The organism is Eleftheria terrae (assembly GCF_030419005.1).
Lineage (GTDB): Bacteria > Pseudomonadota > Gammaproteobacteria > Burkholderiales > Burkholderiaceae_C > Caldimonas > Caldimonas terrae.
The window spans coordinates 3,181,837-3,236,367 of record NZ_CP106951.1 but is presented as its reverse complement, the minus strand read 5'-3'; the positions used below and the strand labels follow the sequence as shown (position 1 = coordinate 3,236,367).

Genomic DNA, 54,531 nt, shown 5'->3' with positions numbered 1-54,531 from the left:
TCTACGGCGTGCCGCTGCTGGCCGCGCCCTACCTGACCTTTCCGCTGTCGGACAAGCGCAAGTCCGGCTGGCTGCCGCCAACGCCGGGCTATGACAGCAAGAGCGGCTTCGAGCTGGGGGTGCCCTACTACTGGAACATCGCGCCCAACTTCGACATGACGCTGACGCCCTCGGTCATGAGCAAGCGCGGCGTGGCGCTGGGCACCCAGTTCCGCTACCTGCAGCCGGGCTACCACGGCGAGCTGAACCTGCATGTGCTGCCCGATGACCGCGTCTGGGGCGGTTCGCGCACGATGCTGCATGCCTTGCATGACGGCCGCCTGCCCTACGAGGGCGAGTACGGCCTGAACGTCAACCGGGTCTCCGATGACGACTACTGGAAGGACCTGGAGCGCAACATCCCCGGCCTGACGCGCCGCCTGCTGCCGGGTGACGCCCATGCCAGCTGGTGGCTGGACGACTGGCAGCTCTACAGCCGCGTGCAGCGCTGGCAGGTGCTGCAGGACCCGAGCGCGCCGATCGAGGCGCCCTACAGCCGCGAGCCGCAGCTGGGCCTGCGGCGCACCCAGGAGCTGGGCCACGGCTGGCGGGCCACGCTCGAGACCGAGGCCAACCGCTTCGCGTTGTACGACCGCGCCTCGCGGGCCGACGACCGGCCCGACGCCACCCGGGTGCATGCCCTCGGCAGCCTGAGCTGGTCGGTGGTCGACACGCCGGGCTGGTATCTGCGGCCCAAGCTGTCGATCAACGCCGCCACCTACCGCATCGACGCGACCCGCGGCGGGGCCCGTTCGCGATCGGAGTCGCGCGTCATCCCGACCTTCAGCATCGACACCGGCTGGACCTTCGAGCGCGAGAGCCAACTGTTCGGCCGCCGCTTCCTGCAGACCTTCGAGCCGCGGCTGCTGTACGTCAACACGCCCTACCGGGACCAGAGCGACATCCCGGTGTTCGACACCGCGGTGAAGGACTTCACGCTGACCTCGCTGTTCACCGAGAACCCCTTCTCGGGCGTCGACCGCGTGGCCGACGCGCACCATGTGACGGCCGGCGCCTTCACCCGCTTCTATGACGAAGCCAACGGCGTCGAGGCCCTGCGCTTGGGGCTGGCGCAGCGCTACCTGTTCCGCGAGCAGCGCATCACGCCCGAGGGCGAGCCTTTCCGCGAGCGCTTCAGCGACGTGCTGCTGCTCGGCTCGACCGGCCTGATCCCCAACTGGTGGGTGGGCGGCTCGACCCAGTACAACCCGGACCTGCGGCGCTCGGTGCGCTCGACGCTCGGCGTGCGTTTCTCGCCGGGCGCCTTCCGCACCATCGGGGCCAACTACACCTTCACCCGCAAGGCCAGCGAGCAGCTGGACATCGGCTGGCAATGGCCGCTGTACCGGGCCAAGCCGTCCGAAGGCTCGGGTGGCTCGGCCTGCCTGGGCTCGCTCTACACCGTGGGGCGGGCCAACTACAGCATGCGCGACCGCCGGCTGACCGATTCACTGGTCGGCTTCGAATACGACGCCGGCTGCTGGATCGGCCGCCTGGCGGTCGAGCGGCGTTCCATCAGCCGCAGCGACGGCACCACGCGGCTGATGCTGCAGCTGGAGTTCGTCGGCTTGTCGCGCCTGGGCTTCGGTGCCAACCCACTGCGCGTCTGGCAGGACAATATCCCCGGCTACCAACCGCTGCGCGAAGACCACTAGCGCGCGGCCCCGACCCAACACAGCACAGCGTTATGACCCCATCCTTCTCCTTGCTGCGCGGCCTGCAACGCCGCCTGGCGGCCGCGGCCGCCGTCGCCTTGCTGGTGCCCGGCCTGGTCTGGGCGCAGCCGGCCGGTGCGCCGCGTGGCGGCGACTTCATCGTCGCCGTCGTCAACCAGGAACTGGTGACCAACAACGACGTGCAGCAGCGCATCGCCCGCATCGAGCAGGACGCCGCCCGCAGTGGCAGCCGCCTGCCGCCGCGCGAGCAGCTGCGCCAGCAGGTGCTGGATGCCCTGATCGACGACCGCGCGCAGCTCTCGCACGCTCGCATGATCGGCATGCGGGTGGATGACGCCGAAGTGGACCGCGCCGTGGGCAACGTCGCGGCACAGAACCAGTTGTCGCTGGCGCAGCTGCGCGAGCGGCTGCGCACCCAGGGCATCGATTTCGCCCGCTTTCGCAACAACGTGCGCGACGAGCTGATGCTCAGCCGCCTGCGCGAGCGCGAGGTGCAGGCCCGCATCCGCGTCAGCGATGCCGACATCCAGAAATTCCTGAACGAGATCCGCGGCGAAGCGGCCGGCGCGGCCGAGTACAACATCGCCCAGGTGCTGGTGTCGGTGCCCGAGGGCGCCCCCGCCGAGCAGGAGACCGAGCGCCGCCGGCGGGCCGAGGACGTGCTGGCCCGAGCCAAGGCCGGCACCCCCTTTGCCGACCTGGTGCGCGATTTCTCCGACGGCCCCAACAAGGACCAGGCTGGCCAGCTCGGACTGCGCGCGGCCGACCGCTTGCCCGACCTCTTCGTGCAGGCGGTGGCCGAGCTGAAGGCCGGCGAAGTGGCGCCGCAACTGGTGCGATCGGGCGCCGGCTTCCATGTCCTCAAGCTCATCGAGCGCAAGGACAGCAAGGCGCTGACCATCACGCAGACCCGCTCGCGCCACATCCTGCTGCGCGTCTCGCCGCAGCTGACGCAAGAGACGGCGCTGCGCCGGCTGCGCGACTACAAGCAGCGCATCGAGGGCGGCCAAGCCGGTTTCGCCCAGCTGGCGCGCGAGTACTCGGAAGACGGCAGCGCGCCGCAGGGCGGCGATCTGGGCTGGGCCAACCCGGGCCAGTTCGTGCCCGAGTTCGAGCAGGTGCTCAACAGCACCGAGGTTGGCAAGCTGTCCGAGCCCTTCATGTCGCGCTTCGGTGCCCATCTGGTGCAGGTGACCGAGCGGCGCGAGGCCCAGCTCGATGCCCGCCAGCAGCGCGAGCTGGCCACCAATGCGCTGCGCGAGCAGAAGTTCGAGACCGCCTATACCGAGTGGGCCCGCGAGATCCGCGGCCAGGCCTACATCGAGATGCGCGAGCCGCCGCAATGAGCCCGGCGCCCGCACGACGGCCGCCCCTGACCCGATGAAACACATTGCCCGCAAGCGCTTCGGCCAGCATTTCCTGACCGACACCACCGTCCTCGACGACATCGTCCGGGCCATCGATCCGCGGCCGGGCGAAGCGCTGGTCGAGATCGGTCCCGGCCTGGGCGCGCTGACCGATCCGCTGCTGGAGCGCTGCCAGCGCCTCACCGTGATCGAGCTGGACCGCGACCTGGCCGCGCGCCTGCGCAAGCGCCCGGAGCTGACGGTGGTGGAGGCCGACGTGCTGCAGGTCGACTTCCGGCCGCTGGCGGAGCAGGCCGGCCGCAAGCTGAGGGTGGTCGGCAACCTGCCGTACAACATCTCCTCGCCGATCGCCTTCCACCTGCTGGACCAGGTGGACGTCATCGAGGACCAGCACTTCATGCTGCAGAAGGAAGTGGTCGACCGCATGGCGGCCGCGCCGGGCCAGAAAGACTATGGCCGGCTCAGCGTGATGCTGCAGTGGCGCTATGAGATCGAGTCGCTGCTGGAGGTGCCCCCGGAGGCCTTCGCCCCGCCGCCGCGGGTCGACTCCGCGGTGGTGCGGCTGACGCCGCTGCGCACGCCACCGGCGGTGGACCGGGTGCGCCTGGGCGAGCTGGTGGCGGTGGCCTTCTCGCAGCGCCGCAAGCTGCTGCGCCACAGCCTGGGGCGGTGGCTGGAGCAGCAGGGCTTTGCCGGCGACTTCGACCTGCAGCGCCGGGCCGAGGAGGTGCCAGTGCACGAATACCTCGCGCTGGCCGAGGCAGTGCCCGCTGCGCCAGCCGACGGCCACTGAGCCGGCACCCCTTGCCCGGGCGCCCGCCTGCAGCGGGCAGCAAAAAGCGGCCCGCGGGCCGCTTTTGTCATTGCCACGTGGCGGCCGGGGCCGCCAGCGTCAGGCTGCCGCGAGCCAGCAGGCCGTGTCGAAGGCGCTGCTCATCAAGGGCATGTTGGTGCCGAAGGCGGGGTTGCTGCCGGACTTCGACGGTTTGCTCGAGGCTGCCTTCGCGGCGGCGATCTCGCTGTTCTGGGCCACTTCGTTGGCCCGCTCCCATGACCCGATTTCCTGGGAGCGGGCTACAGAAAAGAATAAAAACACCTGAATGGTATTTTTCGGTCCCCCCAGTAGTCGGCGGCGTCGCGGAAGACGTCGAGCAGTTGCTCGCGGGCTTCGCGGTCGAAGCGGGGGTTGTCGGGGATCTGCTCCAGCACCACGATGAAGCCGGGTTGCGGGCCGGCCTTGTGGACCAGGTCGGTCATGCAGTCGTACAGCGCGTCGAAGTTCTTGCCGAAGTGCGGCGGGAACAGGAAGGCTTCGGCGATGCCCTCCAGCACTTCCTGTTTGGTCTGGGCATTGCCCAGGTTCGCATAGAGGAAGTGCTGACCGGTGTCTTGCGCGGTCTGCAACAGGTCTTCCACGCGGAAGGCGCGGATGGACTGGACGATGTTCGGACGGACGGTCTGCAGCAGCATGGTCACGATCCCCTCTTTAGTACGATTCATTCGACGATCCGGCGAAAGCTCGCATAGTGGTCGTCGGTGTAATAGCAGGCCTCAGGGAGGGTGGGTTGCAGGCCACCGCAAACGATGCGCCGCGCGCCACGATGGCGCACACGAGGCGTCTTCACCGTGTACTCTCGGTAGAAGCCACGCGTTTTCGCGGGCAGCAAGCGCTCGCGGTTGGAGAACACCGTTCCGTCCTTATCGTGGGGGAAGGGGCCTCCCTCACGAATCAGCCGGTGGGTCTCTTGGGCCTGCCGGGGCAACTCGGCCAGTTCGACAGCGCTGAGGCCCGACTGGTTCCCCGGTGTTGCTTCTCGCGATGAAGCGAGTCCGGGAGCCAGGGCCAGCATCACTGCGGCGCATGTGACTCCTAGGGTTCGGAGCGACTGCCACCGAAGTGACCGAGTAGCGGATGCCACGGGGTTTTCCCTGAAAACTGAAGCCGCGATGGTAGCGGTTTGGCGGAAAAACCACAAGCCGGTGCCTCATATTTCAGCAGGACTTGAGGGCTTTCGCGGCCTCTGACGTGAGTGCGTGCTCCGCGATGACGGCCCGGGGGCCCAGCTGTCATCGCGGCGAAATCAGCCACCCAAATGGGGGTGGCCGCAGGGAGCCGGCGCGAGGGCGCGCCGTTTCCCTGGCGGGCCGGCTTCAGCGGGCCGCGTTGGCGTCGGCCACGGTGAGCGCCGTCATGTTGACGAGCCGGCGCACGGTGGCCGACGGGGTCACGATGTGCACCGGCTTGGCCGCGCCGAGCAGCACCGGGCCGATCGCGATGCCGCCGCCGGCAGCCTGCTTCAGCAGGTTGTAGCTGATGTTGGCGGCATCGATGTTGGGCAGCACCAGCAGGTTGGCTTCGCCGCTCAGGGTGCTGTTGGGCATCAGCTCGCGCCGGTCCTCGGCGTCGAGCGCGATGTCGCCATGCATCTCGCCGTCGACCTCCAGCCAGGGCGCCTGCACCCGCAGCAGCTCCAGCGCCTGGCGCATCTTGACGGCCGAGGGCTGGTTGCTGGAGCCGAAGTTGGAGTGCGACAGCAGGGCCGCCTTCGGATGCAGGCCGAAGCGCATCATCTCCTCGGCCGCCAGGATGGTGATCTCGGCGAGCTGCTCGGCAGTCGGGTCGTAGTTGACGTGCGTGTCGACCAGCATCACCTGGCGGTTCGGCAGGATGAGGCTGTTCATGCAGGCGTAGGTCTTGACGCCCTCACGCTTGCCGATGACCTGGTCGATGTACGGCAGGTGCATCGAGGTGGTGCCCCAGGTGCCGCAGATCATGCCGTCGACCTCGCCCTTGTGCAGCAGCATCGCGCCGATCAGCGTCAGGCGCCGGCGCATCTCGATCTTGGCCAGCTGGATGTTGACGCCCTTGCGCTCGGTCATCCGGTGGTAGGTCTGCCAATAGTCGCGGTAGCGATGGTCCCACTCGGTGTTGACCACGTCGTAGTCGCGCCCTTCCTGCAGCCGCAGGCCGAAGCGCTCGATGCGCTGCTTCATCACCTCGGGGCGGCCGATCAACGTGGGGCGGGCCAAATTCTCGTCCACCACCACCTGCACCGCACGCAGCACGCGCTCCTCCTCGCCTTCGCAATAGGCGACGCGCTTGTGCTGGGCCCGCTTGGCGACGCTGAAGATGGGCTTCATCGTCGTGCCCGAGGCATAGACGAAGCTCTGCAGCTTCTCGCGGTAGGCATCCATGTCCTCGATCGGGCGCAGCGCGACGCCGGACTCGGCGGCGGCGCGGGCCACCGCCGGCGCGATGCGGATCATCAGGCGCGGATCGAAGGGCTTGGGAATCAGGTATTCAGGCCCGAAGCTCAGCGTGGCGCCGGCATAGGCCGCCGCCACCACCTCGCTCTGCTCGGCCTGGGCCAGCTCGGCGATGGCATGCACCGCCGCGATCTCCATCTCGTCGCTGATGGTGGTGGCCCGCGAGTCGAGCGCACCGCGGAAGATGTAGGGGAAGCACAGGACGTTGTTGACCTGGTTCGGGTAGTCGGTGCGGCCGGTCGCCATGATGGCGTCGTCGCGCACCGCCTTCACTTCCTCGGGCAGGATCTCGGGGGTCGGGTTGGCCAGCGCGAAGATCAGCGGCTTGACCGCCATGCGCTGCACCATCTGCGGCTTGAGCACGCCGCCGGCCGACAGGCCGAGGAAGATGTCCGCGCCCTCGATCACCTCGCTCAGCGTGCGCTGCTCGGTCTTCTGGGCGAACTGGGCCTTGTCCGGATCCATCAGCTCGGTGCGGCCTTCGTAGACCACGCCGGCCAGGTCGGTCACCCAGATGTTCTCGCGCGGCATGCCCAGCTTCACCAGCAGGTTGAGGCAGGCCAGCGCCGCGGCGCCGGCGCCGGAGGCGACCAGCTTGACGTTGCGGATGTCCTTGCCGACCACCTTCAGGCCGTTGAGGGTGGCCGCGCCGACCACGATGGCGGTGCCGTGCTGGTCGTCGTGGAAGACCGGGATCTTCATGCGCTCGCGCAGCTTGCGCTCGACATAGAAGCAGTCGGGCGCCTTGATGTCCTCGAGGTTCACGCCGCCGAAGGTGGGCTCGAGCGCCGCGATCACGTCGACCAGCTTGTCCAGGTCCTTCTCGTTGACCTCGATGTCGAACACGTCGATGCCGGCGAACTTCTTGAACAGCACCCCCTTGCCTTCCATCACCGGCTTGGCGGCCAGCGGGCCGATGTCCCCCAGGCCCAGCACCGCGGTGCCGTTGGTGACCACGGCCACCAGGTTGCCGCGCGAGGTGTAGCGGAAGGCGTTGTTCGGGTCGTCGACGATCTCCTCGCAGGCGGCCGCCACGCCGGGGGAGTAGGCCAGCGCCAGGTCGCGCTGGTTGACCAGCGACTTGGTGGCCGCGATGGCCACTTTGCCGGGGGTCGGGAACTCATGGTATTCAAGGGCCGCGCGACGCAGCTCAGCCCGTTTTTCTTCAGCGGTGGGGGGCATCACAGTCCTCTTTGAATGATGCGATGTGCGTCCGTCTTGCCCGAGGCCGACAGCAGATTGACAGCCGCCGCCACCGGCTACTTCGCGGGCGGGGGGACGATTGTAGGAGCCGCCTCGGCCCGCGTCGCCGCATGATCGCATGGCGGCATGGCTCCATGTGCGACCTGCATGGAAGGCCGCCGGGCTTGCCCAGTGTCGCAAAGCCGGCGGGCGCTGGCATGCGCAATAGTGCGTATCGTGAAGTCCTGGTCGCTTGGCAATAGTCGAGGCTGCGCCCCGCTGCCGTCCCGGGGGCGTCGAGGGACAATGCATGATGCCTGCCGACTTGCCCACTCCGCCGAAGGCGCAGAGCCTGCGCCGCGCGCTGCCGTGGGTGGTGCTGGTCGGCCTGCTGGCGGTGGCGCAGACGGCGCTGGTGCGGCTGACGCTGGACTATGAATCCTCGCGCGCCCAGGAGCGGGTGGAGCAGACCGCCACGGTGGCGGCCTCCGAGATCAAGCAGACGCTGGGCCGCGACCTGCAGAGCCTGCAGGCCTTGCTGTGGAACGACCCGCCGCTGCCGCGCTGGAAGGCCGATGCGGCGGACCTGCTGCATGCCCGTCGCGAGCTGGCCCGCATCGAGCTGCGCGACCTGGCCGGCGAGATCCGGCTCGGCATCGACTCGCCCTACCGCGGCCCCTTGTTCAGCCTGCTGCCGCGGCAGGACATCGATGTGGATGCCGAGGTCGCTTGCGCTACCGCGCGCCGGCTGTCGAGCCCGGCCTATTCGCGCAGCTACTTCGTGCCGCTGCCGGGCGGGCTGGGGGTGGAGCTGCTCGACGTGTGCCTGCCGGTGCTGCGGCAGGGGCGGCCCGAAGGCTACCTGGTGGCGTCCTATGTGCTTCAGGGCCTGCTGTTCGAGGGCGTCAACCCGGCCTACAGCCAGAGCCATGAGCTGGCCTTCGTGGAAGGGGACGGCACCCGGCTGGCGCGCTCCGGCAACGTGGCGCGCGGCCGCGGCGTGTTCGTGGCGCAGCGCTTGATCGACCTGCCCGGCGTGGCGCTGCAGCTGCGGCTGGACAGCGCCACCGGCGAACCCGACCTGATCCCCAACCTCGCCACCGCGCTGGTGCTGGGCCTGTCGCTGGCCCTCGGCGCGGTGGTGGTGCTGCTGGTGCGCGACGTGCGCAAGCGGGCCACGGCCGAGCATGGCCTGGCCGAGGCGCTGGCCTTTCGCAAGGCGATGGAAGATTCGCTGGTCACCGGCCTGCGCGCCCGCGACACCGACGGGCGCATCACCTATGTGAACCCGGCCTTCTGCGAGATGGTGGGCTTCCCGGCGGCCGAGCTGATCGGCAAGATGACCGCCGAAAACCCGCCGCCCTACTGGCCGCCGGAGCTGGTGGACGAGTACAAGCGCCGCCAGCAGGTGCGGCTGGCCGGCGACATCCCGCCGCGCGAGGGCTACGAGACGGTCTTCATGCGCCGCGGCGGCGAGCGCTTCCCGGTGATGGTGTTCGAGGCACCACTGGTGGACGGGCAGGGCCGCCACAGCGGCTGGATGAGCGCGGTGGTCGACATCAGCGCGCAGCGCCGTGCCGAAGAGCTGTCGCGCCAGCAGCACGAGAAGCTGCAGGCCACTGCCCGGCTGGCCACGGTGGGCGAGATGGCCTCGCTGCTCAGCCATGAGCTGAACCAGCCATTGGCCGCCATCTCCAGCTATGCGACCGGGTCCATCAACATGATGCAGGAAGGCAGCCTGGACGCTGCCACGCAACGCCTCATCCAGCATGCCATCGAGCGCATCGCCGAGCAGGCGGAGCGGGCCGGCCGTGTCATCAAGAGCGTGCATGACTTCGTGCGCCGGCGCGAACATGTGCGCGAGGCCATGCGGGCCGACCAGCTGATCGAGGCGGTGATGCCGCTGGTGCGGCTGCAGGCCCGCAAGAGTGCCACCCGGGTGCAGGTCGAACTGCCGGCACCGCCCGAGCCGATGCCCCGGGTGGTGTGCGACCGCACCATGGTCGAGCAGGTGCTGCTCAACCTCACCCGCAATGCCATCCAGGCCATGGAAGAGCTGCCTCCCGAGCAGCGGCTGCTGCGCATCCAGGCGCGCCAGGTGCATCCGCGCTGGGTGGAGTTCTGGGTGATCGACCAGGGGCCGGGCATCTCCGAGGAAGTGGCCGCCCGCCTCTTCACGCCCTTCTTCACCACCAAGACGGAGGGCATGGGCCTGGGGCTGAGCCTGTGCCGCACGGTGATCGAGCAGCACGGCGGCCTGCTGCTGTTCGACAACCTGACGCCGCCGCAGGGCAGCGGCGCCCGGTTTCGGTTTACCCTGGCAGCCGAAGCCAGCAGCGCCGCCAGCCGACAGGCGGCCGCGCTGCAGTCCGATGCGACCCCGTCCTGAGGCAACTGCGACGATGAGCCCCAACGCCATACCCACTGTCTACCTGGTCGACGACGAGGACGTGCTGCGCGACGCGCTGGCCTGGCTGCTGCGCTCGCGGCGGCTGCTGTCCGAAGGCTATGCCTCGGCGGAAGCCTTCGAGGCCATGCTGGAGCAGCGCAGCACCCACGGCGCCTTCCAGCCGCGCGACCCCTGCTGCCTGCTGCTGGACGTGCGCATGCCGGGCATGAGCGGGCTGGCCTTGTTCGACCGCCTGATCGAGCGTGGCCTGACCGAGACCATGCCGGTGATCTTCCTCACCGGCCATGCCGACGTGCCCACCGCGGTGGCCGCGGTCAAGCGGGGCGCCTTCGATTTCGTCGAGAAGCCGTTTTCCGACAATGCGCTGGTCGACCGCATCGAGCAGGCCTTGCAGCTGAGCGCGCAGGTGCTGGGCCGGCGGCGCGAGGCCCAGGCCATCCACAAGAAACTGGCCGACCTGACCGAGCGCGAGCGCGACGTGATGCGCCTGGTGATCGACGGCCGGCCCAACAAGCTGATCGCCGACGAGCTGGACATCAGCGTGCGGACCGTCGAGGTGCACCGCGCCCGGGTGTTCGAGAAGATGGAAGTGAAGTCGGCCGTCGAGCTGGCCAACCTGCTGCGCGGCGCCGGCTGGAGTTGAGCGCGGGGCCGTACCCGGTCGTTTGCCGTGACGGATTGCGCAAGATCAAGGATTCGTGACTTAAGTCTGGGCGCAACCTGTCGATCCGACAGTCGTACCCGGGCGGGTGGGGCTTGACGCCGCTGCCGGGGTGTCCCCGAACCGTCTGCGGAGTCCCATGCTCAGTTCCTTGCGTACGCGCATCCTCGTCATTGCCGTTTCCATCGTGGTGCTTGCGCTGCTGGCCACCGGGGCGACGACCTACCTCCTGAACCGCTCGCACAACGACACGGTCAATCAGCACCTGCTGGCGTCTGCTTCGAAGGGACATGCGCTGGCCATCAGTGAATGGGTGGCGCTGAAGTCGGCCGCCGTCGCGGCGGCCAGCGATGCGGCCACCGCCGCCGATCCGCTGCCCTCGCTGGTGCAGCTGCAGAAGTCCAGCGGCTTCGACGTGGCCTATGTGGGCCTGCCCGAGGGCCGCGCGGTCTTCTCGCGTGACATCGGCGTGCCGCCCGAATACGTGCCCACCGGCCGGCCCTGGTATCAGCAGGCGGTGAAGGCCGGCAAGACCATCGTCACCGACCCGTATGTGGATGCCGGCACCAAGAAGCTGGTGGTGACCTTTGCCGCGCCCATCGTGGTGGACGGCCAGCTCAAGGGGGTGGTGGCCGGTGACGTGACGCTGGACAGCGTCATCGCCAACGTGACCTCGGTGCACCCAACGCCGGCCAGCCTGGCCCTGCTGCTCGGCGGCGACGGCAAGATCATCGCCCACCCGGATGCCAAGCGCACCTTGCAGCCGGTGACGGAGATCGCCCCTGGCCTGACGCCGGCGGCCCTGCAGGCCCTGGCCGGTGCCCGGCAGCCGGTGCCGCAGGTCATCGACGGCGCTGCCAAGCTGCTGCAGTCGGCCGGCATCGCCGGTACCGACTGGAGCCTGGTGGTGGCGCTGGACGAGTACGAAGCGAATGCCGGCATGCGCAGCGTGGTGGCGACCACCGTGCTGGCGCTGCTGATCGTCGGCGCGCTGTCTGCCATCGTGATGAGCACGCTGACGGCGGGCGCCTTCGCCCGGCTGCGCCAGGTGCGCGACGCGATGGCCGACATTGGCTCGGGCACCGGTGACCTCAGCAAGCGGCTGCCGGTGGCGGGCCATGACGAGGTGGCGCAGATCGCCGGCTCGTTCAATGTGTTCGTGGACAAGATGAACGGCGTGATGCTGCGCATCCGCGACAGCAGCGAATCGGTGAGCACCGCCACGAGCGAGATCGCGGCAGGCAACCATGACCTGTCGGGCCGCACCGAGCAGGCGGCGTCGAGCATCCAGCAGACGGCGTCCTCGATGGAGGAGCTGACCTCGGCGGTGCAGGGTTCGGCCCAGGCGGCACGCCAGGCCAACGAGCTGGCGGTGTCGGCGGCGGGGGTGGCCACGCAGGGCGGCGAGGTGGTGTCGCAGGTGGTGGCGACGATGGAGGAGATCAAGCAGTCGTCGGCCCGCATTGCCGACATCATCGGCGTGATCGACGGCATTGCCTTCCAGACGAACATCCTGGCGCTGAACGCGGCGGTGGAAGCGGCGCGTGCCGGCGAGCAGGGCCGCGGCTTCGCGGTGGTGGCCGGCGAGGTGCGCACGCTGGCACAGCGCAGCGCGCAGGCGGCCAAGGAGATCAAGAGCCTGATCGGGGCCTCGGTGGAGCGGGTGGAATCGGGCTCGGCGCTGGTGGGCACGGCCGGCAGCACGATGAAGGAGATCGTCGACAGCGTGCACCGGGTGGCGCAGATCATTGCCGAGATCTCCAATGCCAGCCACGAGCAGAGCGCCGGCATCGGCCAGGTCAGCACGGCGGTCAGCCAGCTGGACATGATGACGCAGCAGAACGCGGCCCTGGTGGAAGAGTCGAGCGCTGCCGCCAGCAGCCTGCGCGAGCAGGCTGCCACGCTGGCCGAGGTGGTGCGCGGCTTCCGCCTCGCCAACGCCTGAGCGGCGCTCGCGCTGCGCCGGGCGCGCGCAGCGCGACTTTGTGCACTCACCCCGGGTAATCCACTAACAGGCTGCTGAAATACTGCGCTGAAGCACCTACCTCGACCCGCGAGCTGATGGAGTTTCGGTAGCTGCCGTCGCGAGGAGTGTCAGAAGGGCCATTTCCGGGCCGGTTCGCCCCTGTGGAGGGCCGAGTTGCGCACCTGCGCTGCTCATCTGGCGCCTTGCAGACGGACCTGTCCCAGCGAGCGCATGCGCACCAAGTTGTAGGCCGCCATGTTCAGCACGAACAACTGGTCCACCTTCTTGAGTCCGCGCACCATCACCTGCCGGATCGAGCCGATGGTCTTGGCCCACCCGAAGGCCTGCTCGATGCGCTTGCGGCATTGCATCGACAACGCGTACCCGTCGGTCTGGGCGATCTCATCGGGCACCGCCGAGCGACGCCCCGACTTGTTCTGCGCCACATGAGGCTCGACCTTGAGCTGCTGCAACTCGGCGATGAACTGCGCCGCGTCGTAGCCCTTGTCTGCACCCAGCGTGATCTCTGCCTCAGGGTTGACCTGCCGGGCATCGTTGATCATGGCCCGGGCCGCCGCGCGCTCGGCATAGCCGTCTGCCTGAGTGACCACGGCATTGACGATCAGGCCGTGCCGGTTGTCCATCAGTGTGTGGCCCATGAAGCGCATCTCGCTGGCAGTCTTGCCCTTGCAATACAGGCGGCTGTCTGGATCGGTCTTCGATTCGTGCGTGTCGTTGCTGCGCGGCTGGCCCCGGAAGTCGCTGCCATCGTTGCTGCTGCCACCGCCCGCGTCGTCGTCGTCACCGGCCTTCTTGGGCACAAAGCTCTTGTGGCTGGCCCACGCCTGGATCAGCGTGCCGTCCACACTGAAGTGTTCCTTGGACAGCCAGTTCTTGCGCTCGGCTTGCGCCAGCACTTCGTTGAAGAACGCGACCACCGCATCGTGCTCGATCAAGCGCTGTCGGTTCTTGCTGAATACCGTGGGCACCCACACGTTGTCGTCCATCGATAGGCCGATGAACCAGCGAAACAGCAAGTTGTATTGCACTTGCTCCATCAGCAGTCGCTCCGAGCGCACCGAGTACAGCACCTGCAGCAACATCGCCCGTAGCAGCTTCTGCGGGGCGATGCTCGGACGCCCGCCCTTGGCGGCGTCCTCATACATGTCGGCGAACATGTCTTCAAGCTCGATCAACGCGTCGTTGACCATCGCGCGTATCGCTCGCAGCGGATGCGTGGCCGGCACGAAGTCGTCCAGCTTCTTGACGCTGAACAGGCTCTCGGTGAAGGTGTCGGGACCGCGCATAGGTGACAACAAGATTCAGGTTCGGGTGCTGGGTGACACTGTGCCGCATCTCCGCCAGGATGCGCTGCCGACGGCGAGGTATTTCAGCAGCCTGCTAAACGGCGTTAAAGAATGTCGGCCGGATGCCGAATTCACGGTGGGGCAGCCTGCCGGCGTCATGCAAGGCAAGGGCCGGCTGGTCCGTTCCCTTCCTTTGCGTTTGATGGATTGCCTGCCATGTTGACCTCCCTGCGTACCCGCATCCTTGCCGTGGCCGTTGCCATCGTGGTGCTCGCTCTGGCCCTGACCGGCGCCACCACCTGGCTGCTGACCCGCTCGCACAACGAGGCCAGCACGCGCGAGCTGCTCAGCTCCACCTCGGAGGGGCGGGCCCAGGCGATCTCGGAGTGGCTGTCGGCCAAGGCACGGGCCGTGTCGTCGGGCAAGGAGGTGGCGGCCGCTGCCGATCCCATGCCCTTCCTGCGGCAGCTGCAGCAGGCCGCCGGCTTCGACGTCGCCTATGTCGGCTTTCCTGGCAAGCGGGCCATGTTCACCGATGCCGACGGCATCGATCCCACCTACGATCCCACCAGCCGCCCCTGGTACCAGCAGGCGGTGCAGGCCGGCAAGGCCATCGTCACCGAGCCGTACATGGATGCCGGCAGCGGCAAGCTGGTGGTGACGTTCGCGGCCCCCATCCTGTCCGGAGGACAACTGCAGGCCGTGGTGGCGGGCGACGTGGGGTTGGACAGCGTCATCGCCAACGTCACCTCGGTGCATCCGACGCCGTCCAGCTTCGCCTTCCTGGTGGGGCAGGGCCGCGTCATCGCGCATCCCGACGCCAAGCTGACCCTGCAGCCGGTGGCGCAGGTGGCGGCGGAGCTCACGCCCGAGGTGCTGGCATCGCTGCGCGGGGCCCAACGCCCGGTGCGGGTGGCGGTCGGCGGCGTCGCCAAGCGGCTGCTGTCGGCCCAGGTGCAGGGGGCCGACTGGTCGCTGGTGGTGGCGCTGGACGAGTACGAAGCGAATGCCGGCATGCGCAGCGTGCTGACCACCACCGTGCTGGCGCTGCTGATCGTCGGCGGCCTGGCGGCCGCGGTGATGTGGACCTTCACCGGCAGTGCCTTCGCCCGGCTGCGCCAGGTGCGTGACGCGATGGCCGACATTGGCTCGGGCACCGGTGACCTCAGCAAGCGGCTGCCGGTGGCGGGCCATGACGAGGTGGCGCAGATCGCCGGCTCGTTCAATGTGTTCGTGGACAAGATGAACGGCGTGATGCTGCGCATCCGCGACAGCAGCGAATCGGTGAGCACCGCCACGAGCGAGATCGCGGCAGGCAACCATGACCTGTCGGGCCGCACCGAGCAGGCGGCGTCCAGCATCCAGCAGACGGCGTCCTCGATGGAGGAGCTGACCTCGGCGGTGCAGGGTTCGGCGCAGGCGGCACGCCAGGCCAACGAGCTGGCGGTGTCGGCGGCGGGGGTGGCCACGCAGGGCGGCGAGGTGGTGTCGCAGGTGGTGGCGACGATGGAGGAGATCAAGCAGTCGTCGGCCCGCATTGCCGACATCATCGGCGTGATCGACGGCATTGCCTTCCAGACGAACATCCTGGCGCTGAACGCGGCGGTGGAAGCGGCGCGTGCCGGCGAGCAGGGCCGCGGCTTCGCGGTGGTGGCCGGCGAGGTGCGCACGCTGGCACAGCGCAGCGCGCAGGCGGCCAAGGAGATCAAGAGCCTGATCGGGGCCTCGGTGGAGCGGGTGGAATCGGGCTCGGCGCTGGTGGGCACGGCCGGCAGCACGATGAAGGAGATCGTCGACAGCGTGCACCGGGTGGCGCAGATCATTGCCGAGATCTCCAATGCCAGCCACGAGCAGAGCGCCGGCATCGGCCAGGTCAGCACGGCGGTGAACCAGCTCGACCTGGTGACGCAGCAGAACGCGGCCCTGGTGGAAGAGTCGAGCGCTGCCGCCAGCAGCCTGCGCGAGCAGGCTGCGACGCTGGCCGAGGTGGTGCGCGGCTTCCGGCTGGCCGCGGGCTGAGCCGCCGGCGCCCGGCCTCAGGCCGGTGTGCGGGCCTGCAGTGCCATCCAGGTGAGCTGCAGCACCCGGGCGTCGGCACTCGCCCGGTGGCGCTGCATGCCGGTGCGCGCCAGCACTTCCGCCTTGGCCGCGCGCCAGCGGCGGGCAGCCTCCTCGTCGAGCAGGCTGCGCAGGCACTGCAGCCGGAAGCTGAGGCGGGCCCCCGCCGCGTCGTACAGCTGGTGCAGCCAGCTGTAGTCGTGGCCCCAGCCGTCGCTGAAGACCGACAGCCCACGCAGGTGGCTGTCGAGCAGGCGGGTCACTTCAGCCACCGGCCGCCCATGCGCGAGCAGGGTGCTGCGGCTGATGCCGTGGATCGCTTCGGCGCTGTCGTCCCAGCGTGTCCAGTGCGGCTGCGGGCGGATCAGCGAGCAGTAGCCGCGGCCGTCGGGCAGCACGAAGCCGACCTCGATCGGATAGCTGCCGGCGCCGAAGCCGGACGCTTCGATATCGAGCACGGCGGGGCTGGCAGGGGCTGGCGGCGACGCGCGGTCCATGCTCCATCGCAGCAATTTCCCTACCAGGCGGCCGGCCCGGCCGGCGTGCACTGCCTCGGCGACAATCCGGCCTATGAGCCTGGGTGAATTCGAACTGATCGAGCGCTTTTTCGAGCGGCCGGTGCAACGGGCCGCGCTGGGAGTGGGTGACGACTGCGCCCTGCTGCGCCTGCAGCCCGGCATGCAGCTGGCCACCTCGAGCGACCTGCTGGTCGAAGGCCGGCACTTCCTGTCCACCGTCGCGCCCGAGCGGCTCGGCCACAAGGCCCTGGCGGTGAATCTCTCGGACCTGGCGGCCTGCGGCGCGCAGCCGCTGGGCTTCACGCTCAGCTTGTCGCTGCCGCAGTCCGATGCCGCCTGGCTGGCCGGCTTTGCCCGTGGCCTGCTGGCCCTGGCGGACGCGCATGCCTGCGAGCTGGTGGGCGGGGACACCACCCGCGGGCCGCTGGTCATCAACATCACCGTGTTCGGCGAGGTGCCGCCCGGGCAGGCCCTGCTGCGCAGCGGTGCCCGGCCGGGTGACGACTGCTGGGTCAGCGGCCGGCTGGGCGATGCGCGGCTCGCGCTGGAGGCCTTCCGGGGCAGCCTGACGCTGCCTGGCGCGCAGTTCGAGCAGGCCCGCCAGGCCATGGAGCTGCCCACGCCACGGGTGGCCCTGGGCCTGGCCCTGCGTGGTGTGGCCAGCAGCGCCATCGACTTGTCCGACGGCCTGGTGGGCGACCTGGGCCACATCCTGCGTCGCTCCGGCGTTGGCGCCACGCTGCGGGTGGACACGCTGCCACGCAGCGAGCTGCTGCAGGCCCAGCCGCTGCCGGTGCAGCGTGAATGCACGCTGGCCGGCGGCGACGACTACGAGCTGCTGTTCACCGCCCCCGCCGCGCGGCGTGCCGAGGTCGAGGCGGCAGGCGCCCGGGCCGGCGTGCCGGTGACGCGCGTCGGCAGCATCGAGGCCGAGCCGGGGCTGCGCCTGCTGGACGGCGCCGGCCAGCGGCTGGACCTGCAGGTGGCCGCCTTCGATCACTTTCGCAACGGCTGAGCATGAGCGCCTTTCCTTCCGCTTCCCCGCCGCGCAGCGGCCGCCGGCCGGCCCCGCCCAGCCTGGCTTTCCTGTGTTCGCATCCGGCCCACTGGATCGCGCTCGGCTTTGGCAGCGGCCTGAGCCCGTTCGCACCGGGCACGGCCGGCACGCTGTGGGCGTGGCTGAGCTTCGTGGCGCTGGACCTGTGGCTGGGTGACCGGCAATGGGCTCTGCTGCTGGCCGGCGGCACGCTGGTCGGCTGGTGGGCCTGCACGGTGACGGCGCGTCACCTGCAGGTGGAGGACCCCGGCCACATCGTCTGGGACGAGGTGATCGCCTTCTGGCTGGTGCTGTGGCTGCTGTCGCCGGGGGCGGGCGGCGAAGGTGGCCTGTGGACGCAGCTGGCGGCCTTCCTCTGGTTCCGCTTCTTCGACGCTGCCAAGCCAGGCCCGGTTGCCTGGGCCGACCGCCGCTTCAAGGGCGGCGGCTGGCGTGGCGGCTTCGGTATCCTCTTCGACGACCTGGTGGCGGCCTTCTGCACCCTGCTCGTGTTTGCGCTGTGGCGTGTCTGGTGAGGCAGCGCCGCCATTCCAAGCCCTAGAAAGGATCCGCTCCGATGGACAACCCGCAGCCGCAGGGCCAGATGCTGGAGATGAAGGTCGGCGACCCCCTGCTGACCCAGCTGGGGCTGGTGCTGGCCGCGCGCAACCTGAAGCTGGTGACGGCCGAATCCTGCACCGGCGGCCTGATCGCCGGCGCTTGCACCTCGGTGGCCGGCTCCAGCGACTGGTTCGAGCGCGGCATGGTGACGTATTCGAACGAGGCCAAGACCGAGCTGCTGGGCGTGCCGGCCGAGCTGATCACCCGCCACGGCGCGGTCAGCCGCGAGGTGGCGATGGCCATGGCGCTGGGCGCCCTGCAGCACTCGCGCGGGCACATCAGCGTGGCGGTGACCGGCATCGCCGGGCCGGGCGGCGGCAGCGAAGCCAAGCCGGTCGGCACCGTGTGGTTCGGCTTTGCGCGCGGGCAGGACTTCGTGCACACCGAATGCGTGCGCTTCAAGGGCGACCGGGCCCAGGTGCGGTCCGCCGCGGTGGGTCATGCGCTGACCCGGTTGGTGGCGATCGTCAGCGGCGACTGAGGCCGCTGCCGCGCTGGCGCTAGGCCGGCGCTGCATGCCCTACAGTGTGGCGATCCTTACCTCCGTTGCCGACCGCCATGAGCCTCCTGCTGGCTGCTTCCTTCGACAATGCTGAACGGGCCCGCTGGCTGGCCGAGCTGCAGGGCCACCTGCCCGGCGAGCAGTGGTGCGTCTGGCATCCCGGCCTGGCGGCCGGGGAGCGCGAGGAGGTGGAGGTCGCCATCGTCGCCAACCCGCCGCCTGGCAGCCTGGCTGGCCTGCCACGCCTGCGCCTGGTGCAGTCCTTGTGGGCCGGCGTGGACCGGTTGCTGCGCGATCCCGGCCTGCCGGCCGGCGTGCCACTGGCCCGCATGGTGGACCCGGCCATGAACGAGGCGATGGCCGAGACTGCGCTGTGGGCGGTGCTCTCGCTGCAGCGGGGCTTCTACGACTACGCGCGCCAGCAGCGGCAGGCGCAATGGCTGCAGCACGGCCAGCGCCGCGCCGACCAGGTGGCGGTGCTGGTGCTGGGCCTGGGCGAGATGGGCCGCACGGTGGCGCTGCGGCTGCTGGCCAATGGCTATCGCGTGACGGCCTGGAGCCGGCGGCCGGCCCGGCTGGACGGCGTGCTCACCTGCAGCGGCCCGGAAGGCCTGCAGGCGGCCCTGCCGGAGGCCGACATCGTCATCAACCTGTTGCCGCTGACGCCGCACACCGAGGGGCTCTTCGATGCCCGCACCTTCACCCGCATGCGCGAGGGCAGCAGCCTGGTGAACCTGGCGCGCGGCGGCCATGTGGTGGAGGCCGACCTGCTGGTGGCGCTGGAAGAAGGCCGGCTGCGGCATGCCGTGCTGGATGTGTTCCGCGAGGAGCCGCTGCCGGCTGGCAACTTGCTGTGGTCGCACCCGCGCGTCACGGTGCTGCCGCATGTGGCGGCCCAGACCGACCCGACCACCGCGGCTGCGGTGGTGGCGGCCAATGTGCGCGCCCTGCGCGCGGGGCAGCCGCTGCACCACCTGGTGGACCGGCTGGCCGGCTACTGAGGGGCGCTGCCGACATGCCGGCCCGGCCTGGCCGGCAGGGCCGCCGCCGTCAGGCGCGCAGCGCCAGCCAGCGGCCGCTCGCCTCGCGCGGGCTGACCGGCACCGAGACCGCTTCCACCACCATCAGCGCCAGGCGGCGCAGCGCGGCCCACGGCTCGGCGGGCCAGTCGGGATGGCGCAGGCCCTTGACCAGGCCGTCGCAGACCTGGGCCGCATCGAGCAGCGCGTCCACGCTGCGGTCGCTCAGGCGCGGCAGCACCCGCTCGAACAGCTTCTCCTTCAGGCCCCAGACCCGCTGCTCGCGCAGCGCCATGGGCAGCGGCCGGCCGGCCAGCAGCGCGTCCTTCACCCGCTTGAGCGTGCGGATGTCCTCGGCCAGCGTCCAGTGCACCAGCACCGCCGCCTCGCCCTCTGCCTCCAGCCCGTCGAGCATGCGCAGCACCCGCGCCACCTGGCCGGCAAGCACCGCCTCGGACAGCTTGAACACGTCGTAGCGGGCCACGTTGAGCACCGCCACCTCGACCTGCTCGAAGCTCAGTTCGCCGGGAGGGTAGAGCAGGCCCAGCTTCTGGATCTCCTGGTGGGCGGCGAGCAGGTTGCCCTCCACCCGGTCGGCGAAGAAGGCCAGCGTGCGCTGCCCCTCCTCGCCGCCTTGCACCCGCTGGCCCTGGGCCGACAGGCGCTGTGCGATCCAGCCGGGCAGCAGCTTGCGCTCGATGGGGTCGATGCGCACCGTGACGCCCGCGCCGTCGAGCGCGGTGAACCAGCCGCTCGACTGGGCCGTCTTGTCCAGCCGTGGCAGCACGACGATGGTCACCAGGTCGTCGCCCAGGTGTTCGCAATAGCGCTGCAGGGCCTCGGAGCCGTCCTTGCCCGGCTTGCCGCCGGGAATGCGGATCTCGATCAGGCGCTTGTCGGCGAACAGGCTGAGGGCCTGTGCCGCGCCCAGCAGTTCGCCCCAGTCGAAATGGGCGCCGGCCACCGTGTGCACGGTGCGCTCGGCATGGCCGGCGGCCCGGGCGGCGGCACGGATGGCGTCGCAGGCTTCCTGCACCAGCAGCGCCTCGTCGCCATGCAGGGTGTAGAGCGGCCGCAGTTCCCGCTGCAGGTGGGCCTGCAGCTGATCCAGTCGCAACTGCATCAGGGCTTCACCGCGGCCAGGCGGCGCAGCATCTGGGTGGTGATGTCGCGGCGCATCTCGCGCACCAGCTCGGCTTCCTCGCTTTCCTTGCCGAGGGCCGCGCTTTCGTTGTAGCTGAGCGGCTGGCCCAGCTCCAGCGTGGTGTCGGGAATCAGCTCCCGGCCGGAGGGCGTGCGCACGCGAAAGCGCACCCTCGAACGCAGCGTGATTTCACGCACCTGGCCGGCGGCCGTGTTGGCGCTGACCGAGCGCACGATGCTGTCGTCCAGCACGTCGAGCACCACCTCGGCGTCCTTGGCGGCTTCGACCACCCGCAGGTCGGGCGCGGCCGCCAGCTGCCGGCGCAGCTCCAGCGACAGCTCCGAGCGGGGGGCCACGCCGAGCTGGATGCTGCGGAAGGCGAAGGTCGGCGCGCCGCGCAGCTTGAAGCCGCAGCCGCCGAGCAGCAACGCCGCCATGGCGGCGCTGCCGAGCAGGCCGCGGCGGGACAGCGGGCGGCGGAGGAGGCGGGCGGCGGCGGAGCGGGTCGTCATCCGGCTCATACCACCACGTTGACGAGCCGGCCCGGCACGATCACCACCTTCTTCGGCGGCTTGCCCTCGGCGAACTTGGCAAAGTCGGGCGAGGCGAGCGCCGCCGCCTCGATGGCCGCCTTGTCGGCCGACGCCGAGACCTTCACCGAGCCGCGCAGCTTGCCGTTGACCTGCAGCATCAGCTCGATCTCGTCCTGCACCAGCGCGCCTTCGTCGACATGCGGCCAAGGCGCATCCAGCAGCTCGCCGTACTGCGCCACATAGCCCAGGTCCTGCCACAGCGCCTGCGTGATGTGCGGGCAGGCCGGGTAGAGCACCCGCAACAGGATGCCCACCGCCTCGTGCACCGCCCAGCTGGCGTAGTGCCGGTCCGGGTGGTTCTGGGCGTCGAAGCCTTCCAGCGTCTTGAGCAGCTTCATGCAGGCCGACACCACGGTGTTGTACTGCATGCGCTCGTAGTCATAGCTGGCCTGCTGCAGCAGCTTGTAGACCTCGCGGCGCAGCTCCTTCACGTCGCTGGGTGCGGCGGCGTAGATCAGCTCGGCCGCCAGGCCTTCGGGCAGCACCTCGGCGATCTGCTCGCGGTGGGTCTGCGCGTAGTTCCAGACGCGCTTGAGGAAGCGGTGCGCGCCTTCCACGCCGGCATCGTTCCACTCCAGCGTCTGCTCCGGCGGCGAGGCGAACATCACGAACAGGCGCGCGGTATCGGCACCGTAGGTGTCGATCAGGTCCTGAGGGTCGACGCCGTTGTTCTTGGACTTCGACATCGTGGTGAGTTCGTGCTCGAGCTTCGAGCCGTCCTTCTTCAGCGTCGCGCCCGTGATCTGGCCATGCTCATTGCGCAGCACATCGACTTCCGATTCCCAGTAGAAGTTCTTACCCCCGCCTTCGGGCTTCTGGAAATAGGCGTCGTTCAGCACCATGCCCTGCGTCAGCAGCCGGGTGAACGGCTCGTCCACCTTCACCAGGCCGAGGTCGCGCATCACCTTGGTCCAGAAGCGCGCATACAGCAGGTGCAGGATGGCGTGCTCGATGCCGCCGATGTACTGGTCCATCGGCATCCAGTACTGCGCGCCGCCGGCGACCATCTGCTGCTCGTTCGCCGGGTCGCAGTACCGCATGAAGTACCAGGACGAATCGACGAAGGTGTCCATCGTGTCCGTCTCGCGCTGAGCCGGCTTGCCGCACTTCGGGCAGGCCACGTTCAGGAAGTCGGCCCGCTTGTTCAGCGGGTTGCCGCTGCCGTCGGGCACGCAGTCCTGGGGCAGCACCACCGGCAGGTCCTGCTCGGGCACCGGCACCGGGCCGCAGTCGCCACAGTGGATGATGGGGATGGGGGTGCCCCAGTAGCGCTGGCGGCTCACGCCCCAGTCGCGCAGGCGCCAGGTGGTCTTCTTCTCACCCAGGCCGAGTGCCGCCAGCGCATCGGCCACCGCGTCGACCGCGGCCTTGTAGCCCAGGCCGTCGAAGCGGCCGGAGGCGATCGTGGTGCCGCGCTGCTTGTCGCCGTACCACTCGGCCCAGGCGTCGGTGGAATAGGTCTCGCCTTCGACCGCCACCACCTGCTTGATCGGCAGGCCGTACTTCTTCGCAAAGGCGAAGTCGCGTTCGTCATGTGCCGGCACGCCCATGACGGCGCCGTCGCCATAGCTCATCAGCACGTAGTTGCCGACCCAGACCTCGACCTGCTCGCCGCTCAGCGGATGGGTCACGAACAGCCCGGTGGGCAGGCCTTCCTTCTCCTTGAGCGCCAGCTCGGCCTCGGTGGTGCCGCCCTTCTTGCAGTCCTCGATGAAGGCCGCCAGCGCCGGGTTGCCGGCCGCCGCGTGGGTGGCCAGGGGGTGCTCCGGCGCCACCGCGCAGAAGGTCACGCCCATGATGGTGTCGGCCCGCGTCGTGAAGACGTAGAGCTTGCCGCCCTGGATCAGCTGGCCGCTGTCGTCGGCAATCTCGTGCGGGAAGGCGAAGCGCACGCCTTCGCTCTTGCCGATCCAGTTCTCCTGCATCAGCCGCACGCGCTCGGGCCACCCGGGCAGCTGGTGCTGCACATGCTCCAGCAGTTCCTCGGCGTAGTCGGTGATCTTCAGGTAGTAGCCCGGGATCTCGCGCTTTTCCACCAGCGCCCCGGTGCGCCAGCCGCGGCCGTCGATCACCTGCTCGTTGGCCAGCACCGTCTGGTCCACCGGGTCCCAGTTGACGACCTGCGTCTTGCGGTAGGCGATGCCCTTTTCCAGCATCTTGAGGAACAGCCACTGGTTCCACTTGTAGTAGGCCGGATCGCAGGTGGTGATCTCGCGCGACCAGTCGATCGCCAGCCCCATCGCCTGCATCTGCTTCTTCATGTAGGCGATGTTGTCGTAGGTCCACTGCGCCGGCGGCACGCCGTTCTTCAGCGCCGCGTTCTCCGCCGGCAGGCCGAAGGCGTCCCAGCCCATCGGCATCAGGACGTTGTAGCCCTGCATGCGCAGCTGGCGCGTCAGCATGTCGTTGATCGTGTAGTTGCGCACGTGGCCCATGTGCAGCTTGCCCGAGGGGTAGGGCAGCATCGAGCAGGCGTAGAACTTCTTCTTGCTCGTGTCCTCGGTGACGCGATAGGCGTCGCGGGCCTGCCAGTGGGCTTGCGCGGCGGTCTCGACCTCGCGCGGGTTGTAGGCTTTGGGCTGTTCGGTGTTCATGGGTGGTGGGCCTGCGGTGCGGGGCCGGTCCTGCTCGGATCCAAAGGTGGTCGATTATAGGAAGCAGGGGTGCCGAGGCGAGGCCTGCTTTGGCGGTGGTGCGGGGGCTCCCCGCATGGCCGGGGAACGCTGCCGCTCAGCGGCTGGCGGCCGCTGCCGGCTCGGCGACGAAGGCAATGCGGTGCAGCCCGGCCAGCTGCAGCTGGCCGATCAGCTCGGCCACCTCGCCATAGGGCACGCTGCGGTCGGCCTGCAGCTGCACCTCCAGCTCCGGGTTCTGGCGGGCGGCGCTGGCCACGCGCTCGGCGAAGGCCTCGGGCGCCAGCCGCTCGCGGTCGAGGTACAGCTCGCCGGCCGGTGTCAGCGCCACGCTGATGAAGGCCGGCGCCTCGCTGGGTGCCGCCGCGTCGCTGCGCGGCAGCTCCAGTTTCAGGCTGGCCGTCATCAGCGGCGCGGCGATCATGAAGATGACCAGCAACACCAGCATCACGTCGATCAGCGGCGTCATGTTGATGTCGCTGATCGGCGTGGGGCCGCTGGTGCGTTCGAGCCGGCCGAAGGCCATCTCAGCGCTCCTCGGTGGGCGCGCCGGACGGCGCCAGCATCTCGCGCAGGTCGTGGGCGAATCCTTCGAGCTCGGCCTCGCAGGCGCCCAGCAGCTTGCCGAACACGTTGTACGCCAGCACCGCAGGAATGGCCACCGCCAGGCCGGCGGCGGTCATGATGAGCGCCTCACCGACCGGGCCGGAGACCTTGTCGACGCTGATCTGGCCTTCCGACGCAATGCCGGCCAGCGCGTGGTAGATGCCCCAGACCGTGCCGAACAGGCCGATGAAGGGCGCGGTGCTGCCGATCGAGGCGAGCAGCACCTGGCCGAACTGCAGCTGCTGCAACACCCGGTGGAGGGCGTCGCGCAGCCGCCGTGTCAGCTGGGAGCTGCGGTGGCCCCCTGCTTCCAGCGTGCCGGCCGGCGGCTCGTGCAGCGCGGCCTCCACCAGCGGGGCGAGCACGGCTTCCGGATCATGGGCGGCCAGGCGGCTGCGCCCCTCGGCCAGGTTGGGGGCGGCCCAGAACGCCGGCACGGCCGCCGCGATGCCGCGGCGCGCGCGTCGCAGCAGCCAGGCCTTCCAGGCGATCAGCACCCAGGCGGTGATCGACATCGCCAGCAGCAGCAGGGCCACCGCGCGCGTCACCGCGTCGCCCTGGCTCCAGAGGTGTTCCAGCCCGTTCATCGGCATGCCGCGGCCGGCCTCAGGCCATGCCCAGCACGTCGTTCATGTCGAACAGGCCATGCGCCTGCCCGGCCAGGAAGCGCACCGCCCGCAGGCTGCCCTGGGCGTAGGTGGCGCGGCTGGAGGACTTGTGCGTGATCTCGATGCGCTCGCCGGTGCCGGCGAACAGCACCGTGTGGTCGCCGACGATGTCGCCGCCGCGCACCGTCGCGAAGCCGATGGTGGACGGATCGCGTTCGCCGGTCACGCCTTCACGCCCGTAGACGGCGCATTCCTTGAGGTCGCGGCCCAGCGCTGCGGCCACCACTTCGCCCATCTTCAGCGCGGTGCCGCTGGGCGCGTCCACCTTATGGCGGTGATGGGCCTCGATGACCTCGATGTCGTAGCCCTGGCTGAGGGCGCGCGCGGCCATGTCGAGCAGCTTGAGCACCACGTTGACGCCCACGCTCATGTTGGGCGCCATGACGATGGCGATCTCGCGCGAGATGTCGGCAATGCGCGCCTTCTGCTCGTCGCTGAAGCCGGTGGTGCCGATCACCGCCTTCACGCCCAGCTCGCGACACACCTCCAGGTGGGCCAGCGTGCCTTCGGGCCGGGTGAAGTCGATCAGGTAGCCGGCGTCCTGCAGGCCGGCGCGCAGGTCGCCGGTGATCGCCACGCCACAGCGCTGGCCCAGGAAGCCGGCCGCCTCCTGGCCGATGGAAGGGCTGTCGGGGCGGTCGAGCGCGCCGGCCAGCTGACAGTCGTCGGCAGCCAGCACCGCTTCTATCAGCGTGCGGCCCATGCGGCCGGAGCTTCCGGCAATGGCAATGCGGTGGTTCATCGGCAGACAGGGAGCGTGGGTGGTCGGACAGGCGAGGCTGCGGGGCCGCAGCGGCTTCAGGGCTCCAGGGGCGGATAGGTGCGTGCCGGCGGCGGCGTCTCGGCCTGCGCGCCCGGCTGCGGCTTCGGCGCCGGCAGGGCCTGCAGCTGCGCGTCGGTCAGCTCCAGCGCGGGCGGCTTGTCGCCCTTCTTCTTGAAGGTGTCGATCGAGGCGACGAAGGCGGCTTCGGTCGGCAATTCCTGCTCGGCTTCCAGCCGGCTCAGCTGCTCGCCCTGGAAGTGGGCGGTGACCCGGCGCAGCTGCGGCTCGGCACCCTGGCGCCGGATCGTGAAGATGTAGTCCCAGCGGTCGGCGTGGAAGACATCGGTCAGCAGCGGCGAGCCCAGGATGTCGCGCACCTGGTTGCGGCTCATGCCGGGCTTGACCGCCGCCGCCATCTCTCGCGTGACGACATTGCCCTGCACGACTTCGATGCGGTAGGGCGTCACCAGGCCCAGCACGCTGTCGCTGGTCTGCATGGAGCTGCAGGCGCCCAGCGCAGCCAGCACGGCGGCGGTGGCGAGCAGGCCGACGATACGGCCACGGGGGATGATGAGGGACATAGGGATATGGGGACGGCGTGCCGGGAGGCAGGCCCAACCTCGATATGATTCGATGATTCTACCGGCAGGGCTGGCTGGCCACGGCCGTCCCTGCACTGGCGCACGGAGCCGCCCCCATGACCAATGTTGATGAATTGAAAAGCAGCGGCCTGAAGGCCACCTTGCCCCGCCTCAAGATCCTTGAGGTGTTCCAGGCCGGCAAACAGCGGCACATGACTGCTGAAGATGTGTACAAAGCGCTGCTCTCGGAGGGGTCGGACATTGGCCTGGCGACGGTGTACCGCGTGCTGATGCAGTTCGAGCAGGCCGGCCTGCTGTCGCGCAACCATTTCGAGGCCGGCAAGGCGGTGTTCGAGCTGAACGAGGGCAAGCACCACGACCACCTGGTGTGCGTCGTCTGCGGCCGGGTCGAGGAGTTCTACGACGCCGAGATCGAGAGGCGCCAGCAGGAGATCGCCAAGGAGCGCGGCTACGAGTTGCAGGACCACTCGCTGGCGCTCTACGTTGTCTGCGGCCGCGAAGGCTGCCGCACGCATGCCGGCGGCGAGCGCTGAGCCGCGCCTGGCCGGGCCGCTGCAGGCCCGGTCGCCCTGGGGGCTCCCTATTCGCCGCGCAGCATCGCCTGCTGGTGGCGCTCGATGAATTCCTTGTAGGTGTCGATGCCACGCAGCTGCAGGATGCTGTTGCGCACCGCGGCCTCGACCAGCACGGCCAGGTTGCGGCCGGCATCCACCGCGATCACCACCTTGCGCACCGGCACGCCGAGGATGTCCTCGTAGAGCGGTTCGTAGGGCAGGCGTTCGAAGTCCCGCTCCATGGTTTCCTTGCGCACCAGGTGGACGATGAGCTTGAGCCGCATCTTGCGGCGCACCGCCGTCTCGCCGAAGATCGCCTTGATGTCCAGCAGGCCGATGCCGCGCACTTCGAGCAGGTTGAGCAGCAGCTCGGGGCAGCGCCCTTCGATCGCGCTCTGCGAGACGCGGTAGAGGTCCACCGCATCGTCGGCCACCAGGCCGTTGCCGCGTGAGATCAGCTCAAGGCCGAGTTCGCTCTTGCCGAGGCCGGATTCTCCGGTCAGCAGCACGCCCAGGCCCAGGATGTCCATGAACACGCCATGACGGGTGGTGCGTTCGGCGAAATGCAGCGACAGGTAGCTGCGCAGCACGTCGATCACGAAGCCGGCGGATTCTTCGGTCACGAACAGCGGGATCTCGGCGCGCTCGCACATCGCCACCAGCTGGTCCGGCGGCGTCTGCCCGTCGGCCACCACCAGCACCGGCGGCTCCAGCGTCACGATGCGGGAGATGCGCCGCGCCTGGTCTTCCGGATTGGGAATCGACAGGTACTCGACCTCGCGCCGCCCGACGATCTGAACGCGGTACGGGTGGATGTAGTTCAGGTAGCCCACCAGGTCGGCGGCCGACTGCGCATCGCGCACGGCCACCTCGTCGAAGCGGCGCTCCGGATGGGCGTGCCCAGCGATCCAGTGCCACTTCAGGGTGGCACGCTGGGCTTCGAACAGCGCCTCGGCGCTGATGACGGTCGGTTTCAAGCGGCGCGCGCGGGTGAGGGGAAGAGGAAAGGGCTCAGGCCACCGACTTCAGCGGTTCCCAGCTCGAAATCAGTTCGTGCACCTTGGCCGCGTCGGGCTCGGACTTCAGCCGCTCGCGCAATTCGCGGTCGGACAGCAGTTCGGCGATCTCGGACAGGATCTCCAGGTGGCGCTGCGTTGCCGCTTCCGGCACGAGCAGGAAGATCAGCAGCATCACCGGCTGGTCGTCCGGTGCATCGAAGGGAATCGCATGCTGCACGCGCAGCACCGCCGCCTGCGGATTCTTCAGGCCCTTGATACGACCGTGCGGAATCGCCACGCCATGGCCCAGCCCGGTGGAGCCCAGGCGTTCCCGCGCGAACAGGTTGTCCGTCACCACCGCGCGTGCGATGGCCTGCTGGTTCTCAAACAGCAAGCCAGCTTGCTCGAAAGCCCGCTTCTTGCTGGTGGCGTCCACGTTCACCAGCACGTTGGTGGCGGGAAGGATGGCGGCGAGACGGTTCATCTGGATCGCGACGCAAAGGCTTCAGCCGGTGTTGGCCTGGGCTTGCGCGAGTGCGGTGACAAAGCGTTGCATTAAAGGGGGTGCAAAGCGGCCCACTCAGGGTAGAGGAGCTGCCTCGCGGCATGGATCGGATTGTGCTCCGCTTGTTGCGACGCAGCAAGCAGAAGTCCCATTTCGTGTTGCAAAGTGAAAGCGGCCCTGAGGGGCCGCTCATTCCTTTCAGGTTATGCGACAAGCTTACGTGGGGCTTTCAGTGGCCGCGCCATCCATTCTTTTGGGCGACTCGTGATGGTGGTCTTGGACCCGGCCCTTGTGCTTGACCACTTGGCGGTCGAGCTTGTCCATCAATTGATCGATCGCGGCGTAGAGGTCTTCGTGAGCAGTTTCACAAAAGATGTCCTTGCCTTTGACGTGAAGGTTGACTTCGGCCTTCTGGCGACGTTCCTTCTCCTTCAGCTTTTCAACGCTCAGTAACACGTTGATATCCACCACCTGATCGAAATGCCGGGTAACCCGGTCTAGCTTTGTGAGTACGTACTCTCGCAGCGCAGGCGTGACTTCCAGGTGATGGCCGCTGATCGTCAGATTCATAAGTCCTCCTTTCCGAAGGGTTTGGGGATGCTCTTATGAGGCAGGTGAAAGCGACGCGTCGTTCAAACCAGTGTGCCGCCCTCCTGCCTGTGTGACAAGACAGTGGCGGGAATACCCGAAAAGGGCTTGTGCCTCCTCAACAAACGATGCGATCTACGCCATGATGCGCAATGATCGGCGAAGCGCATCGCTTGACTTTTCTTTGGCGCTGGCCTCAGATCGTTTCAAAGTTTTTCGGCCATGTCGCTTGCTACCGGCTTGGCGACAGGCCGGGACGGCAGCGGCCGGCCCGGGTGTTGCGGCCGTGGCAGCAGCCGGGTTGAGATGCGGCCCGCCTCAACGCGGCGGAGGCAGCTTCTGCAGTCCTTCTGCGCTGGCCCGTGCCACCGTTTCGAGCACATCGGTGAGGGCTTGTGCCTGAGCTTGCGGCGTGTCGGCGGTGGCTGGCTGCTGCAGGCGCTGGTCGAGCAACTGCACGCCGCGCGACGCGGTCAGCGCCCACGCCGCTGACACGCGGGCATGCGTCTGCAAGCTGCGCTGGGCCCGCGAGAAGTCCAGCGGTGTGAGCTCCACCTGCAGGATCAGGTCGGCCACCCGGTCGCTGCAACTGCCTTCGCAAACGATCCAGCCGGGCAGGGCCTGGCGCAGTGCCGATGCGAACTCGCGGGTGACACCGACCTCGATGCGTTCGGCCCAGTAGGCTTGCGGCCACTCGTCCAGCGTGCTGGCGTCGGCGCGGTAGCGCACCTTGCGGGTCAGCAGGTATTCCGGAATCGCCACCCGGCGCACCGCCAGCACGCGTGGTGTTGCCGTGCCACCGCTGGCGGTCGGTGGTGCGACCTCGGCCGCCGGCAGGGTCAGCAGGGTGGGATCCGGCTTGCTGGCCGCGCAGCCGGTGAGCAGCGCCGCCCACAGCGGCAGGAGGCCAAGCGGCCGGGCGAGCGGGCGGCGAGCCGGCGCGCGCAGGTGGGAAAGCAGGGGCAGTCTCATGGGCGGTCGGCGCCGAAGATCACGGCGTTGGGTTTCTCTTCGAGCAGTTCGCTCCACTCCCGCAGGCCGCGGGCGGCCTGCGACAGGTCGCGGACGGCGGAGTCCAGATCGGCTCGCAGCGGGGCGCCGGGGGCGGTCAGTTCGGCCACCCGGTCCATCGCGAGGCGCGCCGATTCGGCAGCCGAGCGGGCGCCGCGCAGGGTTTCCTGCACGTCGGGCCGCAGTGCCAGCAGGCTGTCGCGGGTGGTGTCCGACAGCCGGGTCACCGACGCCAAGGTGGCTGCTGCCTGGCCTTGCAGGTCTCCGAGCGCCGAGGAAGCCACCGACAGGGTCCGGCGCGCCTCGCCTGCGGTATCGGCCAGCTCGCGTGCCGACAGCTCCAGCGTGGCGCGGGTGCTGTCCAGCGTCGCCTGCACCGCGTGCAGCGTGTTGCGCAAGTCCTGCACGGTCTCGCGCAGCGGCAGCTCGGCCACCTGGTCCACCAGCGCACCGAAACGGTCGGCCACGGCCGGAATCTCGGGGTCGCGGGTGCCGCCCTGCAGCGTCGCGGGGGTGTTCGGCAGGAAATCGAGGTCGATCAGCTTCTGGCCGGTGACGAAACTCTGGGCGATCAGCCGCGCCTTGAGGCCGCGCTTGACCAGCACCGGCAGGTCGAGGCCGGCGTTGGCCTGGACGTTGTCGAGCCGGACCGAGCTCTCGCGCAGGCTGATGCGCACCGGGATGCGCGCATCGAGCGATTTCTCGTCCACCTCGATGCCGATGGACTCGACCTGCCCGACGGGCACGCCGCGGAAGGTGACGGGCGCCCCGACATACAGGCCCTTCACGCTGCCCTGGAAGTGCACCACCGCATAGACCTGTTGCTGGAACAGGCTGGCGCCGCTGAGCCAGACGATGGTGACGACGATCAGCGCGAGGGCACCGATGACAAAGCTGCCGACGAGCAGGGCGTGACGTTTCATGGGGTGGCGGGTGCGGGATGGGGCCGGGGCGCTGCGCTTTCCGGCTCTTCTCGGCGCAGGAAGGCCCGCACCGTCGGATGCTGCGCATGATCGCGCAATTCGCGCGGGCTGCCGTGACCGATCGGCTGCTTGCTGTCCGCGTCCAGGAAGATGCCGTCGTCGGCGATCGCCAGCAGGCTTGGCAGCTCGTGGCTGACGATGAGCACCGCGGCGCCGGTGCGATCGCGCACATCGAGGATCAGGTCGTCCAGCCGCTTGGAGCTGATGGGGTCGAGGCCGGCCGAGGGTTCGTCGAGGAACAGCAGCGGTGCCTCGGCCACGATGGCCCGCGCCAGGCCGGCGCGCTTCTTCATGCCGCCGCTGATGTCCGCCGGGTAGTAGCCGGTGAAGGCCTCCAGGCCGACCCACGCCAGCACCTCGCGGGCGCGCTGCTCGCGCGCGGCAGCGTCGAGCGAGCTGTGCTGCTCCAGCGGCAGGCAGACGTTCTCGAGCAGGGTCATCGACGACCACAACGCCGCGCTCTGGAACAGCATGCCGAAGCCCGAGCGCAGGCGGGTGCGGGTCTTCTCGTCGCTGGCCCAGTAGTCGACGCCGTTGTACTCGATGTGCCCGCCGGCCGGCGGCAGCAGCCCGATCAGGTGGCGCAGCAGGGTGCTCTTGCCGCAGCCGCTGCCGCCCATCACCGCGAAGATGGTGCCCTTGTCCACCGAGAAGCTGATACCGCGCTGGATCAGCCGCTCGCCGAAGCGCATCTCGAGGTCGCGCACCTGCAGCAAGGCCATCTCAGACACCCAGCGCATTCGCGCAGACCGCGAACACCGCATCGAGCGTGATGATGCCGACGATGCTGACCACCACCGCCTGCGTCGTGGCCGCGCCCACGCCGGCGGCGTTGCGCTGGGAGAACAGGCCGTAGTAGCAGCCGGTGATGGCGATCAGCGCCCCGAACACCAGCGACTTGGAGAAACCGAGGCCGAGATGGGCCCAGCTCAGTGCCTCGAAGCTGCGATCCATGTAGGCCGTGGGGGCCAGCTCCAGCATGCCGACGCCGACCAGCATGCCGCCGATCAGGCCGGTGACGCAGCCATACACATAGAGCAGCGGCATCATCAGCAGCAAGGCCAGCACGCGCGGCAGCACGAGATAGTCGACCGCGTGCAGGCCGAGCACCTCGAGGGCATCCACCTCTTCGTTGGTTTGCATGGTTGCCAGCTCGGCAGCAAATGCCGCGCCCGTGCGGCCGGCCATCACGACGGCGGTGATCACCGCCGCCATCTCGCGCGCCACGGCAATGCCGACCAGGTCGGCCACGAAGATGCCGGCGCCGAACTTCACCAGCTGCACCGCGCCGACGAAGGCGAGGATGGCGCCGACCAGCACGTTGACCACCGTGACGATGGGCAGCGCGCGAGCGCTGCTGTCGGCCGTGACCCGCACCAGGTCACGCATTCGGAAGTGCCAGACGCCGCGCAAGGCGGCGCCGGCGGACAGCAGCACCGCCCCCAGGAAGGTGACCGGGCGGACAGGAAGCAGGATGGCCAGGCGCATGGTGCGGACATTGTGGCGGCTTTCGGTGCTACAGGATGTGAAGTGCGCCGCCGTCCGCGGGCAAGGCACGAGCCCGGCAGGGCTTACCGGGCGTGGCTGGCAGCGCCGGCGGCGCGGCTGGCACACTGGCAGGTCTGTGCGCCGGCCGGTGGCCGGCCTTTATTGACGCAAGATGGAGCTGCATCGATGACCACCCGCCTGTCGGTCCAGAAGGAAAAACTCAAGTTCGTGCTGCTCGAGGGCATCCATGCTTCCGCGGTCGAGGCGCTGCGGTCCGACGGCTACTCCCAGGTCCACACCCATGCCAAGGCCCTCGCCGGCGCGGCCCTGCTGGAGGCGATCGCCGATGCCCACTTCGTCGGCATCCGCTCCCGCACCCAGCTGACGGAGGAGGTGCTGGCCCAGGCCCCCAAGCTGGCTGCCATCGGCGCCTTCTGCATCGGCACCAACCAGATCGACCTCGCCGCTGCGGCGCGGCGCGGCATTCCGGTCTTCAATGCGCCATTTTCCAACACCCGCAGCGTGGCCGAGCTGGTGCTGGCCGAGATCGTGATGCTGATGCGCGGCATTCCGGAGAAGAACGCCATCCTGCACCGCGGCGGCTGGGTCAAGAGCGCGGCCAACTCGTACGAGGTGCGCGGCAAGACGCTCGGCATCATCGGTTACGGCCACATCGGCACCCAGATCGGCGTGCTGGCGGAGCACCTGGGCATGCGGGTGGTTTTCCACGACATCGAGGCCAAGCTGCCGCTGGGCAATGCCCGCCAGCTCGGCACGCTGGACGAGCTGCTGCAGGTGTCCGACGCGGTCAGCCTGCATGTGCCGGAGACCCCGTCGACCCAGAACATGATCGGTGCGGCGCAGCTGGCCCGCATGAAGGCGGGCAGCTGCCTGATCAATGCCTCGCGCGGAACGGTGGTGGACATCGACGCGCTGGTCGAGGCGCTCGATCGTGGCCACCTGCTGGGCGCGGCGATCGACGTCTTCCCGGTGGAGCCGCAGGGCAACGACGCCGCCTTCGTCTCGCCGCTGACCCGCTTCGAAAACGTGCTGCTCACCCCTCACATCGGCGGCTCCACGCTGGAGGCGCAGGAGAGCATCGGCCGGGAAGTGGCGGCCAAGCTGATCCGCTACAGCAACAATGGCTCGACCGTCTCGGCCGTCAACTTCCCCGAGGTGTCGCTGCCCGAGCACACCGGCAAGTGCCGGCTGCTGCATATCCACCACAACATCCCTGGCGTGCTGGCGCGCATCAACGAGCGTTTCTCGCAGTCCGGCATCAACATTGCCGCGCAATACCTGCAGACCAACGAGCATGTGGGCTACGTGGTGGTGGACGTCGACGCGTCGGCCAGCGAGATCGCGCTGGGCCAGCTCTCCTCCATCGAAGGCACCATCCGCTGCCGCATCCTCTACTGACAGGGTGGTATGGCCGTGCATCCGTCGTCGTCGCCTGCCGCGCCAAGGTCGTCCTGGCGCAGCGCCCTGCGCGGGCTGTGGCGCAACCGCTGGCCGCAGTGGCAGCGGCGCCGTGCACTGGCCCGGCCGCTGGCGCTGGCCCTGCTGGTTTGCGTGGGAGCCTGGGTCTTCCTGGAGCTGGCCGATGCGGTGCGCGAAGGTGAGGAGATGGCGCTCGACCGCGTCCTGCTGCTCGCCTTGCGCAACCCTGACGACCTGAGCGACCCGCTCGGGCCACGCTGGTTCGAACGGGTGATGACCGACCTCACGGCGCTTGGCGGCGGCACCGTGCTGACCGTGCTGACCCTGGCCACCCTGGGCTACCTGCTCCTGCTGCGCAAGTGGGGCACCGCGCTGATGGTGGCCTGCTCGGTGGGCGGCGGCGCGCTGGCCAGCGAGCTGCTGAAGCTGCTGATCGAGCGGCCGCGGCCCGACCTGGTGCCGCATGGGGTGCAGGTGCTCACCCTCAGTTTCCCCAGCGGCCACGCGACGATGTCGGCCTCGGTCTACCTGACCCTGGGGGTGCTGCTGGCCAGCCTGCAGGGCAGTCGGCGTGCGGCCGTCTACCTGCTGCTGGTGGCCGGGCTGCTGACGCTGGCCATCGGCATCAGCCGGGTCTACCTTGGGGTGCACTGGCCCAGCGACGTGCTGGCCGGCTGGTCGCTCGGCGCCGCCTGGGCACTGCTGTGCCTGATGGTCTCGCTGTGGTTGCGCGACCGCAGCGGACAGGCGCTACCGGCCTTGCGCGAGGAGGCCTGAGGCCCGGCCGGCATGGTCGGTGCTTGTCGTGACGGCGGGCGCCGAAAACGGCCGGAATGAGCGGTTCGGGCGGCTTTCGATGGCCCGATTTGGCGTAAATGCGCGTCACACTGGAAAATTGCGGTTTGATCCCCATTTATCCAGGTCACCTTGGAGGCATCCCATCCATGACCAAGACCGTCACCACCCGCATCAACGACGACGGCCTGCGCTACCGTTCGAAAACCGTCGGCTCCCCGTTCGCAAGCAAGGCCAACACCCGCTCGTGCTTCAAGTGCGGCAAGCACCGCACGCCGGACCAACTGCAGTCGAAGAAGCTGCTGGGCAAGACCGAGATGGTCTGCAAGCCGTCCTGCAAGGAGCTTGCAGAGGCGCTCGGCGAATGAGGCGTTGGCGCCGCCCATGAAGCCAGCGCTGCGCCTGCTCCGGTATGCCTGGGCCGCGCCGGCCAGCGCGGTCGGGCTGCTGCTGGCGCTGCCGCTGCTGGCCCGGGGCGCACGGGCGGCCCCCGTGCAAGGCGTGCTCGAGATTGCCGGCGGCCCCCTGGCGGCCTGGCAACGGCGACTGCCGGCCGCCTGCCGCTTTGCCGCCATCACCTTCGGCCATGTCGTGATTGGCCTGGATCACCGGACACTGGCCGCCTGCCGCGAGCACGAGCAGGTGCACGTGCGGCAATACGAGCGGCTGGGGCCGCTGTTCTTCCCGCTCTACCTCGGCTCCAGCCTGTGGCAGGCCGCGCGGGGCCGCGACCCCTACCTCGACAACTGTTTCGAGTGCGAAGCGTACGCGCACTCCGATCCGAGGACGGTGCGCCACTGAGTCCTGCCGCGGCTGGCCGCCCTGCAGCGCAGCCCGCACCCCCGGAGGCTGTTTCCCCCTGCATGCGACGCAAGGCGCCGCGGGCCGCGCCTGGGCGCTTGCTGCCAACGCAGCCTGCGGCGTGAAGATGTCACGCGATCGGCCGCCGAGGTGGGATGGGTGTGCAGGAGCACACGCATAGACGCCCGCGGCGGTCGCCCTGCATCTCAAGTAGTGGCGACCCGGGCCGAAAACCCCGAGGCCGGGGCGTCGTTTGCGTCCCTCATGCCTTCCTTGGCCGAGCCATGCCGTCCTGCTCCTTCCGCCCGTCCTTCACCCCCAGCTTGCTGGCCGCTGCCGCCTGGCTGCTCCTCGTTCCTGCACGGGCGGAGGAACTGCATGCCGCGCTGCAGCCGTCGCTGGACAATGTCGAGGCCTTGAGCACCCTCGAGAAACTGGTCACCCTGGAGGTCGAGTCGGCCTCGAAGTACGCGCAGAACACGCTCGATGCGCCTGCCCAGGTGATGGTGATCCGCAACGAGGAGATCCGCGCCAAGGGCTACCACACGCTGGCCGACATCCTGCAGGCGGTGCCGGGGCTGTACGTGACCAGTGACCGCGGCTTCCTGGCCCTGGGCGTGCGCGGCCTCAACCTGCCCGGCGACTACAACGTGCGCACCCTGACGCTGATCGACGGCTACCGGGTGAACGACGTGCTGTACGACCAGGCGCTGCCGGAATACGAGCAGCCGGTGGTCGCGCAATGGGTCAAGCAGCTCGAATTCATCGCGGGGCCCTCGTCGTCGCTCTACGGCGGCAATGCCCTCTTTGGGACCGCCAGCGTGGTCACCCTGGACGGTGCCGATGCGCCTGGCCTGAAGGTGGAGACCACCGTCGGCTCCTTCGGCTCGCGCCGGGTGATCGGCTCGTATGGCGCGGTCCTGCCCGGCGGGCAGGATGTGTTCATCGGCCTGGCGGCCTATGGGAGCGACGGCGAAAGCCTGTCCTTCCCCGGCCAGGCCAGCGAAGAGAACCCGCGCGGCCGGGTGGTCGGCCTGGAAGACGTGCGCTACCGCACCCTGCTGTTGAAGTACCGTGACGGGGCCTGGCGGCTCAAGGCGGCCGGCAGCCAGCGCGTCAAGGGCCAGGCAACGGCGCCCTACGGCACCCGGTTCGGCGCCGACGGCACCGAGTACACCGACACCAACGCCTTCCTCGACCTGGCGTGGGACCCCGGCGCCTCCGGCGACTGGCATCCCGAGGGCCGGCTCTCGCTGAGCTACTACGGCTTCGGCGGCCGCTATGTGTACGACGAGGAAATCAACCGCGACGATGCCCGGGCCCGCTGGCTCACCGGTGAGTACCGCGCCACCTGGCGCGGCCTGGTGAACCACACCGCGGTGCTGGGTGTGGAAGCGCGGCAGGTGCTGGGCGCCCGCATCCGCAACTACGACCTGTCGACCGGCGAGACCTATGTCGACCATCGCAGCAAGCCGCGCCGCGCTGGCGTGTTCGTGCAGGACCAATACCGTTTCGCCGAGCGTTGGTCGCTCACCGGCGGGTTGCGGCTGGACGCCGCGAATGGCGACCGCGCGGAGCTGTCGCCCCGCCTCGCGCTGGTCTGGCGGCCCGACGAGCGCCGCGCCTTCAAGCTGCTGGCGGGTCGCGCGTTTCGTGCACCCAACCTGAACGAGCGCTACTACGACGACGGCGGCGTGTCCCAGCTCGCCAATCCGAAGCTCGATCACGAGCGCATTTCCACGGTCGAGTTGTCCATGGAGCAGGCGCTCGACGAACAGACGCGGCTGTCGGCCAGCATCTACAGCTACCGCCTGAGCGGGCTCATCGAGCTGGCGCCGGTGGCGGAGCAGGAGGGGGTGTACCGAAACCAGAACATGTCGTCTGCGCATGCGGTGGGGACCGAGGTCGAAGTCGAACATGCGCGTGCCGGCGGCCTGCAGCTGCGTGGCAGCCTGGCGCTGCAGGATGCCCGTGGCGAAGGGCGGCGGCTGAGCAATTCGCCGCGCTGGCTGGCCAAGGGCTCGCTGGTGGCGCCACTCGCGCCGTCGCTGCAGGCAGCGCTGGAGGTGCACGCGATGGGCTTGCGCCTGTCGCGCGGCGAACGAGTGCCGGGCCATGTGATCGGCAACCTGAACCTGCGCTGGCGGGCGGCAACGGCCCACACGGTCCAGCTGCGGGTGCTCAATGTGGGTGACGCTCGCTACGACGACCCGGCCACGCCGGCGCTGTCGGACGACCGCATCCGCCAGTCGCGCCGGCAGGTCGAACTGAGCTGGCAGGCCAGCTTCTGAAGGAACGGCTCGCGGGCATGTGGCGCACCCCCTGGTTCTGCTGTCTCGGCTGGCTGCTGGCATTGGCCTGCGGCCAGCCAGTGGCCGCCCAGGCGCTGGGTGAGCCCGACCTGAAGGCGCAGATCGTCTTCAGGGTGCTGCTGTTCGTGCAATGGCCGCCCGACCGCCTGCCAGCGGCCCAGCCCATGGACCTCTGCCTGCAGGAAGACGACGGCTTTGCCCAGGCCCTTGGCCGCCTGTCCGGCCAGCAGGTGCAGGGTCATCGACTGCGCGTGCGCAAGACCGCCGGCGAGCCGCTGACCGGCTGCCATGTCGTCTATGTCGGCGCCCGCGTGCCACCGCTGCCCCATCCCGGCGTGCTGCTGGTGGGCGACCGGCTGGGCCTGGTGGAGCAGGGCGCGATGTTGAACCTGCAGGTCGACAGCGGGCGGGTGGCTTTCGATGTCGGCCTGGCCTCCGCCCGCCGGGCGGGGCTGGAGGTGAGCGCCAAGCTGCTGCGCCTGGCGCGTTTCGTGAAGGACGATTGAGTCGATGATGCCTGCCGCCCCATCCCTGCTGGCACATCGCCGCGGCGCCTTGATCGCCGGGGCGACGATGTTGCTGTCGGTGTTCCTGCTGACGGCCATGCAATACCTGGCGCTGAACGATCGCTTCCATGCGGAACTGGACACCCAGGCCCAGATCGTCGGCCAGAACACCAGTGCCGCACTGGTCTTCAATGCGGTGTCCGATGCGCAGGAGGTGTTGCAGGCCCTGCGCGCCGCGCCCGAGGTCACGAGCGCCCAACTGCTGCGCAGCGAGGGCGAGCTGTTCGCGGCCTACCGTCGCAGCGGCAGCGGCGCCGGCTGGCTGGGCCGGCTGGCGGGCGAGGCGACGGTGGAGCACCGCATCCAGCTGAACGGCGCACCGGTGGGGCGGCTGGTGGTCACCGGGGACCGCAGCTCCGTCCTGCGTGACCTGGCCAAGTTCTGGGCCGGCGGCGTCTGCATCATGGCGATTGCGCTCGGTCTTTCCTGGTTTGTTTCACGCGGCCTGCGGGCCAGCGTGCGCGACGCCCAGGAGCGCAACCGCTACCTCGCGCTGCATGATGCGCTGACCGGCCTGCCCAACCGCGTTTCTTTCCAGGACGCCTTGCTGCGGGCCACTGACCGCCCGGGCACCGAGCACGCGGTGATGTTCATCGACGTCGATAACTTCAAGCAGGTCAACGACCTCAGCGGGCACGGTGGCGGCGACCAGGTGCTGCGTGTCGTGGCCGAGCGGCTGCGGTCGCTGCTGCGGCCGCTGGACATGGTGGCGCGCATCGGCGGCGACGAGTTCGCGGTGCTGATCGAGGCGCCGCGGCAGGCCAATGAGGCCGCGGCCCGGGTGGCGGCGGACATCGTCGAGCGCGTGCCCCGGCCGATCGACTTCGACGGCGAGACGCTGCGCGTGAGCGTGTCGGTCGGCATTGCCCTGCTGCCCCACGATGCGCACAACGCCGACGACGCGATGCAATGCGCCGACGCCGCGATGTACCAGGCCAAGCGGGAAGGCAAGGACGCCTTCCGCTTCTTCTCGGCCGCCCTGGGCGAGGAAATCCGCCGCCGGTCTTCGCTGGAGGCCGACCTGCGGACCGCGCTGAGCGAGGGCCAGCTGTTGCTGCACTACCAGCCGGTGTTCGACGGCCAGGGGCGCGCGGTGGCGATGGAAGGCCTGATGCGCTGGCGGCATCCGCTGCGCGGCTGGGTGATGCCGGGCGACTTCATTCCGCTGGCCGAGAGCAGCGGCCTCATCGTCGAGCTTGGGCTGGCAGCGCTCAAGCGCGTGCGTGCCGACCTGGACGCCTGGCAGCAGCAGGGCTGGACGCCACCGCCCATCGCCTTGAACCTGGCCTCGCAGCAATTCAAGCGCGAGAAGCACCGGCAGCGCTTCCTGGCCGCCCTGCCCGAGTTGGGCCTGACCCCCGGCATGCTGGAATTCGAGCTGACCGAGAGCGCGGTGTTCGAGGACATCACCAGTCCGGATTCCGTGCTGGAGGCGCTGCGCAAGCTGGGCTTCAAGTTCGCACTGGACGATTTCGGCACCGGGTACAGCTCGCTGAGCTACCTGCGGCGACTGAAGTGCGCCAAGCTGAAGATCGACAAGTCCTTCGTGCGCGACATGCGCCAGTCCGAGGAGGCGGCGCTGCTGATCCGCTCCATCATCGACGTGGCCCATGCGCTGGGCATGCTGGTGGTGGCCGAGGGGGTGGAGACCGAGGAAGAACGCAGCCAGTTGCTGGCACTGAACTGCGACCTGCTGCAGGGCTATCTGATGGCCCGGCCGCTGGCGCCAGAAGCGGTGGCGCAGCTGCTGATGCCGCAGCCGGCCTGAAGAGGGAAGCTCGGGAGGGCCGAAGCCGCGGGGAGGGGGACAGAAGCGGCGGTGCAGATGCCCGCCCGGGCGGGCGGCGCGCAACGCCAGCGACTCACCAGTCGCGCAGTTTCACCCGCAGCCGCTGGAAGGCCTGGTTGTGCAGGTGGCACACGCGCGAGTCGCTGACGCCCAGCACGGTGCCGATCTCCTTCAGGCTCATGTCGTGTTCGTAGTAGAGGCTGAGGGCCTGGCGCTCGCGTTCCGGCAGCGTTTCGATCGCATGCACCAGCGCGACACGGCGGCGGTAGTCCGCCACATGGCGCAGCGGGTCGGCTTCCGGGTCGGCGAACTGGCGTTCCGCGGAGCCGCTGTCGCCTTCCTCGTCGGGAGAGGTGATCTCGTCGAGGGACACGAACTGCGAGGTGCGCGCCTGGGCCAGCACTTCGTGGTACTCGGCCATGTCGATGCCCATCTCGCGCGCCACTTCCGACGACAGCGGCGTGCGGCCCAGCTGCTGCTCGAGCTTGTGCTGCGTGGCGCCGGCCGCGCGGTGCTGGCGGCGGGCGTCGCGGCTGATCCAGTCGCCGGCACGCAGCTCGTCGAGCATCGCGCCGCGAATGCGCTGCGTGGCGAAGGCCTCAAACTGCGGGCCTTCCGGGTTCTCGCTGCGCGACAGCGCTTCGGTGAGGCCGATCATGCCGGCCTGCACCAGGTCATCGAGCTCCACGTTGGCCGGCAGGCGGGCAATCAACCGGTGGGCGATACGACGCACCAGCGGGGCGTACTGCCGGACACTCGCATCGCGAGCCGCATGGTCTTGAGCAGGGGTCTGGGTCGTAGCGATCATGGGTAGGTTGCTCCATGGCAAAGCCTGGGCTCTGCGCAAGCGTGGCGCAGTCCTCGACGTTTCGGTGTTGGGAAGGCGGCCTGCGCTGCCAGGCCGCTCAAGGGGCCAGGCTTATTCGATCAGCTCGCCGGTCAGGATGTCGTTGCGCTTCCCGTCAGCAGGGGCATTGCTGCGCCCGTTGTCCTGGGAATGGTCCAGCGGCCGGTAGACCCGGCTTTGCAGACCCGCCAGACGATCCGAGAGCTGCACCGCTTGGAGTACAGCCTGGGGGTCGGTCATGAGTGCGAACGGGTTGGTCGCATGATCGAGAGGCTGCATCGTCGGTACTCCTTGATCCGTCTGGGGCATGGGGGGAACTGTAGTCATTGATGAGGGAAAGCCACAGAGGGCGGAAACTAATCAGGTTGTCGGTAATTGTCTGACAAGCTGACGGGCAGATGCTCGGATGCGTCACGCTTGAGGCACCCTCCACCGGTCGGTCCGGCACCGATGGAGGCCGCGCTGTCCCTCAGTTGAGACGCATTTGCGGCGAAAGCCGACATCTGTAGGACAAGAGGATGCCCGTCTGCCAGTCTTAAACAGGCAAACTGAATCGTGAACAAGTTCACGATCCGTCGCTCGGAGCCGGTGAGCGGCGGCGACTGCCGCCGCGCCTGCGGGCTACAGCGGCCGGGTGCGGGTCTCCAGCCAGTCGCGGGCGGCACCGGGAGGCAGGTGCTGGCCGACCCGCTCGCGCACCTCGGCGTGGTAGCGGTTCAGCCATGCCACCTCCTGCGCATCGAGCAGCGCGGGCTCGATGCAACGGGTGTCGATGGGGCACAGCGTCAGTGTCTCGAACTCCAGGTACTCGCCGAAGTCGGTGGTCATCGCCGGCTGGTTCATGGCGAGGTTCTCGATGCGGATGCCCCATTGGCCCGGCCGGTAGAGGCCCGGCTCGATGGACGTCACCATGCCGGCCTCCATGGCGGTATGGGGCTCCGGCGCCGCGCTGTAGGACAGCACCTGAGGCCCCTCGTGCACATTGAGGAAGTAGCCGACGCCGTGGCCGGTGCCGTGGCCGTAGTCCAGGCCCTCGGCCCACAGCGGCGCACGCGCAATGGCGTCCAGCAGCGGCGAGCGGATGCCGCGCGGGAAGCGCGCACGCGACATGGCCATCATCGCCTTGAGCACCAGCGTGAAGTCGCGCTTCTGTGCAGCCGTGGCATCGCCCACCGCGATGACGCGGGTGATGTCGGTGGTGCCGCCCAGGTACTGGCCGCCCGAGTCGATGAGCAGCAGGCCCTGGCCTTCGATGACCGCATGCGACTCCGGGGTGGCCCGGTAGTGCGGCATCGCGCCATTGCCGCGGAAGCCGGCGATGGTGGCGAAGCTGGGTGAGACAAAGCCCGGCCGCGCCGCGCGCTCGGCGGTGATGCGCGTGTCGATGTCCAGCTCCGTCACGCGCTCGCGACCGAGCGCCTGCTCCAGCCAGGCGAAGAAGGCGGCCAGCGCGGCGCCGTCATGCTCCATGGCCAGGCGCAGGTGCCGGGCTTCCTCGGCCGTCTTGCGCGACTTGGCGAAAGTGGTGGGGTTGACCGCCTCCACCACCGGCACGCTGGCGGCCACCCGCTCGCGCAGGCCGAGCGTGACACGCCGCGGGTCGAGCAGCAGCACGCCCTGCAGCTGCGACAGCTGCTCGCCCGCGGCGGCATAGGGCGCCAGCGAGACGCCGTCGCTCGCCAGCGTCTCGCGCAAGGCGGCAGGCACCTTGCCTTCCTCGATGAACAGCGTCGCCTGCTCCTGCCCCACCAGGGCATGGGCCACGAACACCGGGTTGTAGGGCACGTCCGAGCCGCGCAGGTTGACCAGGTAGGCGATGTCGTCCAGCGTCGAGATGAAATGCCACTGTGCGCTCTCGCGCCGCATCGCCTCGCGCAGGGCGGCCAGCTTGTCGGCCCGTGATAGCGGAGCCTGGGGCGGCAGGTGTTCATAGAGGGGTGGCGTCGGCAGGCCGGGGCGGTCCGGCCAGACCTCCTGCGCCAGGTCGAGGTCGGTGCGCAAGGTCACCGAGCGCGGTGACAACGCGGCCTGCAGCGCGCGCGCCGCCATCAGGCTGAGCACCTGGCCGTCCACCGCCACCACTTCGCCGGCCGGCACATGGGTGGCCAGCCAGTCGACGTGTTGCAGGCTGGTCGCGGCACCGACCTTCACCAGCTCGATGCCGGTGCCGGCCAGCTGGGCTTCGGCCTGCACCCAGTAGCGGCTGTCGGCCCACAGGCCGGCGTAGTCGGCCGTGACGATCAGGGTGGCCACCGAGCCGGTGAAGCCGGAGAACCACTCGCGCGCCTTCCAGCGCTCGGGCAGGTACTCCGACAGGTGCGGGTCGGCCGTGGGCAGCAGGCAGGCGGCCACACGGTGGCGGCGCATCGCCTGGCGCAACAGTTCGATGCGTTCTCGTATCAAGGCAGGGTCTCGGGCGGCAGCAGTGTCCACGACAGGTCCTCCAACTTGGAGCGTCGATTCTAGGGACGCAGGTGCGCGGTTTGCTCGACGCGGGGAGCGGAGTGCATAATCTTGAGTCGCTTTTTGCTACGGAGACTTCCTTGGACAGTTGTCACCCTCGGTGACCGTCCACTCCTTCGGGCCTGCCCCCGCCAGACGACGGGGGGCCACACGGGCCAGGGCGCGGGCAAGGGCGAGGCAGGCTCCCTGAAGGCCGAGGTCCTCGTCGCATTGCCTTGCCATCGGGGGGTGAGACGGTCTGCCGCCATCCCCTGAACTCCCTGAACGCCGCACTGTGCACGCCGCCCGCCGAGGCTGCTCGTGCCGATGCTGCAGCTGCCCTGCTTGGAGACGGCATGCTCAATGTATTCACGCTGGCCAATGGCCGGCTGTACCAGGAAGAAATCGACCGCCCCGATGCGCTCGCCCGCCTGCAACCGGTGTGGGTCGACCTGGAAGCGCCCACGCCCGAGGAGAAGGGCTGGATCGCCGGCTGCTTCGGCGTCACGATCCCGGACAACATCACCGGCGATGACCTGGAAGAGTCGGCGCGCTTCTACGAGGAAGACAACGGCGAGCTGCACCTGCGCACCGACTTCCTGATCCAGGACGACGAGAGTTCGCGCAACGTGCGGGCGGCCTTCATCCTGCACAACAACGTGCTGTTCTCGATCCATGACGAGGACCTGCCGGTGTTTCGCCTGCTGCGCCTGCGCGGGCGCCGCATGCCGGGGCTGATCGAGGGCGCCAAGGACGTGCTGCTCAAGCTCTACGACATGGATGCCGAGTATTCGGCCGATTCGCTCGAAGGCATCTACGACGAGCTGGAGAAGGTCAGCGCCCAGGTGCTCAAGGCGGAGGTGACCGACAACGAGGCCGGCGAGGCGCTGGCCGCCATCGCGCGAAGCGAGGACTTGAACGGCCGCATCCGTCGCAACGTCATGGACACCCGCCGCGCGGTGAGCTTCCTCATGCGCAGCCGGCTGCTCAATGCCGAGCAGTTCGAGGAGGCCCGCCAGATCATGCGCGACATCGACTCGCTCGACTCGCACACCGCCTTCCTGTTCGACAAGATCAACTTCCTGATGGACGCCACGGTCGGCTTCATCAACATCAACCAGAACAAGATCATCCGCATCTTCTCGGTGGCCAGCGTCGCGCTGCTGCCGCCGACGCTGATCGCGAGCATCTACGGCATGAACTTCCGCTTCATGCCGGAGACCGAGTGGCAGTTCGGCTATCCCTTCTCGCTGTCGCTGATGGTCGCGTCGGTGGTGGCGCCGTTCTGGTACTTCCGCCACAAGGGCTGGCTCAAGTAGCCGGCAGCTTCTGCGCCAGTGCCCGGCCGCTGAGCCAGGCGCGCTCGGCGCCCTGTGAGCCCTTCAGGCTGTACCAGGCGTCGCCGCAGGCACCCAGGCGCAAGGCGGCATTCCAGCCGCAACGCTCGCGGCGGGCCGAGGCCGGCTGGGCCTGCGGCCACAGGTGCGCCGCCGCGTAGGCCGGCCGCGCCAGGCGCTGGCCCAGCACGCCGGCGAAAGCTTCCAGCAGCGCGCGCGTGACGTCGGCCGGGCGAGCCGCGAGCCGCTCCGCGCTCCAGGCACTGCTGGCTTGCAGGACCCAGCGCGAGTCGATCCCGTCGCCCGGGTGGCCGGCCGCATGCCAGGCGGCCGCCAGCACGTCCTGGCGGCCGGCCAGCCGGCCAGGCTGCAGCCCTTCGGCGGGCAGGGGCAGGGGCGCCGGCCAGGCGGCCGCCACGGTCCAGGCGGGCTCGCCGGGCTGCTCGGCCAGCATGGCCTGAAGCGCCGGGTCCGCATCCAGGAGCGGGCCGGCCTGGCCGGCCGGCAGCGCGAGCAACAGCGCGTCAAAGCCCAGCTCGAGCGTGCGCGGCACCTCCCCGTGCACCTGCAGCGTCCAGCGGCCGGCGTCATGCGTGGCGCCGGCCACCTCCACGCCGCTCAGCAAGGGCAAGCCGTCTGCAAGCTGCCGCATGAAGGCCTGCATCGTCGACCTGGGCCGCCAGTGTCCCGGCGCCCAGGGGTCTTCCGCCAGCCAGCCGTCCGCCGCCCAGGCCTGCAGCTGGGTGCCAAACAGCTTGCCGGCCGCGCGCAGCCGCGCGGTGCCGATGTCAACGGGCCCGGCCGGGGTCGCCAGGCTGGTGCAGCGCCCGCCCGGCGCCGTGGCCTTGTCGAACAACTGCACGGCATGGCCCGCCTCCTGCAGCGCGCGGGCGCAGGCCAGGCCGGCCATGCCGGCGCCGACCACCGCGATGCGCCAGGCCGTCATGCGCCCGCCACCCGGCGGCGCAGCCAGTGCATCAGCCGCCCCAGCAGCGGCAGCTTGGCGTAGAACTCGCCGGCGGCGTCCCAGTAGTCGCGGTGCTCGGCGACGCGGCCTTCGGCATCGAACACCAGGTGCGAGGCGCCGCGCACGGTGTGCGGCGTGCCGGCCGCGCGGCGGAAGCGGAACAGGAAGTCCCAGGTGACGAAGCAATGCGCGCCCTGGCTCACCACCTGGGTCAGGCGAAAGTGCGGCTCCTGCAGGGTGTCGAACATCCGTCGATAGATGGCGGTGATGGCCGGCAGCCCCTCCACCGCGTGGAAGGGATCGGTGAAGCGGCTGTCGCTGCGGTAGATCTGGTCCAGGCCCGCCAGCGCGGCGGGCTGCATCGATTCGAAGAACCGCACCAGCCGGCCGACATGCGCCGGCAGGGTGGGGTCGTGGGGATGGGGCATGGCGGAAAGCTTATTACAGGCCGGTGGCATGGCGGTTCAGGCTCGCTGCAGCGTGAACTGCACGACGCTCGTGTCGCGCTGCGCAAAGGCAGCCTCGCAATAGGCGAGGTAGAAGGACCACAGGCGGATGAAGCGGGTGTCGAAGCCGAGTTGCCGCACCTCGGCGTGGGCGGCCGCAAAACGCGCATGCCAGCGCCGCAGCGTCTCGGCATAGTCGAGCCCGAAGTCGAGCTCGGCGACCACCTGCAGGCCGGCGCGCCGCGCGGCTGCCAGGAAGGCGCTGCGGCTCGGCAGCAAGCCGCCCGGAAAGATGTACTGCTGGATGAAGTCGGTCGAGCGCAAGTAGTCGGCGTACAGGTCCTCGCGCAGGGTGATGGTCTGCAGGCAGGCTCGTCCGCCGGGCTTGAGCTGGCGGTGCAGCAGCGCAAGGAAGCGGTCCCAGTATTCACGCCCGACCGCCTCGAACATCTCGATCGAGCAGATCGCGTCGTAGGGGCCGTCGTCGATGTCGCGCCAGTCCTGCAGTCGCAGCTGCGCCTGCAGGCCCTGCCGGCTGAGGCGCAGCTGCGCATGGCGCAACTGCTCGTCCGACAGCGTGACGCCGGTGACCCGGGCGCCGAACTCGCTGGCCGCTTGCTCAGCCAGCCCGCCCCAGCCGCAACCGATCTCCAGCAGCCGCTGGCCGGGCGCGATGCCGCATTGCTGTAGCGCACGCCGCACCTTGGCCTGCTGGGCTGCCTCGGTGCTGAGCCCGAAGTCGCCGTCGAACCAGGCGCTGGAATAGGCCAGCGTCTCGTCCAGCCACAGCCGGTAGAAGGCATTGCCGAGGTCGTAGTGGGCCACCACGTTGCGCCGGGCCTGCAGGCGCGAGTTGCGCCGCAGCAGGTGGCGCAGCCGGTAGAGCGCGCGGTACCACCAGCGGCCGTGCAGCGCCTCGGACACCGCCTGGCGGTTGGCCACCAGCAGGCGCATCAGCGCGGTCAGCTCGGGGCTGTCCCAGTCGCCATCGATGTAGCTCTCGCCGAAACCGATGTCGCCCCGCGCCAGCACCCGCTGGAACACCCGCCAGTCATGCACCGTGGCGGCCACTTGCGGGCCGGGCCCGCCGCCGAAGCGGGCATGGCCGCCCTGCGGCAATTGCACCTCCAGCGTGCCATGCGCCAGTCGCCGCAGCAGGCGGAACACGGCATGGGCCGAAGCCGGGGCGCCGCGCGGCAGCGTGCCGGTGCCGGCGGGAGCCGGCAGCGTGGGGGTCGGATTCATCGTCCAGCGAAAGCTTGCGGTCGAGAGAAGAAGGGCACGCGCTTGGCCCACAGGCGCAGGGCCTGCCAGTGGATGCGCACGATCACGCCAACCGTCATCAGCGGCAGGCCCAGCCAGGCCCGGCGGGCGCTGGCTGGTGTCAAGGCCTCCAGCGTGCCGCTGATGCTGGTCTGCAGCAGCGGGCCCTGGGCATCGTCGTGGTCGATGCGCACCACCGTGCGCCCGGCATGCGGGCCCTCGGCCGCCGTGCGCAGGAAGCGGAAGCGGTAGCCGCCCTCCACCTTGCAGAAGGGCGAGACATGGAAGGCCTTGCGCGCCAGCTGTTCCGCGCCCCAGCGCAGGGCCGGGCCCTTGAGCAGGTAGCAGTGGCGCTCGCCGAAGGTGTTGTTGACCTCGACCACAACCGCCGCCAGGGAGCCGTCACGCCGTTCGGCATACCAGAAGCTGACTGGCTTGAAGGCATAGCCCAGCACGCGCGGATAGGTGTGCAGCCAGACCTCGCCATCGGCATCGAACACGCCGGCACGCGCCAGCACCGATTCGAGCCACAGCAGGCTGTCGGCGCTGCCGTCGCCGTGGTCGCGGTCGTGGAAGGTGAGGGCGCCGAAGCGGTTGCGGCACAACGCCGGGTCGGGCTGCTCGCGCAGCTGCCGCATGGGCAGCAGCAGGAAGTAGCTGCGATAGGCAAACGCATGCGCCACCGGCCGCAGTCGCCGGTGGCGCACCTGGCCGAAGCCGATCAGCGCGCCGCCGGTCATGCCGCGTCAGGCAGTGCGACCGGCCGCGCCGGGTGCTCCAGCCGTTCGAGCAACTGCCCTGCAACCTCCAGGCCCGAGCGCAGGCCGTCCTCATGGAAGCCGTAGCCCGTCCAGGCGCCGCAGAACCAGGTGTGTGCACGGCCCTGCAACCGAGGCAGCTCGCGCTGGGCATCGATGGCGGCCAGGTCGAACACCGGATGCGCATAGTCGAACTCGGCCAGCACCTGCGACATGTCGGGCGGGCGCACCGGGTTCAGGCTGACGATCACCGGCGTGTCGAAGGGCAGCGGCTGCAGCCGGTTGATCAGGTAGTGCAGGCAGACACCGGCGCTTTCCTGCGAGGGCTGCGCGGCACGCTCGTAGTTCCAGGCTGCCCAGGCCCGGCGGTGCCGTGGCAGCAGGCGGTGGTCGGTGTGCAGCACCGCGCGGTTGGCGTGATAGCGGATGCGGCCCAGCACCGAGCGTTCGCCGTCGCTCGGGTCTTGGAGCAGGGCCAGTGCCTGGTCGGCATGGCAGGCCAGCACCACCTCGTCATAGCACTCCGCGCCCTGCCGGGTGAGCACGACGGCGCCGCCGCCGGGCCGGCGCCGCACGCCGAGCACCGGGGTGCTGAGGCGGGCGTCGTCGATGCGCTCCAGCAGTCGCTGCACATAGTGGCGCGAACCGCCGGTGACGCTGTACCACTGGGGCCGGTCGGTGAGCTGGATCAGCCCGTGGTTGTGGCAGAAGCGGATCAGGGTCGCGACCGGGAAGCGCAGCATCTGCTCGCTGGGGCAGGACCAGATGCAGGCCAGCATGGGCAGGAAGTACCACTCGCAGAACGGCTGCCCGAAGCCATGGGCCTGCAGGAAGCTGCCGATCGACTCGCGCAGCTGGCTGTCCTCGCCGCGCCGCGCGATGGCGGTTGCCAGCCGGTTGAAGCGCACGATGTCGGCCAGCATCCGCCAGAAGCGCGGCCGCGCCAGGTTGCGCGGCTGCACGAAGACACTGCCCAGGTCGCGGCCGGACCATTCCAGCCCCGCCTCGGGCACCTGCACCGAGAACGACATGTCCGAGGCAGAGCTCGGCACCTGCAGTTCCTCGAACAGGGCGACCAGTTGCGGATAGGTGCGGCGATTGAAGACCAGGAAGCCGGTGTCAACCCCGTGCGTGACCTCGCCCCGCGCGGTGGGCAGGGTGAGGTCCACGGTGTGGGCATGGCCACCGAAGCGGTCCTGCGCCTCCAGCAGGGTGACGCGGGCGTGGTCGCCCAGGCGCCAGGTCGCGGCCAGTCCGGCAATGCCAGACCCGATGACGGCAATGCGGCGCATCGACGCTCAGCGCCCGCCAGCCGCGTCCGCCTGCGCGCCACTGGAGCGGCACGCCGGTGAAGAAAACGCCGCGAAGCGTCCTGGAGCGAAGGAGGGAGGGAGGGAGGAGGAGGAGAAACGCTCCGGGATTTCATCCAGCCAGGCCGGAAGGCTTCGCAGCGGAAAAACGGTGCTCATGCCGACGGAACTCCCCTGCCCGGCACCGGTGCTCTTCTGGAGCACGATGCGACACTCCCGTCCCGCGGCGACGCTGGTTTGAAGGATCTCACGGGCGAAAGTTCCACGCAATGACGCCAGTAAAAACATACAGTTGCTATTTTTCATCAACGGGCGTCGGCGCTGCCAGCCATGGCGGGCGCCGGGGCGGCCGGCAGCGGCCCGCATCACGACGCCCGGCAGTGTAAACGGCTTCCTTCGCATCGCCATGATTCACTTCAGCAGTGGAATATTGGGCGCTGCTCGCACAAAAGCGCCGCCCGCCCCCCGGCAAGCGCAGTGGCTCCGCGGCCGTTCACCCAGAAACCGGATCGCAGCTGCGTCCTTTTGCAGCGCTCGACCGCAACTTCCTGGACAATCGCGTTTTGCGCTCGTGCCGGACGTGAGGTCCTGCCCTGGGCGCCGCGAGGATCGGTGCCAGCCCTCGGGGGCCACGCGCCGGTCCACTTCCCGCTGGCGGCTGCTGATGCCGCGGCCGGCCGGGAACACGCCAACCCTCACTAGCTTGCCTCTGCGACACAGGAACTGCCCATGCTGTACCCCGAGCTTTTCAAGCAACTGGAAGCCGTCCGCTGGAACATGGACCGGGACATCCCATGGGACCGTTTCGATGCCTCGATGCTCAGCGAGGAGCAGGCACAGACGGTCAAGATGAACGCCATCACCGAGTGGGCCGCGCTGCCCGCGACCGAGATGTTCCTGCGCGACAACCGCGAGGACAGCGACTTCTCCGCCTTCATGAGCGTGTGGTTCTTCGAGGAGCAGAAGCACTCGCTGGTGCTGATGGAGTACCTCAAGCGCTTCCGGCCCGACCTGGTGCCCACCGAGCAGGAACTGCACGAAGTGCGCTTCGAGTTCGATCCGGCGCCGGCCCTCGAGACGCTGATGCTGCACTTCTGCGGCGAGATCCGCCTCAACCACTGGTACCGCCGTGCTTCCGAGTGGCATACCGAGCCGGTCATCAAGTCCATCTACGAAACCCTGGCCCGTGACGAAGCCCGCCATGGTGGCGCCTACCTGCGCTACATGAAGCGCGCGATCGGCCGCTTCGGCGACGAGGCGAAGGCCGCCTTCGCCAAGGTGGGCGTGCTGATGGCCAGCGCGCGCCGCACAGCCCAGGCGCTGCACCCCACCAACCTGCACGTGAACCAGAAGCTGTTCCCGCGTGACACCGTGCAAAGCCGGCTGCCCAACCCCGAGTGGCTCGAGCACTGGCTGGACAAGCAGATCCAGTTCGACTCGGTGTGGGAGAACAAGGTGGTCGAGCGCATCCTGCACAACATGAGCCTCTTGATGGAGCACAGCTTCAAGAGCGTCCAGGAGCTCAACCGCTTCCGCAAGGAAATCACCGCCCGCGTCGGCATGGCCGCACGGGGCCCGAATCCCCAGGCGGTCTGACCCTCCCGTTCGCTCCCGGCCGGCAGTGCCGGCCGGTGCCAAAGCGCCGTTCTGCGGCGCTTTGGCTTTTTGTAGGCGGCGCACGGGGCCAGTGCAACGCGAATCAGGGTAAATCCCGGCGCTCCCCCGGTGGGACGGGTGCGTTGCGAGCGAGGCTGCGGCACACCCTCTAGACTGCCCGGCTGACCGGCTGGCGCGAGGCGCGGCCTTCTGCCGACGGGACGACCCGCCGGCACTTGCAGTGCGCGGGGACGGCCCCGCGGGAGATTGATGCGATGTCGTGGCTCATCCTGTTCGTTGCCGGCCTGCTGGAAGTGGCCTGGGCCACCGGGCTCAAGTTCAGCGAAGGCTTCACCCGGCCGGTGGTGACGGCGGTCACTGTGGCCGCCATGATCGGCAGCGTGTGGCTGCTGGGCGTGGCGATGCGCCAGATTCCGCTCGGCACGGCCTATGTCGTCTGGACCGGCATCGGCGCGCTGGGCAGCGCGGTGGTGGGCATGCTGTATTTCGGCGAGGCGGCTACCGCGGCCCGCCTCGGCTGCCTGCTGCTGATCGCCCTGGGCGTGACCGGCCTCAAGCTGCTCGGCTGAGCCGGGCCCGCTCCCCCGGAAAGGGGGCTGGGCGCTGGGGCGGCGCTTCGGATAATGCCGCCATGATGAAAGCCAAACTCAGCCTTGTCACCCTCGGCGTGCGCGACCTGGAGCGGGCCCGCCGCTTCTACCGCGATGGCCTGGGCTGGACGCTCGCGCCGGGCAGCAACGACCACATCGCCTTCTTCGAAGTCGGCGAGCGCCTGCTGCTCTCGCTGTTCGGCTGGGAGGCACTGGCCGAGGATGCGCAACTGCCGGCAGCGGGCGAGGGCTTCCGCGGCTTCACCCTGGCGCACAACGTGACCTCGCCCGAGCGGGTGGACGAGGTGCTTGCGGCGGCGGTGGCAGCCGGCGCCCGCCTGGTGAAGGCCGGGCAGCCGACGCACTGGGGCGGCTACAGCGGCTACTTCGCCGATCCGGAAGGTGCCCTCTGGGAAGTGGCGCACAACCCCTACATGGACCTTTCCTGACGCACGGGACGCAGACCGTGGCACGCTTCTTCGCCTTCCTCCTTGCGGCTGGTGCCGCCATCGCGGCATGGCAGCAGCGCTGGCCGCTGGCGTGGGGGCTCGGGGTGCTGGCGCTGGTGCTGCTGCTCTGGCGCCCGCGGCGCCGCACGCTGGGCGAGCGCCATGGCGGCTGGGGCGGCGGCTCGCGATCCACCGCTTCCCGCCACAGCGGCTATGAGGCGGCGGACGTGGCGGTCAGCGGATTCGGCGGTAGCGCCTTCGGCAACAGCGGCTTCAACTAAGGCGGGGGCGAGGGCGAGGGCGAGCTGGCCAGCAGCGGCTCCGGCCGTTGCCTCGACACCGAGCCCTTCGGAGCCCTTCCGAGCGCTTTCGCCGTTCACCTGCCTCATGGCGTCCTGCGGCGGGCGGCGGCGAGTACCAGCAGCGCAGCGGCCAGCCCGGCCGCCGTGCCAGTGGCATGCGCGATCACCGCCACCGGGAAGGCCCAGGCCGGGTTGCGCTGCACCGGTGCCTGCCAGGGCTGCTCGCTCCCTAGCTTCAAGGCCAGGCCCAGGGCCAGGGCGAGGCCCAGCCAGCGCAGGCGACCATGGCTTGCAAGCAGGAACACGGCCGCCACCGCGGTGCCGGCGTGCACCACTCCCGAGAGGCCGGCGTAGCTCGTGAGGGCCGGGGCGAACCACAAGGCCGCATGGGTGGCGGGCCAGGCCAGGCACCAGGCCAATGCTGCACGACCGTCGAGGCGGGCGGCCCGGCCCAGCCAGGCCAGCAAGAGCAGGCCCGCCAGGTTGGCCAGCAGGTGCAGGCCACCATAGTGCGCGCCGACTGGCGTGAGCCAGCGCCAGGGCAGGGCCGCGGTGGCGCGTGACCACGCCAGCGTGGAGGCCGGCAGCAGGCTGCCCAGCGCGCCGAGCAAGGCCAGCCCGCCAGCCAGTGCCACCCACGCGCCGCCCGGCGCGCGCACCGACAGGCCCGGGCTGCGGCCGTTCATCGGCGGAGCGCGTTCAGCCGTCGAAGACGCAGTGCCAGAGGCGTTGCACCGCCTGGCTCTGGGTCTTCCATTCGTCCGGCGGGAAGTGGGTGGCCCGTTCGTCGAGCCGGGCCCGGTGCTGGGCCCGGCGCAGCTCGCGGTAAGCGTCCGCAGCCGCCTGGCCGACGCCGGCCGGCAGCAGTCCGGCGGCCTCGGCACGCTGCAGCAGCGCGATGTTGCCGACGTTGTCGTGCAGCTCCGCATGGGTCGCGCCATGCGCGAGCACCAGGTACTGCACGGCGAACTCCACATCCATCATCGCGCCCGGGCTGTGCTTCACGTCGAAGCGGTCCGGCTTGTCGGGATGGGCCTCGCGCACCTTCTGGCGCATCGAGCGGATCTCGGCCTTCAGCGCCGCCTGCTCGCGAGGTGCGGCAATGACGGCGCGGCGCACGGCTTCGAAGGCAGGGGCGATGGCCGGGTCGCCGGCGCAGAACCGGGCCCGCGTGATCGCCTGGTGCTCCCAGGTCCAGGCCGTGTTGCTGCCGCGGCCACTCTGGTAAGCCTCGAAGGCCTTCAGCGAGGTGACCAGCAGGCCGGAGTTGCCATTGGGCCGCAGCGCGGTGTCGATCTCGAACAGCTCGCCCGCGGCGGTGCGCAGCGTCAGCCAGGGAATGAGCTTGCGGGCGAAGGCGGCGTACACCTCGGGCGCGCGTTCGTCCTCGTCGTCGTAGAGGAACACGACGTCGAGGTCGCTGCCATAGCCGAGCTCCTTGCCGCCGAGCTTGCCGTAGGCGATCACCGCGAAGCGCGGCGACTCGACATGCCGCTGCCGCAGGTGGCTCCAGGCCCAGCGCATCGTGCAGTCCACGGTGGCGTCGGCCAGCAGCGAGAGGTCATCGGCCACCTGCTCCACGGTGATGTGGCCCTCGACGTCGCGCACCAGGGTGCGGAACACCTCGGCATGGTGGGCACGGCGCAGCGTGTCGAGCAAGGCTTCCTCATCGGCCTGGCCCGAGCGGGTCCAGGCCTCGTGGCGCTGTTCGAGCTCGAGCACGAACCCCTGGGGC

At 69.4% G+C, this 54,531-nt stretch carries 55 protein-coding genes (2 of these 55 cut by a window edge); 25 read left to right on the top strand and 30 right to left on the bottom strand.

Annotated elements, in window-relative coordinates; all coding sequences use genetic code 11:
* The 4 genes from N7L95_RS14300 to N7L95_RS14285 all read left to right on the top strand — a co-directional run.
* Positions 1 to 1,694, top strand: the 3' portion of a protein-coding gene (locus tag N7L95_RS14300) for an LPS-assembly protein LptD (protein WP_301255916.1). It extends 532 nt beyond the left edge of the window; 1,694 of the gene's 2,226 nt are visible here — the last part of the coding sequence; the start codon falls outside the window, past its left edge; the stop codon is at positions 1,692 to 1,694.
* Positions 1,695 to 1,726: 32 nt separating this feature from the next.
* Positions 1,727 to 3,061, top strand: coding sequence for a peptidylprolyl isomerase (locus N7L95_RS14295; protein WP_301255915.1), 1,335 nt, complete (start codon positions 1,727 to 1,729; stop codon positions 3,059 to 3,061).
* Positions 3,062 to 3,095: 34 nt separating this feature from the next.
* On the top strand, positions 3,096 to 3,875 hold the full coding sequence (gene rsmA / locus N7L95_RS14290; RefSeq protein ID WP_301255914.1) for a 16S rRNA (adenine(1518)-N(6)/adenine(1519)-N(6))-dimethyltransferase RsmA: 780 nt from the start codon (positions 3,096 to 3,098) through the stop codon (positions 3,873 to 3,875).
* A gap of 124 nt (positions 3,876 to 3,999) precedes the next feature.
* Positions 4,000 to 4,182, top strand: coding sequence for a hypothetical protein (locus tag N7L95_RS14285; RefSeq protein WP_301255913.1), 183 nt, complete (start codon positions 4,000 to 4,002; stop codon positions 4,180 to 4,182).
* Here N7L95_RS14285 and N7L95_RS14280 read toward each other — a convergent pair.
* From N7L95_RS14280 to N7L95_RS14270, 3 genes are all read right to left on the bottom strand, one after another.
* Positions 4,157 to 4,552 (bottom strand): barstar family protein, encoded by a 396-nt coding sequence (locus tag N7L95_RS14280; RefSeq protein WP_301260155.1) that lies wholly within the window; start codon positions 4,550 to 4,552, stop codon positions 4,157 to 4,159. The two genes, N7L95_RS14285 and N7L95_RS14280, sit on opposite strands and share 26 nt — an antisense overlap.
* A 26-nt stretch (positions 4,553 to 4,578) precedes the next feature.
* Complete coding sequence (locus tag N7L95_RS14275) at positions 4,579 to 4,932, bottom strand: guanyl-specific ribonuclease (RefSeq protein ID WP_301255912.1); 354 nt, start codon at positions 4,930 to 4,932, stop codon at positions 4,579 to 4,581.
* A 301-nt stretch (positions 4,933 to 5,233) separates the two neighbouring features.
* A complete protein-coding gene (locus tag N7L95_RS14270) occupies positions 5,234 to 7,531 on the bottom strand; it encodes an NADP-dependent malic enzyme (protein ID WP_301255911.1) in 2,298 nt (765 codons plus the stop codon).
* Between the two features lie 310 nt (positions 7,532 to 7,841).
* Between N7L95_RS14270 and N7L95_RS14265 the strand changes: the two genes are divergently transcribed.
* The 3 genes from N7L95_RS14265 (at position 7,842) to N7L95_RS14255 (ending at position 12,547) form a co-directional block, all read left to right on the top strand.
* Positions 7,842 to 9,920: an ATP-binding protein gene (locus N7L95_RS14265; protein WP_301255910.1), complete on the top strand. Its 2,079-nt coding sequence runs from the start codon at positions 7,842 to 7,844 to the stop codon at positions 9,918 to 9,920.
* Positions 9,921 to 9,933: 13 nt separating this feature from the next.
* The gene (locus tag N7L95_RS14260) at positions 9,934 to 10,584 is read left to right on the top strand and encodes a response regulator transcription factor (protein ID WP_301255909.1); all 651 of its coding nucleotides are present in this window, start codon (positions 9,934 to 9,936) and stop codon (positions 10,582 to 10,584) included.
* Between the two features lie 157 nt (positions 10,585 to 10,741).
* Positions 10,742 to 12,547 carry a methyl-accepting chemotaxis protein gene (locus N7L95_RS14255; RefSeq protein WP_301255908.1) on the top strand — a complete coding sequence of 602 codons (1,806 nt, stop codon included), beginning with the start codon at positions 10,742 to 10,744 and terminating at the stop codon, positions 12,545 to 12,547.
* 212 nt (positions 12,548 to 12,759) lie between these two features.
* Here the strand turns inward: N7L95_RS14255 and N7L95_RS14250 are convergent, their stop codons facing one another.
* The gene (locus N7L95_RS14250; RefSeq protein ID WP_301255679.1) at positions 12,760 to 13,875 is read right to left on the bottom strand and encodes an IS5 family transposase; all 1,116 of its coding nucleotides are present in this window, start codon (positions 13,873 to 13,875) and stop codon (positions 12,760 to 12,762) included.
* 216 nt (positions 13,876 to 14,091) lie between these two features.
* On the opposite strand from N7L95_RS14250, the gene N7L95_RS14245 reads away from it, so the two are divergent.
* Complete coding sequence (locus N7L95_RS14245; protein WP_301255907.1) at positions 14,092 to 15,894, top strand: methyl-accepting chemotaxis protein; 1,803 nt, start codon at positions 14,092 to 14,094, stop codon at positions 15,892 to 15,894.
* 17 nt (positions 15,895 to 15,911) lie between these two features.
* Here the strand turns inward: N7L95_RS14245 and N7L95_RS14240 are convergent, their stop codons facing one another.
* Positions 15,912 to 16,430, bottom strand: coding sequence for a 3'-5' exonuclease family protein (locus tag N7L95_RS14240; protein WP_301255906.1), 519 nt, complete (start codon positions 16,428 to 16,430; stop codon positions 15,912 to 15,914).
* A 73-nt stretch (positions 16,431 to 16,503) separates the two neighbouring features.
* Here N7L95_RS14240 and thiL point away from each other — a divergent pair, with 73 nt between their 5' ends.
* The 4 genes from thiL (at position 16,504) to N7L95_RS14220 (ending at position 19,611) form a co-directional block, all read left to right on the top strand.
* Positions 16,504 to 17,466, top strand: coding sequence for a thiamine-phosphate kinase (gene thiL, locus N7L95_RS14235; protein WP_301255905.1), 963 nt, complete (start codon positions 16,504 to 16,506; stop codon positions 17,464 to 17,466).
* A gap of 2 nt (positions 17,467 to 17,468) precedes the next feature.
* The gene (locus tag N7L95_RS14230) at positions 17,469 to 18,023 is read left to right on the top strand and encodes a phosphatidylglycerophosphatase A family protein (RefSeq protein ID WP_301255904.1); all 555 of its coding nucleotides are present in this window, start codon (positions 17,469 to 17,471) and stop codon (positions 18,021 to 18,023) included.
* 77 nt (positions 18,024 to 18,100) lie between these two features.
* On the top strand, positions 18,101 to 18,589 hold the full coding sequence (locus N7L95_RS14225; RefSeq protein WP_435870102.1) for a CinA family protein: 489 nt from the start codon (positions 18,101 to 18,103) through the stop codon (positions 18,587 to 18,589).
* 77 nt (positions 18,590 to 18,666) lie between these two features.
* Positions 18,667 to 19,611, top strand: coding sequence for a 2-hydroxyacid dehydrogenase (locus N7L95_RS14220; protein WP_301255902.1), 945 nt, complete (start codon positions 18,667 to 18,669; stop codon positions 19,609 to 19,611).
* Between the two features lie 49 nt (positions 19,612 to 19,660).
* Here the strand turns inward: N7L95_RS14220 and holA are convergent, their stop codons facing one another.
* From holA to N7L95_RS14185, 7 genes are all read right to left on the bottom strand, one after another.
* Positions 19,661 to 20,752 carry a DNA polymerase III subunit delta gene (gene holA / locus N7L95_RS14215; protein ID WP_301255901.1) on the bottom strand — a complete coding sequence of 364 codons (1,092 nt, stop codon included), beginning with the start codon at positions 20,750 to 20,752 and terminating at the stop codon, positions 19,661 to 19,663.
* Positions 20,752 to 21,285, bottom strand: coding sequence for an LPS-assembly lipoprotein LptE (locus N7L95_RS14210; protein WP_301255900.1), 534 nt, complete (start codon positions 21,283 to 21,285; stop codon positions 20,752 to 20,754). The genes holA and N7L95_RS14210 overlap by 1 nt, the downstream gene beginning before the upstream one ends.
* Before the next feature lie 5 nt (positions 21,286 to 21,290).
* Complete coding sequence (leuS, locus tag N7L95_RS14205; protein WP_301255898.1) at positions 21,291 to 23,960, bottom strand: leucine--tRNA ligase; 2,670 nt, start codon at positions 23,958 to 23,960, stop codon at positions 21,291 to 21,293.
* Between the two features lie 136 nt (positions 23,961 to 24,096).
* Complete coding sequence (locus N7L95_RS14200) at positions 24,097 to 24,525, bottom strand: ExbD/TolR family protein (RefSeq protein ID WP_301255897.1); 429 nt, start codon at positions 24,523 to 24,525, stop codon at positions 24,097 to 24,099.
* A 1-nt stretch (position 24,526) separates the two neighbouring features.
* A complete protein-coding gene (locus N7L95_RS14195; RefSeq protein ID WP_301255896.1) occupies positions 24,527 to 25,192 on the bottom strand; it encodes a MotA/TolQ/ExbB proton channel family protein in 666 nt (221 codons plus the stop codon).
* A 19-nt stretch (positions 25,193 to 25,211) separates the two neighbouring features.
* Entirely contained in the window at positions 25,212 to 26,015 is an 804-nt protein-coding gene (gene dapB / locus N7L95_RS14190; protein ID WP_301255895.1) for a 4-hydroxy-tetrahydrodipicolinate reductase, read from the bottom strand.
* Positions 26,016 to 26,071: 56 nt separating this feature from the next.
* Positions 26,072 to 26,617: an outer membrane protein assembly factor BamE gene (locus N7L95_RS14185; protein ID WP_301255894.1), complete on the bottom strand. Its 546-nt coding sequence runs from the start codon at positions 26,615 to 26,617 to the stop codon at positions 26,072 to 26,074.
* 116 nt (positions 26,618 to 26,733) lie between these two features.
* Here N7L95_RS14185 and fur point away from each other — a divergent pair, with 116 nt between their 5' ends.
* Entirely contained in the window at positions 26,734 to 27,171 is a 438-nt protein-coding gene (gene fur, locus N7L95_RS14180) for a ferric iron uptake transcriptional regulator (RefSeq protein WP_301255893.1), read from the top strand.
* Positions 27,172 to 27,218: 47 nt separating this feature from the next.
* On the opposite strand, the gene hprK is transcribed toward fur, so the two are convergent.
* From hprK to N7L95_RS14145, 7 genes are all read right to left on the bottom strand, one after another.
* Positions 27,219 to 28,169 carry an HPr(Ser) kinase/phosphatase gene (gene hprK / locus N7L95_RS14175; protein WP_301255892.1) on the bottom strand — a complete coding sequence of 317 codons (951 nt, stop codon included), beginning with the start codon at positions 28,167 to 28,169 and terminating at the stop codon, positions 27,219 to 27,221.
* A 34-nt stretch (positions 28,170 to 28,203) separates the two neighbouring features.
* A complete protein-coding gene (locus N7L95_RS14170; protein WP_301255891.1) occupies positions 28,204 to 28,674 on the bottom strand; it encodes a PTS sugar transporter subunit IIA in 471 nt (156 codons plus the stop codon).
* A 237-nt stretch (positions 28,675 to 28,911) separates the two neighbouring features.
* On the bottom strand, positions 28,912 to 29,265 hold the full coding sequence (hpf, locus tag N7L95_RS14165) for a ribosome hibernation-promoting factor, HPF/YfiA family (RefSeq protein WP_301255890.1): 354 nt from the start codon (positions 29,263 to 29,265) through the stop codon (positions 28,912 to 28,914).
* Between the two features lie 336 nt (positions 29,266 to 29,601).
* Positions 29,602 to 30,255, bottom strand: a complete 654-nt coding sequence (locus tag N7L95_RS14160) for a PqiC family protein (protein ID WP_301255889.1) — start codon at positions 30,253 to 30,255, stop codon at positions 29,602 to 29,604.
* Complete coding sequence (locus N7L95_RS14155) at positions 30,252 to 31,217, bottom strand: MlaD family protein (RefSeq protein WP_301255888.1); 966 nt, start codon at positions 31,215 to 31,217, stop codon at positions 30,252 to 30,254. Before N7L95_RS14155 ends, N7L95_RS14160 begins: the two co-directional genes overlap by 4 nt.
* Positions 31,214 to 32,017 (bottom strand): ABC transporter ATP-binding protein, encoded by an 804-nt coding sequence (locus tag N7L95_RS14150; protein WP_301255887.1) that lies wholly within the window; start codon positions 32,015 to 32,017, stop codon positions 31,214 to 31,216. Before N7L95_RS14150 ends, N7L95_RS14155 begins: the two co-directional genes overlap by 4 nt.
* Positions 32,001 to 32,765, bottom strand: coding sequence for an MlaE family ABC transporter permease (locus N7L95_RS14145; protein WP_301255886.1), 765 nt, complete (start codon positions 32,763 to 32,765; stop codon positions 32,001 to 32,003). The genes N7L95_RS14150 and N7L95_RS14145 overlap by 17 nt, the downstream gene beginning before the upstream one ends.
* A 186-nt stretch (positions 32,766 to 32,951) precedes the next feature.
* Here N7L95_RS14145 and serA point away from each other — a divergent pair, with 186 nt between their 5' ends.
* The 7 genes from serA to N7L95_RS14110 all read left to right on the top strand — a co-directional run bounded on the left by serA (position 32,952) and on the right by N7L95_RS14110 (position 40,447).
* On the top strand, positions 32,952 to 34,184 hold the full coding sequence (gene serA / locus N7L95_RS14140; protein ID WP_301255885.1) for a phosphoglycerate dehydrogenase: 1,233 nt from the start codon (positions 32,952 to 32,954) through the stop codon (positions 34,182 to 34,184).
* A gap of 9 nt (positions 34,185 to 34,193) precedes the next feature.
* Positions 34,194 to 34,982 carry a phosphatase PAP2 family protein gene (locus N7L95_RS14135; protein ID WP_301255884.1) on the top strand — a complete coding sequence of 263 codons (789 nt, stop codon included), beginning with the start codon at positions 34,194 to 34,196 and terminating at the stop codon, positions 34,980 to 34,982.
* Positions 34,983 to 35,149: 167 nt separating this feature from the next.
* Positions 35,150 to 35,368: a hypothetical protein gene (locus tag N7L95_RS14130; protein ID WP_047193207.1), complete on the top strand. Its 219-nt coding sequence runs from the start codon at positions 35,150 to 35,152 to the stop codon at positions 35,366 to 35,368.
* Positions 35,369 to 35,384: 16 nt separating this feature from the next.
* Positions 35,385 to 35,801: a signal peptide prediction gene (locus N7L95_RS14125; protein WP_301255883.1), complete on the top strand. Its 417-nt coding sequence runs from the start codon at positions 35,385 to 35,387 to the stop codon at positions 35,799 to 35,801.
* 284 nt (positions 35,802 to 36,085) lie between these two features.
* Positions 36,086 to 38,092, top strand: coding sequence for a TonB-dependent receptor plug domain-containing protein (locus tag N7L95_RS14120; protein ID WP_301255882.1), 2,007 nt, complete (start codon positions 36,086 to 36,088; stop codon positions 38,090 to 38,092).
* A gap of 17 nt (positions 38,093 to 38,109) precedes the next feature.
* Positions 38,110 to 38,619: a YfiR family protein gene (locus N7L95_RS14115; protein WP_301255881.1), complete on the top strand. Its 510-nt coding sequence runs from the start codon at positions 38,110 to 38,112 to the stop codon at positions 38,617 to 38,619.
* Between the two features lie 4 nt (positions 38,620 to 38,623).
* Entirely contained in the window at positions 38,624 to 40,447 is a 1,824-nt protein-coding gene (locus N7L95_RS14110; protein ID WP_301255880.1) for a putative bifunctional diguanylate cyclase/phosphodiesterase, read from the top strand.
* Between the two features lie 94 nt (positions 40,448 to 40,541).
* Here N7L95_RS14110 and N7L95_RS14105 read toward each other — a convergent pair whose 3' ends face one another.
* From N7L95_RS14105 to N7L95_RS14095, 3 genes are all read right to left on the bottom strand, one after another.
* Positions 40,542 to 41,276 (bottom strand): RNA polymerase sigma factor FliA, encoded by a 735-nt coding sequence (locus tag N7L95_RS14105; RefSeq protein ID WP_301255879.1) that lies wholly within the window; start codon positions 41,274 to 41,276, stop codon positions 40,542 to 40,544.
* 111 nt (positions 41,277 to 41,387) lie between these two features.
* Positions 41,388 to 41,594 (bottom strand): hypothetical protein, encoded by a 207-nt coding sequence (locus N7L95_RS14100; protein WP_301255878.1) that lies wholly within the window; start codon positions 41,592 to 41,594, stop codon positions 41,388 to 41,390.
* Between the two features lie 342 nt (positions 41,595 to 41,936).
* Complete coding sequence (locus N7L95_RS14095) at positions 41,937 to 43,682, bottom strand: aminopeptidase P family protein (RefSeq protein WP_301260154.1); 1,746 nt, start codon at positions 43,680 to 43,682, stop codon at positions 41,937 to 41,939.
* A 431-nt stretch (positions 43,683 to 44,113) separates the two neighbouring features.
* Between N7L95_RS14095 and corA the strand changes: the two genes are divergently transcribed.
* A complete protein-coding gene (corA, locus tag N7L95_RS14090) occupies positions 44,114 to 45,076 on the top strand; it encodes a magnesium/cobalt transporter CorA (RefSeq protein WP_301255877.1) in 963 nt (320 codons plus the stop codon).
* Here the strand turns inward: corA and N7L95_RS14085 are convergent.
* From N7L95_RS14085 to N7L95_RS14060, 6 genes are read right to left on the bottom strand one after another with little or no spacing between them, the layout of a single operon-like run.
* The gene (locus N7L95_RS14085; protein ID WP_301255876.1) at positions 45,069 to 46,040 is read right to left on the bottom strand and encodes an NAD(P)/FAD-dependent oxidoreductase; all 972 of its coding nucleotides are present in this window, start codon (positions 46,038 to 46,040) and stop codon (positions 45,069 to 45,071) included. The two genes, corA and N7L95_RS14085, sit on opposite strands and share 8 nt — an antisense overlap.
* Positions 46,037 to 46,489: a nuclear transport factor 2 family protein gene (locus N7L95_RS14080; RefSeq protein WP_301255875.1), complete on the bottom strand. Its 453-nt coding sequence runs from the start codon at positions 46,487 to 46,489 to the stop codon at positions 46,037 to 46,039. The genes N7L95_RS14085 and N7L95_RS14080 overlap by 4 nt, the downstream gene beginning before the upstream one ends.
* Before the next feature lie 36 nt (positions 46,490 to 46,525).
* Entirely contained in the window at positions 46,526 to 47,752 is a 1,227-nt protein-coding gene (locus tag N7L95_RS14075) for an SAM-dependent methyltransferase (protein WP_301255874.1), read from the bottom strand.
* Entirely contained in the window at positions 47,749 to 48,510 is a 762-nt protein-coding gene (locus tag N7L95_RS14070; RefSeq protein ID WP_301255873.1) for a DUF1365 domain-containing protein, read from the bottom strand. The genes N7L95_RS14075 and N7L95_RS14070 overlap by 4 nt, the downstream gene beginning before the upstream one ends.
* Positions 48,507 to 49,820, bottom strand: coding sequence for an NAD(P)/FAD-dependent oxidoreductase (locus N7L95_RS14065; RefSeq protein WP_301255872.1), 1,314 nt, complete (start codon positions 49,818 to 49,820; stop codon positions 48,507 to 48,509). The genes N7L95_RS14070 and N7L95_RS14065 overlap by 4 nt, the downstream gene beginning before the upstream one ends.
* A gap of 6 nt (positions 49,821 to 49,826) precedes the next feature.
* A complete protein-coding gene (locus tag N7L95_RS14060) occupies positions 49,827 to 50,246 on the bottom strand; it encodes a hypothetical protein (protein ID WP_301255871.1) in 420 nt (139 codons plus the stop codon).
* Positions 50,247 to 50,567: 321 nt separating this feature from the next.
* Between N7L95_RS14060 and N7L95_RS14055 the strand changes: the two genes are divergently transcribed.
* The 4 genes from N7L95_RS14055 to N7L95_RS14040 all read left to right on the top strand — a co-directional run bounded on the left by N7L95_RS14055 (position 50,568) and on the right by N7L95_RS14040 (position 52,775).
* Entirely contained in the window at positions 50,568 to 51,434 is an 867-nt protein-coding gene (locus N7L95_RS14055) for a ferritin family protein (protein ID WP_301255870.1), read from the top strand.
* Between the two features lie 275 nt (positions 51,435 to 51,709).
* Entirely contained in the window at positions 51,710 to 52,024 is a 315-nt protein-coding gene (locus N7L95_RS14050) for a DMT family transporter (RefSeq protein WP_301255869.1), read from the top strand.
* Positions 52,025 to 52,086: 62 nt separating this feature from the next.
* Positions 52,087 to 52,494: a VOC family protein gene (locus N7L95_RS14045; protein ID WP_363324841.1), complete on the top strand. Its 408-nt coding sequence runs from the start codon at positions 52,087 to 52,089 to the stop codon at positions 52,492 to 52,494.
* Between the two features lie 17 nt (positions 52,495 to 52,511).
* On the top strand, positions 52,512 to 52,775 hold the full coding sequence (locus tag N7L95_RS14040; protein ID WP_301255868.1) for a hypothetical protein: 264 nt from the start codon (positions 52,512 to 52,514) through the stop codon (positions 52,773 to 52,775).
* Between the two features lie 104 nt (positions 52,776 to 52,879).
* Here N7L95_RS14040 and rrtA read toward each other — a convergent pair whose 3' ends face one another.
* Both rrtA and glnE read right to left on the bottom strand, forming a co-directional pair.
* Positions 52,880 to 53,482, bottom strand: coding sequence for a rhombosortase (rrtA, locus tag N7L95_RS14035; protein ID WP_301255867.1), 603 nt, complete (start codon positions 53,480 to 53,482; stop codon positions 52,880 to 52,882).
* A 13-nt stretch (positions 53,483 to 53,495) separates the two neighbouring features.
* Positions 53,496 to 54,531 carry the 3' portion of a bifunctional [glutamate--ammonia ligase]-adenylyl-L-tyrosine phosphorylase/[glutamate--ammonia-ligase] adenylyltransferase gene (glnE, locus tag N7L95_RS14030; protein WP_301255866.1) on the bottom strand. The gene runs 1,736 nt beyond the window's last position, so only the last 1,036 of its 2,772 coding nucleotides appear in the window; its start codon lies beyond the right edge, outside the window — the gene reads right to left on this strand; its stop codon occupies positions 53,496 to 53,498.

Bases quoted from the DNA above. Each gene is read 5' to 3' on its own strand.
- N7L95_RS14295 (WP_301255915.1), top strand. From the start codon at position 1,727: ATGACCCCATCCTTCTCCTTGCTGCGCGGCCTGCAACGCCGCCTGGCG.
- rsmA (WP_301255914.1), top strand. From the start codon at position 3,096: ATGAAACACATTGCCCGCAAGCGCTTCGGCCAGCATTTCCTGACCGAC.
- N7L95_RS14280 (WP_301260155.1), bottom strand. From the start codon at position 4,552: ATGCTGCTGCAGACCGTCCGTCCGAACATCGTCCAGTCCATCCGCGCC.
- N7L95_RS14275 (WP_301255912.1), bottom strand. From the start codon at position 4,932: ATGCTGGCCCTGGCTCCCGGACTCGCTTCATCGCGAGAAGCAACACCG.
- N7L95_RS14270 (WP_301255911.1), bottom strand. From the start codon at position 7,531: ATGCCCCCCACCGCTGAAGAAAAACGGGCTGAGCTGCGTCGCGCGGCC.
- N7L95_RS14265 (WP_301255910.1), top strand. From the start codon at position 7,842: ATGATGCCTGCCGACTTGCCCACTCCGCCGAAGGCGCAGAGCCTGCGC.
- N7L95_RS14260 (WP_301255909.1), top strand. From the start codon at position 9,934: ATGAGCCCCAACGCCATACCCACTGTCTACCTGGTCGACGACGAGGAC.
- N7L95_RS14255 (WP_301255908.1), top strand. From the start codon at position 10,742: ATGCTCAGTTCCTTGCGTACGCGCATCCTCGTCATTGCCGTTTCCATC.
- N7L95_RS14250 (WP_301255679.1), bottom strand. From the start codon at position 13,875: ATGCGCGGTCCCGACACCTTCACCGAGAGCCTGTTCAGCGTCAAGAAG.
- N7L95_RS14245 (WP_301255907.1), top strand. From the start codon at position 14,092: ATGTTGACCTCCCTGCGTACCCGCATCCTTGCCGTGGCCGTTGCCATC.
- N7L95_RS14240 (WP_301255906.1), bottom strand. From the start codon at position 16,430: ATGGACCGCGCGTCGCCGCCAGCCCCTGCCAGCCCCGCCGTGCTCGAT.
- thiL (WP_301255905.1), top strand. From the start codon at position 16,504: ATGAGCCTGGGTGAATTCGAACTGATCGAGCGCTTTTTCGAGCGGCCG.
- N7L95_RS14230 (WP_301255904.1), top strand. From the start codon at position 17,469: ATGAGCGCCTTTCCTTCCGCTTCCCCGCCGCGCAGCGGCCGCCGGCCG.
- N7L95_RS14225 (WP_435870102.1), top strand. From the start codon at position 18,101: ATGAAGGTCGGCGACCCCCTGCTGACCCAGCTGGGGCTGGTGCTGGCC.
- N7L95_RS14220 (WP_301255902.1), top strand. From the start codon at position 18,667: ATGAGCCTCCTGCTGGCTGCTTCCTTCGACAATGCTGAACGGGCCCGC.
- holA (WP_301255901.1), bottom strand. From the start codon at position 20,752: ATGCAGTTGCGACTGGATCAGCTGCAGGCCCACCTGCAGCGGGAACTG.
- N7L95_RS14210 (WP_301255900.1), bottom strand. From the start codon at position 21,285: ATGACGACCCGCTCCGCCGCCGCCCGCCTCCTCCGCCGCCCGCTGTCC.
- leuS (WP_301255898.1), bottom strand. From the start codon at position 23,960: ATGAACACCGAACAGCCCAAAGCCTACAACCCGCGCGAGGTCGAGACC.
- N7L95_RS14200 (WP_301255897.1), bottom strand. From the start codon at position 24,525: ATGGCCTTCGGCCGGCTCGAACGCACCAGCGGCCCCACGCCGATCAGC.
- N7L95_RS14195 (WP_301255896.1), bottom strand. From the start codon at position 25,192: ATGAACGGGCTGGAACACCTCTGGAGCCAGGGCGACGCGGTGACGCGC.
- dapB (WP_301255895.1), bottom strand. From the start codon at position 26,015: ATGAACCACCGCATTGCCATTGCCGGAAGCTCCGGCCGCATGGGCCGC.
- N7L95_RS14185 (WP_301255894.1), bottom strand. From the start codon at position 26,617: ATGTCCCTCATCATCCCCCGTGGCCGTATCGTCGGCCTGCTCGCCACC.
- fur (WP_301255893.1), top strand. From the start codon at position 26,734: ATGACCAATGTTGATGAATTGAAAAGCAGCGGCCTGAAGGCCACCTTG.
- N7L95_RS14170 (WP_301255891.1), bottom strand. From the start codon at position 28,674: ATGAACCGTCTCGCCGCCATCCTTCCCGCCACCAACGTGCTGGTGAAC.
- hpf (WP_301255890.1), bottom strand. From the start codon at position 29,265: ATGAATCTGACGATCAGCGGCCATCACCTGGAAGTCACGCCTGCGCTG.
- N7L95_RS14160 (WP_301255889.1), bottom strand. From the start codon at position 30,255: ATGAGACTGCCCCTGCTTTCCCACCTGCGCGCGCCGGCTCGCCGCCCG.
- N7L95_RS14155 (WP_301255888.1), bottom strand. From the start codon at position 31,217: ATGAAACGTCACGCCCTGCTCGTCGGCAGCTTTGTCATCGGTGCCCTC.
- N7L95_RS14150 (WP_301255887.1), bottom strand. From the start codon at position 32,017: ATGCGCTGGGTGTCTGAGATGGCCTTGCTGCAGGTGCGCGACCTCGAG.
- N7L95_RS14145 (WP_301255886.1), bottom strand. From the start codon at position 32,765: ATGCGCCTGGCCATCCTGCTTCCTGTCCGCCCGGTCACCTTCCTGGGG.
- serA (WP_301255885.1), top strand. From the start codon at position 32,952: ATGACCACCCGCCTGTCGGTCCAGAAGGAAAAACTCAAGTTCGTGCTG.
- N7L95_RS14135 (WP_301255884.1), top strand. From the start codon at position 34,194: ATGGCCGTGCATCCGTCGTCGTCGCCTGCCGCGCCAAGGTCGTCCTGG.
- N7L95_RS14130 (WP_047193207.1), top strand. From the start codon at position 35,150: ATGACCAAGACCGTCACCACCCGCATCAACGACGACGGCCTGCGCTAC.
- N7L95_RS14125 (WP_301255883.1), top strand. From the start codon at position 35,385: ATGAAGCCAGCGCTGCGCCTGCTCCGGTATGCCTGGGCCGCGCCGGCC.
- N7L95_RS14120 (WP_301255882.1), top strand. From the start codon at position 36,086: ATGCCGTCCTGCTCCTTCCGCCCGTCCTTCACCCCCAGCTTGCTGGCC.
- N7L95_RS14115 (WP_301255881.1), top strand. From the start codon at position 38,110: ATGTGGCGCACCCCCTGGTTCTGCTGTCTCGGCTGGCTGCTGGCATTG.
- N7L95_RS14110 (WP_301255880.1), top strand. From the start codon at position 38,624: ATGATGCCTGCCGCCCCATCCCTGCTGGCACATCGCCGCGGCGCCTTG.
- N7L95_RS14105 (WP_301255879.1), bottom strand. From the start codon at position 41,276: ATGATCGCTACGACCCAGACCCCTGCTCAAGACCATGCGGCTCGCGAT.
- N7L95_RS14100 (WP_301255878.1), bottom strand. From the start codon at position 41,594: ATGCAGCCTCTCGATCATGCGACCAACCCGTTCGCACTCATGACCGAC.
- N7L95_RS14095 (WP_301260154.1), bottom strand. From the start codon at position 43,682: ATGCGCCGCCACCGTGTGGCCGCCTGCCTGCTGCCCACGGCCGACCCG.
- corA (WP_301255877.1), top strand. From the start codon at position 44,114: ATGCTCAATGTATTCACGCTGGCCAATGGCCGGCTGTACCAGGAAGAA.
- N7L95_RS14085 (WP_301255876.1), bottom strand. From the start codon at position 46,040: ATGACGGCCTGGCGCATCGCGGTGGTCGGCGCCGGCATGGCCGGCCTG.
- N7L95_RS14080 (WP_301255875.1), bottom strand. From the start codon at position 46,489: ATGCCCCATCCCCACGACCCCACCCTGCCGGCGCATGTCGGCCGGCTG.
- N7L95_RS14075 (WP_301255874.1), bottom strand. From the start codon at position 47,752: ATGAATCCGACCCCCACGCTGCCGGCTCCCGCCGGCACCGGCACGCTG.
- N7L95_RS14070 (WP_301255873.1), bottom strand. From the start codon at position 48,510: ATGACCGGCGGCGCGCTGATCGGCTTCGGCCAGGTGCGCCACCGGCGA.
- N7L95_RS14065 (WP_301255872.1), bottom strand. From the start codon at position 49,820: ATGCGCCGCATTGCCGTCATCGGGTCTGGCATTGCCGGACTGGCCGCG.
- N7L95_RS14060 (WP_301255871.1), bottom strand. From the start codon at position 50,246: ATGGCGATGCGAAGGAAGCCGTTTACACTGCCGGGCGTCGTGATGCGG.
- N7L95_RS14055 (WP_301255870.1), top strand. From the start codon at position 50,568: ATGCTGTACCCCGAGCTTTTCAAGCAACTGGAAGCCGTCCGCTGGAAC.
- N7L95_RS14050 (WP_301255869.1), top strand. From the start codon at position 51,710: ATGTCGTGGCTCATCCTGTTCGTTGCCGGCCTGCTGGAAGTGGCCTGG.
- N7L95_RS14045 (WP_363324841.1), top strand. From the start codon at position 52,087: ATGATGAAAGCCAAACTCAGCCTTGTCACCCTCGGCGTGCGCGACCTG.
- rrtA (WP_301255867.1), bottom strand. From the start codon at position 53,482: ATGAACGGCCGCAGCCCGGGCCTGTCGGTGCGCGCGCCGGGCGGCGCG.